Here is a 57,671-nt window from a genome sequence, read left to right on the forward strand (position 1 = left end):
GTGCAATCCGAGTATCATAAAAATCCCTCCAGCAAATTTTTTCCTTCTCTAGGGGGTATTCTTTTTAATCAACTCAATATCCTCTTTTTTACGATGAAAGGACGGTCCCTTTTTTATAGATTACCTGAACCTGCCCTTTTCTTTGCTCCAAGTTGCCCTCTGCCATTATAATCTGTTCTTCCTTTAGCCATTCGATTGCCTGAAGATATTCTTTCGGGAATACGGTAAGTGAAAGGATACCCGTCTCGTCTTCTAGTTGTACAAAAGCCATCAATTCGCCCTTTTTCGTCCGAATTTGCTTTATCTCTGTTACTAAACCAACCACTTTCACAAAATGTCTTCCTATTAGCCCTTTTAGGTTATCAAAAGCTGGTGTTACCAAATGTTGAGCCTGCTTCACCTTTTGAATCGGGTGCATCGATATATATGTACCGAGCACTTCTTTTTCGTACTGGAGCTTTAATTTTTCTGGAATTGGGCTCGCATTAGCGTGCTTTGGCTTTCCAAAGAAGAAGGAGTCATCATCTAATAATGTTGTTTCTTGATCTGGTCGATACAATTCCGCATGCTTCACAGCCGCATCAATCGTAGCCAACAGTACAGCACGATCCTTGCCGAATTCATCTAGCGCTCCAGCTTTAATAAGTGGCTCTACGGTTTTACGATTAAAATGGACAGCTGTTAAGTCTAAAGCTAAATCAAATATATCCTGCCAATTTCCATGACCATTTCTTCTCAGCTCTATTAGCTTGTTTAAAAATGGATGTGGAACGCCTTTAATAGCTGAGAGAGCATAGCGAATGGATCCATTCTGTACGTAAAATGAACGTCCACTACGATTGATGGAAGGTGATAGAATAGCAATGCCTTTTTGCTTCGCCTCTTTCAGAATTTTATTGAATCGTTCTTGATTACCCATAGCAGATGTGAGCATGGCTGCATAAAAATAGGCCGGAAAATGAGCTTTCAAATATGCCATTTGATATGAGATCATACTATACGCTACCGCATGGCTCTTTGGAAATCCATAATTAGCAAATTTGACAATGAGCTGATAAACTTCCTCTGCTACTTTTCTGTCAAACCCTTGTTCAATACTACTTGATACAAAGTGTTCTTGTTCTGAATCTAGCAATTCCTTCTTTTTTTTACTTACAGCTCGGCGTAAGAGATCAGCTTCTCCCATCGAGAATCCGGCCATACGGGAGGCAATTTGCAATATTTGCTCTTGATAGACGATGACACCATATGTTTCACCTAAGATCGGCTCTAGCACAGGGTGCAGCATTTCAACTTTTTCTAGCCCATGCTTCCTTTTACTATAGACAGGAATAAATTCCATAGGGCCGGGTCGATATAAAGCATTCACGGCAACAATATCATTGAAGGAAGTTGGCTTAATCTCTTTAAGGGCTTGCTTCATTCCTTCTGATTCTAATTGAAAAATACCATTGGTATCACCATTTTTCAGTAATTCAAAGGTTTTCGAATCATGTAATGGAATTTTCTCAAACTGTAAAAAGCGTTCTTCATTATATAAAATCATAGAGCGTATTCTCTCTAAGATTGTTAAATTGCGAAGTCCTAAAAAGTCCATCTTTAATAATCCGACAGATTCTACATCTCCCATCGGCCATTGAGTTAAATAGAGCCCTTCATTGCCTTTTTCTATCGGGACAATGTTGACAAGCGGCTCTGGTGATAGCACAACGCCCGCCGCATGTGTTGATGCATTTCGCGGTAAACCTTCCAATTGAAGAGCTATTTGAAACCATTTCTTATGCAGATCGCTAGAATTGACATGGTTTCTGAGTACATCTGATTGCTGCCACGCTTCTTGCAATGACAGCCCAGGCCTATTTGGCAAGAGTGAGGATATATAAGATAGTTCTTCAGTATTAAAGCCGAATACTCTCGCTACATCCCTTGCGACTGCCTTCGCAGATAATGTTCCAAATGTAATAATTTGCGATGTATAGTTTGCCCCATACTTCTCTGCTACATAATGAATGACTTCTTCTCTACGATAATCGGCGAAGTCGACATCTATATCAGGAAGTGTAATACGTTCTGGGTTTAGAAATCGTTCAAAAAGCAAGCCATATTGCAATGGGTCGACATCTGTAATACGCATTGTATACGCCACTAATGAACTGGCTGAAGATCCCCGGCCGGGTCCTGTCAATATATTTTTGCTCCTTGCGTATTCAATATAATCAGCTACAATCAAAAAGTAATCTGCAAACCCCATTTTGGTGATAATACTTAATTCATATTGTAGGCGGCTATGATAATTTTCGTTTGCATTCGGAACTCTTTCGCATAATCCAGTTAGACATTTATCCTTCAAAAGATCAGTTGCATCTACTCCATCAGGTGTAGGGAATTTGGGCATATAGCTTTTCTTGTAATCTAGTTCTACCTGACAAGAAAGAAGCAAAGTTTCTGCTGCCTTTAACCACTCTTCTTTGTCATGGAACCACTCTTTCCAATTAACTGAAGTAGGTATATATTGCTGTCTTTCTCGTAATGTCAGTTTTTCCTGATCTGCCATTTTGGTTCCTGATGCGATCGCCCTGGCCACTTGAAATGCATCAGCATGATCTTCTTGTAGAAAAGTGCTCAAATGAGTGGCGCAAATCGTAATAGCACGTTCTGTACAATAGTGAACTATTTGGTCTTCCCTAGGCGATTTAATTCCACCTGGTCGGTCTATGCCAATAGCAAAGTGCTCTGCATCAAAGATTTCCGCAATTTGCTCGATATCCTCAAATACCTTTTCCTGTTGCCAATTCTCATCATTAATAGGAAGCAAAGCAATGCAACCTGTCCGATACCCATGCAGCCATCGCAGCGGCAATGCTTCGTTTTCTCGCAATGATGTCGACGAACTGATTTTCAATAGGTGATGATATCCTTCGTTATTTTGGGCATACAGTACAAGCGGCCTGCATATACCAGCGGAGAACTCAACTTGTACCGTTAAGCCAATGACAGGGTGTATTGAACTTTGCTTGAATGCTCGCCAAAAAGGCAATAGACCATATAATTTAGAATCAGTAATCGCTGCTGCCTTGGCCCCTTCCCTTTTTAAAAATGCAAGGAGTTCATCGATGCGTATGGTACTTTTGAGCATATCAGCCGCTGTAACGATTTGTGAATAGACAGGCTGCATTATCATCTCTACCTTTCTTTTTAATCCTTATGGCAAAGTGTTTTTAGTTGTTGAATCACTTCGTCAGCCTCTGACCACTGATAGATTGTGGCACCAGATGCCATAGGATGACCTCCACCACGGTATTTTTTAGCCAATTCATTGATGATAGGACCCTTAGAACGTAATCGAACACGTATCTGGCTATCTTCCTCTACAAACATGGCCCATGCTTTAATTCCTTTAATATCGCCAAGCGTGCTCACTAATGCTGAAGTGTCGCTTGCGCTCACGCCATATTCTTCTAGTAGCTGTTTTGACAATTTTATATAAGCCGCGCCTGTTTCATCCATTGCGAAATTTTGATAAATATACCCTTGTAGTTGTAACAGATTAGGATCCAATTCATACATACTATTAAAAAGCTCAGTCCGATCAAAACCATAGGAGATGAGGTCACCCACTACTTTGAAGGTAGTTTCTGTTGTACTTGGATAAATAAAACGTCCGGTGTCCCCCACGATACCTGCGAATAATAACCTGGCACCGTTTTGGTCCATCTTCCAGCCGGCTGTTTCGCTACCTTCCTTATACAATTCATAAATCATTTCACTCGCTGAACTAGCAGCAGTGTTCACCCATAGTAGGTCGCCATATTGATCATCATTGGGATGGTGGTCTATCTTTATTAAAAAGTCACCGGTATGATAACGTTGATCATCAACTCGTTCCGTGTTGGCTGTATCTGTGCAAATGACTAAAGCTTTGTTATAGGCCTCATCCGATACTTCATCCGGCAAACCTAAGTAACTAAAGACATGGTCGTGCTCTCCTACCGCGTAGATTGTTTTCTCTGGATAAGTTGCTTGTAAAATAGCTTTTAACCCTAACTGTGAGCCGTATGCATCTGCATCTGGACGAACATGTCGGTGAATTATAATCGTGTCGTACTCAGCAATTGTATCGATAATCTCTTTTTTCATATTTTTTGTCTCCTTTAAACGATAAATGAAGCTCCAATAATTGAATTGTGCTTTCTTCGCTAATCTATTAATTATCTGTCTGCACATTTAATTACAAACTCTCGTCTCCTACTTTCTACTATCTTTTTCTACACAATATCAGTAGAATAAAGATAGCTTTGCATTTAGGAGGAACACGATGAGTAATATAGTAAATATTATTTTAGCATTATTAGTCGTGATAACGGTTGTATTTTACCTATATTTCAAAACAAAACAATTCCGAACAAACTTACCGATTCGCAAAAAGTGGTATGCAGGCCGTGCAGGTGTATCGCTTGGAGTATTGTTAGTCTTGTTTGGCATAAACCAAATCATCCTTTATCATACAGTACTTACATATGTGATTTGCGCTATTTTGATTGTATTTGGCTTCTTTGTTTTCATAAGCTACAGCAAACGAGTACGCCATTATGGTCAATATATCGCTGAAGAAGAAAAATTGAACAAAAAGTGATGCACAGCTGTGCATCACTTTTTTCACTTCTTTAACCGATTACGTCTATACGTTTCGCTATATTTTCACCCACATGTGGATTATCCCTTATCGCTCAAGCAATTGGAAAGTAGCTAAAGCCTTGCCGACAAGCAAGTCTTCACTATAAACCTCAAAGTCCATCTTAGCGAATTTGCGGCTCATGTCTAAAATTCGTGGTTTTACTGTAATTGTTGACTCGATTTGGATCGGTTTAATAAAGTAAATCGAGATATTCTCCATTACACTTTCACCACGTTTAACTTTTTTGAGTGCGAAGGAACCCGATTCGACGATTAATGTAGTAAAAGCTCCGTATGAAATCGCGCCAAATTGATTGGTCATTTGAGGTGTCACGTTAAATTTGATCACCATCTCGTCGTTTGACACGTCCATCTCCATTTCCTTCTTCACCAAATCATCAATCGTCTCTCCGTGCTGTGGTTGCCTTTGTGCCATTTGCAGTGCTTTCAAGACATCCTGTCTGCTTACAACCCCCTGCAAAATGCCATGTTCATCTGCTACAGGAAGCAAATCAATCCCTTCCCAAATCATCTGATGGCCAGCTGTTGCTACACTCGTTTTTAATGATACTGTAATTGGATTTCGGGTCATTAATCGATCGATATGATCACTTTCATGTTTACCAATCAAATCACGTGATGTTACAATACCTACAATTTTGCCATGCTTATCAATTACAGGGAATCCGCCATGAGTAGTTTCAGCATTCAATAAGTTATATTCTCTTACTGTATCTGTTGTCTTCAAGTAGGATGTTCTTTTTAACGGAATCACGATATCCTCAATTAATAAAATTTCTTTCTTGATTAACTGGTCATAAATGGCTCGGTTAATCATCGCTGCAACTGTAAATGTGTCATAGCTTGTTGAAATGAGAGGAAGCTCAAGCTGGTCTGCCAGTTTTTTCACTTCATCAGTGGTATCAAAACCACCTGTAATGAGGACAGCAGCTCCTTCTTTAAGAGCCATCTCATGCGTACGCGCCCGGTTGCCGACGATAAGCAAGCTCCCTGCTTCTGTATAGCGCATCATATCTTCCAGTTTCATGGCGCCAATCACAAACTTCGTAAGGGTTTTATGCAAACCGTTAATGCCGCCTAATACTTGTCCATCCACAATATTGACAATCTCGGCAAATGTAAGCCGCTCAATATTTTCTTTTTTCTTTTTCTCAATCCTGATGGTGCCCACACGTTCAATCGTACTGACAAGACGCCTTGACTCAGCTTCTTTAATCGCCCGATAGGCAGTACCCTCGCTAACAGACATTTCTTTTGCGATTTGGCGGACTGAAATTTTATCGCCCACTGGCAATGATTCAATATATTGGAGTATTTTTTCATGTTTTGTAGCCAAAAAATCACCTATTTCTAAACGGTCTCTTGGCTTAAGTGTACCATATTTACTTCAAACTGTTATAGTTACAATTCAAATTGATCGCCGGCATTCATAATTCTTACAGAACCATTGCCTACCATGTTAGAAAAAGCCTGTGGATCCTGTTCAATTACAGGGAAAGTATTGTAATGAATAGGCACAACTTCTTTTGGATTTAAAAATTCGACAGCTTTTGCAGCATCTTCAGGCCCCATTGTGAAATTATCTCCAATCGGTAAAAATGCTATATCAATCGGATGCATCTCTCCGATTAATTTCATATCACTGAATAAAGCTGTATCACCTGCATGGTAAATTGTCTTTCCTTCGATAAATAAAAGGAGCCCCGCAGGCATACCTGTATAAATAATTTGCTTGTCCTCTGTTACATAAGATGAGCCATGGAATGCTTGAGTAAGCTTGACCTTACCAAAATCAAATTGACGTGCTCCGCCAATATGCATTGGATGTGTTTCTAATCCTTGCCATGACAGATAATCTGCTAATTCATTCGGAGCTACCACAAGCGCATTGGATTTTTTAGCAATTTCAACTGTATCTCCTACATGGTCATTATGTCCGTGAGTCAGTAAAATGACATCCGGATTTTGATCATCTACATTTAAATCGGTTTGGCTATTTCCAGTGATAAAAGGGTCAATTAAAATAGTATGGTTGTTGGTTTGAATTTTAACAATCGAATGTCCATGGAATGAAATTTTCATAAAGTAATCTTCCTTTCAAAAGTTTCTCATAGTTGTATTCTCGCTTGGTACTTCATTTCCCTCTTTTTATGATAGACTGTATAGGGAGAGTATTTATACTCAATAAATAACACTCAAAGTCTCTAGTCTCTAAAGGGAGGATTTTTTTATGAATAAAGTGCAGCTGATTCAACAATACTTACAAGAAAAAAATATTGACGCGGCATTCATTACTACGCCAGACAATGTCTTTTACCTATCAGGTTTCCGTAGTGACCCACATGAACGCTTGTTGGGTATCATGATTTTTAAAGAAGCAGAACCATTTATGATTTGCCCTAAAATGGAAGTGCCTGATGCAAAAGCTGCTGGGTGGGCGTTTGAAGCTGTAGGCCATGAGGATACAGAAAACGCATGGGAAATCTTCCACCATACTACTAATACCCGAAACGTCCCATTAAACACACTTGCAATTGAAAAATCACACTTAACAGTAGAACGTTTAGAAGCTCTTCAACATTTCTTTAACGACACAAAATATGTTGGTCTAGATGAACAACTAAACCAAATGCGCCTCACTAAATCTGAGGACGAATTGGAAAAATTGCGTGAAGCAGCAAAATTAGCGGATTATGCGATTGAAGTTGGTTGCAATGAAATAGCTGAAGGCAAAACTGAAATCGAAATACTATCTGCCATTGAAGCAGCAATGAAGGCAAAAGGCGTTTATATGTCATTTGACACAATGGTTCTGACAGGATTAAATGCAGCTTCTCCGCATGGGACACCAGGAACTCAAAAAGTCCAAAAAGGCGATCTTGTACTTTTTGATTTAGGCGTTGTTTATGAAGGCTATTGTTCAGATATTACAAGAACCGTTGCATTCGGCGAAATCTCAGATGCCCAAAAAGAAGTTTATGAAACAGTGAAAAGAGCAAATGAAGCAGCAATTGAACTGGTTAAGCCAGGTGTACTCGCTAAAGAACTTGATCATGCATCACGTAAAGTAATTGAAGATGCTGGATTCGGCGAGTATTTTACACACCGTCTAGGACATGGTCTTGGCATTTCAGTGCATGAATTCCCTTCTGTGCATGGCGCGAATGAAATGGCGATGCAAGAAGGTATGGTCTTTACCATTGAACCAGGAATTTATAAAAACGACACGGCTGGCGTACGCATTGAAGATGATGTATATGTGACAGAAAACGGCGTAGAAGTGCTTACAAGCTTCCCGAAAGAATTGCAAATCATTCAACCAAAATAATGATTACTATGAAAGAAGGATGAACACAACTCATCCTTCTTTTTTGTGTAAATCTCATGAAACTCGAAAAAAGGCAAACCTGTAAGTTGGTTTGCCTTTAATCTATCTACTTATAATAATGAATCAACAGATACATATGGATAGTTTAATGCTTCTGCTACTGCCTCAAATGTTACATTTCCATCAAGAGTATTAACCCCTTTTTTCAACGCTTCATTTGTAAGGCATGCGCGGCTATAGCCTTTGTTTGCAATTTCAAGTGCAAATGGCACTGTATTGTTTGTTAGGGCCATAGTTGAAGTACGTGGAACTGCACCAGGCATATTCGCAACTGCGTAGTGTACAACGCCATGCTTGATGTAAGTTGGCTCATCATGTGTTGTGATACGGTCAGAAGTTTCAAAAATACCGCCTTGGTCAATTGCAATATCCACAACAACAGAACCAGGAGACATTGATTTGATCATCTCTTCTGTTACCAGTTTAGGAGCTTTTGCACCAGGAATTAGTACAGCGCCAATAACTAAATCAGAATTTTTTACAGACTCTGCAATGTTGTACGGATTTGACATTAATGTTTGTACATCTGTGCCAAATTGATCATCTAACTGGCGAAGACGTTCAGGGCTTAGATCAATAACTGTTACTTCTGCGCCCATGCCGATAGCGATTTTCGCTGCATTTGCTCCAGCCATACCGCCACCAATAATTGTTACTTTACCGCGAGTAACCCCTGGTACACCGCCAAGTAAAATACCTTTGCCGCCTTCTTGTTTTTCTAAATATTGCGCCCCAATTTGTGTTGCCATACGTCCAGCTACTTCGCTCATCGGCGATAATAGCGGTAAACTGCGATTTGGTAATTGAACTGTTTCATAAGCAATCGCAACCACTTTATTATCTAGTAATGCTTGAGTCAATTCTGGCTCAGGAGCTAAATGTAGGTAAGTAAAGAGAATTTGTCCTTCATAGAAATAACCGAATTCAGAAGAGATCGGTTCTTTTACTTTCATCACCATTTCTTGTTTCCATGCTTCAGCAGCAGTCTCTACAATATGAGCACCTGCAGCTTTGTAGTCTTCGTCTGTAAAGCCAGAGCCTAGACCTGCATTCGTCTCAATAAAAACTTCGTGACCATGCATTGTTAAATTCACAACACCTGCTGGCGTCATTGCTACACGGTTTTCGTTGTTTTTAATTTCCTTTGGAACACCGATTTTCATATCCCATCCTCCTAAATATAAAAAAGTGATCATTGTTTGTTATGTATTTGAATGTTCACATAATAACATGTCTATTGTAACAAATATTCTTCTATTTTTGTCAATAATTTTGAATATTAATAATAGCGGCTCGTTCACTACTTTTTATAATCTTCTTAAATATGTAAAAAAGTGAACGTAATTTGATGGGAAATGGTGGTATACTAGATTTATAAAAAGGAGGAATCGAATATGGCATTAGATTATAAAAACATTATTGTGGCAGTAGATGGTTCAAAAGAAGCGGAGTATGCATTCAAAAAGGCCGTTGCAGTAGCTAATCGTAATGAGTCTTCACTTTATTTAGTCAATATTATTGATACACGTTCATTTGCAGCCATCGAAGCGTATGACCGTTCCATTCAAGAACGCGCGCAAGGATTCGCGGATGAGCTATTAGCTGGCTACAAGAAAGAAGCGGAAGCTGCTGGCATAAAAAATGTCAATATCTTAATCGAATACGGTTCACCTAAAACAATTATTACTAGAGATGTATCTAAAAAAGTAAATGCAGATTTAATTATTTGCGGTGCTACAGGGCTCAATACAGTTGAACGATTTTTAATCGGTAGTGTATCTGAAAGCATTGTACGATCTGCAAAATGTGATGTGCTTGTGGTACGCACAGATTCAGTAGAAGAAAGCAAATAATAAAAAGCCTGCAGAGCATTTAGTTGCTCTGCAGGCTTTTATCTTTTTGATTATGCTTTGTTTTCTTTTTTCCATTTGCGCACTTTAGCGAAGAACAGCTCTAATGCTTGCATGTTTTTCATATTTGGCACTTTTGCAAGCAACACTTCTTTGACGGCTTTTCCGCCATCCATTTTCTTTTGCAAAACAAATAAACTTTTTGCATGTGCTTTACTTGAGAACAAAGTATCCGGCAGTTGGACAACTGCCTGTATCCAAGCAGTTTTAGCAATCATCTTATTTAAAAGCTGTGATTGCTCTGATTCGAATAGATGATCAGGCACCAAGAAGAATAAATATCCGCCATCTTTTGTATATCTCAACGATTGCTCAATGAACAAATGATGGGCATATGTCATTCCTTCGTCAGCTTTTACATCATATTGCTTAGCTATTTCTTCGTTTGGATAATAGCCTACTGGCAAATCACAAATAACAGCATCTACTGGATCAATCATCAAGTTTTCAAGAGCATCTTGTAGATATAACGACAATGGCTGCCCCTCTAACTCTGCAGATGATGCCGCAATTTGAATTAAAAGCTCATCAATTTCAATACCGAATCCCTCAATCTTATCACCTAAGAGATTCATAACCGTCATCAGCAAATTCGCTGTGCCGATCGCTGGATCAAGCATTGTAATTTGGTGATCTTCTTTGATTTCTTTCTCGAAAAACTGTTCCACAAAGTAACCTACCAAAAGGCCAAGCGAATCAGGCGTCATCTGATGATTCGGTTGAGAGCTTTGTCTCATTCCTTTAAGAATCGCCAACTGGATAGCTTTACGAATTTCTTCTTTTGTTGGTTCAACTTCAGGCTTTATTTCAGCATCTAGCCATCTGTTTAACGTTATTAATAAACCATCTAGATAGGTTGATTGATCTGATTCTGCATGTTTTTCTGTTTCTTTATCTATAAATGAAAAAAGGACTTCAATAGTTTCCATAATGCTCTCCTTCAAAACGGAAACCCACTCGACGATAGAGTGGGTCTCCAGCTAGAAATTTACTTATTTGCTAAGTGATTTGATAGCATCAATTGCATGGTCGTAATCAGGATGGTCTGTTCCTTCAGGCACATATTCTACATATGCCACTTTTCCATCTTGGTCAACTACGAAAATAGAACGTGCTAGCAAACGCAACTCTTGCATATGTACGCCATATGCATCACCAAATGACAAATCGCGATGATCTGATAAAGTATAAATATTTTCTATACCGTTTGCACCGCACCAACGTTTTTGTGCAAAAGGAAGGTCACAAGAAATTGTTAGAACCACAACGTCTTCACCTAAGCCTGTTGCCTCTTCATTGAAACGTCTAGTTTGAGCATCGCAAACACCTGTATCTAATGATGGAACCACACTGATTAAAACTTTCTTGCCTGCGAAGTCTGATAAATGTTTTTCTTGCATGTCAGTAGATAATGCAGTGAACTCAGGTGCCTTGTCACCAACTTTAATTTCTGGACCTACTAATGTTACGGGATTATTTTTAAATGTTACTTGTACCATTTCAACGCCTCCTTGACTTAATATTACTTGAATCTTTTAGCTTGTTGCAACTAGGAAGACTCTTATCATGAAACTTGACTCAGTATGTTTTCTGTTACTCCCACTGAGATTAAGAACTCTCACGATTTTACATACTATTATCCCCAAACCCAAAAATTCTTTGCTTCTCAATTTTTGAGTATGGGGAATCTATCTTATTAACGCAAATTCAGTCACGGTAATTAAACTGTATGCGCACTCTGCTCTATTGCAATCGTTTTTTCTACCTTTTCATAGCTTTTCTCATGAACGACAGCAGTATCTGCAATATAATCATGGACAGCTTTATGCTTCGGCGTAAATGCGGCCACAATATATAAAATTAAAATCTTTACAGATATAAAGCGCCCTATCCATTCTCTAAAAAGTATAGTACCCCATGTTAATGGGATTCCTTTGTCACTTACTACCTTAATACCGAAAACCATCTTTCCGAGTGTTTGAGCTCGCCACTTCGTCATTAAAACAAAATAACCATAAAACAGAATGGCTGCAGCAAATTTGTAGGGAGATAGATAAAGAATTCGTGCATCATCCCAGCCCATCAAATCAAAAAGTGGGCCGATAGTTAAGGCTGTAAACGAACTGATCACGACCAAATCAATCAAATAAGCCCAAAAACGAGTCCAAAAACCTGCTGCCTTTAAATGGTACTCTGGTACTTTCTTTATTTCGAGTGGGCTTAAACTTGTTGCAGATTCATTTAGTGTCTCTGACATTTCAACGCCCCCTTTATTCTTCACCGTATAAGTACATCATTCTTGGCGCGCTGCTAGTAGACAACATTTTGCTAATTGCTTCTTTTTCAGCAGAAGGCATAAGTTTACTGCTTAACTTCGCAGAGAAAATGGATCCCCAACCTTCGTCAGTACTATATTCAAATACCTCTGCTCCTTGAAGTTTGTTATCTTTCATCAGCGCTTTTAATGCATCCTCACTATAACCTAAACGATCCACTAAGCCTGCTTTCACCGCTTGAGAACCATTCATAATGCGTCCATCAGCAATAGATCTAACTTCTTTTTCAGACATGCCGCGTCCATCTGCTACTACTTTAACAAAACGTCCGTAAGAATCATTCACCATATTTTGAAGCAATTTCTTTTCTGCAGGTGTCATTTCACGCGAACCGTTCATTATATCTTTATACGGACCTGTCTTAATTGTATTAAATTCAATCCCTAATTTTTTCGCTAATTTACTATAATCCATCCCTTGCATAATGACACCAATGGAACCAGTTAATGTTTCTTCATCAGCATAAATGACATCTGCTGGTGCAGAGATGTAGTAACCGCCTGAAGCGGCCATTGAACCCATTGAAACATAAATAGGAATGTTTCTTTCTTTTTTTATTTCCTTTATTTTGTCATAAATTTGTTTAGATTCATTCGTACCTCCACCAGGCGAATTTACTTTAAGCAACACACCTTTAACACTCTTATTCTTTTTGATATCTTCTAGCTGATCCATAAAATACTGGTGATTATATGTTTCACTACTGAAAATAGAAGTGCTCTCACCAGTGTCTTGTATCGTTCCATTCACAGTAAGGACTGCAATTTGCTTCGATGGATTTCCACTTTTTAACACATTATAATCATATGTACTATCTAGATCAGCAACAGATTCTAACCCTTTTTTGAAGTCCATTTTAGCAAATGATAAAGCAATACTTACAAAGGCAGACATGGCAAATAGTGCAATCGCTATGCCAAGCGCCACCCATCTTTTTACTGTCATTTATGACCCTCCTTTTCACCCTGCATTATAAACATACGAGACAAACCGTTAAATGTTTCATCATTTTCATGACTTGTGTGAAAGTCTGTATGTTTTTCTCATTTCCAAGATGGTCGAAACCGAAAAGATAATTAAGGCTAACCAAATAAATGAGAATGAAATTAATTCTGTGTGGCCAAATGATTCATGATAAAGAAATACGCCTAGAATTAACGTCATGGTTGGTGCAATATATTGTATAAAGCCCACTAAATATAAAGGGATATTTTGTGCCCCTACTGCGAATAAAACAAGCGGTAGAGCTGTTACAATACCTGTTCCTATTAAAAACACATTTGTTTTCATATCGACATGAAGAAACGACATATTTCCCTGGAAATAAAGATAGAAATAATAGATAATCGCTACCGGGAAGATAAACATTGTTTCAATGACAAGCCCTCTTGTTGCATCCAAAGCGATTTGCTTTTTCAATAATCCATAAAACCCAAAACTTAAAGCTAAACCAATGGATATCCATGGAATCTGCCCATAAGATGCAATTAAAATAATAACGCCAATAGCCGCCATTAGTAGCGCTAGTACCTGTGCTTTCGTCATTCGTTCTTTCAAGAAAATAATGCCAAGCAAAATAGAAAAGATCGGATTCATATAATAACCTAAGCTTGTCTGGATAATATGATCATGATTTACTGCCCATATGTAAATAAACCAGTTTGCCGATACTAAATAAGCTGCCAAACATAAACTCCAAAATGCTTTTTGATTTTGCCATAATTCCCGAAAATCTTTAACTAATACTTTTCCTTGCTTAATCAGCAGGACAAAAATAAGTGTAAGTATAAATGACCAAATCACGCGGCTAGCCAATATTTCACCACTTGTAACATGCTGAATCACTTTCCAATAAAGAGGAAATAGTCCCCACAATATATACGCAAAGACTGATGCAACTATCCCCTTTTTTTCATTTTCCATCCTACTCGCCTCCTTTTGGCTTCTAGCCATAATTAAAAGACTACCAATAATAAGTAGTCTTTTCAATAACTTAAGAATGCAGTTTTCTATTCTCGTGTTCTCGTAACTCTATTCGTCTTATTTTTCCGGATGTCGTTTTAGGAAGTTCCTCAACAAATTGTATCTCACGCGGATATTTATAAGGTGCTGTCAGTTTCTTTGCATGATTTTGAAGCTCTTTCACTAATTCGTCTGAAGCTTTTGAGTGCTCCTTCAATACAACAAAGGCCTTTACTATGCTGCCGCGTACCTCGTCAGGACTCGCAACTACTGCGCATTCTTGAACTAACGGATGCTTTACGAGAGCATCTTCCACTTCAAATGGACCAATTGTATACCCTGAACTAATAATGATGTCATCGTTCCTACCTTCAAAGAAAAAGTATCCGTCTTCATCTTTTCTAGCACGATCTCCTGTAACATAGTAATCTCCTCTGAACTGTCTTGTCGTTCTTTCTGGATCATTCAAATATTCTTTAAACAATGCTGGAGTTGATCGATGGACAGCTATATCGCCCACTACACCAGCTGGACATGGAATACCTTCATCATCAATCACTTCTACAAGATTGCCCGGTGTAGGTTTGCCCATAGAACCTGGTTTAAATGGTTCATCCTTCAAATTGCCAATCAATAATGTATTTTCGGTTTGTCCGTAGCCATCCCTTACATCTAAATCGAAATGTTTTTTAAAGAGATTAATCACTTCTTGATTTAGCGGTTCGCCGGCGGAAACTGCGCTTCGCAATGTCGTTAAATCATATGCATCAAGATTGTCTACCTTTGCCATCAGTCTGTATTCAGTAGGTGTACAGCACAATACTTGAACCTTGTATTTTTCGAGAAGTGATAAATATTTTTCCGGCTGGAAGCGGCCATTATAAACAAGACCAGTTGCTCCGCTTCCCAGTACTGACAGGAAGGGACTCCAAATCCACTTTTGCCAGCCAGGGCTTGCTGTTGCCCATACTAAATCTCCCTCTTGAATACCAAGCCAATGTGCAGCTGCTGTTTTTAAATGGGCATATGCCCATCCATGCGTATGCACAACACCCTTTGGATTACCAGTTGTACCACTGGTGTAAGAAAGAAATGCCATATCGCTGCTTTTCGTATCAGCCATTTCATACACATCTGACGCTTGTTCTGTTTCTTGAATCAGTTTAATCCATGGTGCCGAGGCTTGGCCAATCACATACTGTTGGACGTCCTGAAGATTCTCTACCTGTTCAAATTGTTCTATAAAAGGTTCATAAGCAATAACAGCTTTGGCTCCGCTATGTGCTAGACGATAGTCAATCTCTTTCGCCCTTAACATTTCAGAACTTGGTATCACAACAAGACCTGCTTTTAATGCTGCGATATATGTAATATAAGCGTCAATTAAACGCGGTACCATAATAAGAACAACATCGCCTTTTTGCAAACCATGGCTCGTAAATACGTTTGCCATTTGATTTGCCTTCTGGATTAATGCCTTATATGTGATGGTATCTGTACTTCCATGCTCGTTTTCAAAGCGTAAAGCCGTTTTCGTAGGTTCCGCTGCATATTTCTCTATTTCTTTGACCAAATTATATACTTCAGGTGCAATTAATTCCTCTCGTTTCATTGAAAATCACTCTCCTTTGTTGAAATATTATATAGAATTTTCAGAATACTGTCCAATTTTAGCCATAAAAAAAGCCAAGGAAGAAATACTTCTTCCTCAGCTTTTTCTCTATATTCAATTATTGTTGGTTGTTAGAAAAACCGTTCATTTGTTGTTCAGCCATCGCAACTAAACGCTTAGTAATTTCTCCGCCAACGGATCCGTTAGCACGCGCTGATGCTTCTGCCCCAAGGTTTACACCGAATTCTTGTGCGATTTCGTATTTCATTTGGTCGATCGCTTGGCGAGCACCGCGTACTTCTAATTGTCTTGAACCTGAATTGTTGTTTGACATGTTGTTAACCTCCCTTTTGATGAAGTGAATAAACTTATAATAAAGCTTATTTCAAATCCTATCCTTTGTGAAAATTGGGTATGCTAAGGTATGACCCAACTTATTTTTGTAAACCGTTCATTTGTTGTTCAGCCATTGCTACTAAGCGTTTAGTAATCTCTCCGCCTACTGAACCGTTTGCACGAGAAGATGCTTCTGCACCAAGGTTTACACCGAACTCTTGAGCGATTTCATATTTCATTTGGTCAATCGCTTGACGAGCGCCGCGTACTTCTAATTGTCTTGAACCTGAGTTGTTGTTTGACATGTTGTTCACCTCCTTGTGCATATAGAATGTCTCAGAAGCGAAAAAACATACAAGGTATTTTAAAAAAAATTAAAACCTCTTACAACAACTCAGAGAAATCATCACTTTTTGTTTTAGGGAATGAGTGAATTTCACGGTTTTTCACAGCACGTTGAATCATTTCTTCGAAATCAGTAAAGCTTTCGTAGTAATTCATTTTTTCAACTCTCGGCTTTGTTTTTGGATTAGCTGGCGTAAATACAGTACAGCAATCTTCATAAGGCCGAATTGAAATATCGTACGTACCGATTTTCTGTGCTACGTCGATGATTTCTAACTTATCAAATGTGATTAATGGACGCAAAATAGGTGTTGTCGTTACATCATTAATGGCAGCTAAACTTTCTAGCGTTTGGCTAGCAACTTGTCCTAAATTTTCGCCTGTAACAAGCGCTTTTGCATCTATTTCTTTTCGTACCTCGTCCGCAATTTTCATCATCATTCGGCGTGTAGAAGTCATTGTGACGTTTTCAGGCACACTATTTTGAATAGTTTGTTGGGTTTCAGTAAAAGGTATAATATGCAGGCGAATATTACCGCCAAAACGGCTAATCTTATCGCATAGTTCTTTCACTTTAGTTAATGATTGATCACTTGTAAATGGCGGACTGAAAAAATGGATGGCTTCAATTCGAACGCCGCGTTTCATCATATAATAAGCTGCAACAGGGCTGTCAATTCCACCAGAAAGAAGTAGTAGCGCCTTTCCGTTCGAGCCAATAGGCAAACCACCTGCACCTGCAATAACATCTACCATCATGTAAACAGCTTTTTCACGTACCTCTACTCGCAGTTCAATATCCGGTTTTTTCATTTGAACGGTCATGCCTGGCAATGTGCCTAATACATGACTGCCTATTGTTTGTTGCAATTCATACGTATCTAGAGGAAAGTTTTTGAATGAACGTTTTGCATTTACCTTGAATGTTTTTCCTTCGTAGTCCAACCCTTGTACGATTTCAACAGCTAATTCCTTCATAGCTTCAACTGTTGGTTCACATTCTGCTACAGGGCTAAAGGAGTGAATCCCAAAGATATGAGGAAGACGGTTCAGAATTTCCTCCATCTCAGTGTCTACCTCACTGCTCAAATACATACGATCTCTTTCAGAACGGATACGCATGTTTGGGATATCTGCAAAGGTATACCGCAAATTTTCTTTAAGACGATTAATAAATAATTTTCTGTTCTTGCCTTTTGTTGTAATTTCTCCGTATCTTATTAATATTTCATGCCATTTCATCTATTTAAAACTCCTTTACTTGCATCATTACTTTTTTAAACGCAGTTTTGAATGCTTGTATATCTTTTTCAGTAATACCTTCACCAAGGCTTATCCGAATTACTCCTTTTTCATAGGAAGGATCAATTTCTATGGCCTTAACTACATGGCTGATGCTATGATCCTTAGAAGAACATGCACTTGATGTTGAAATAATAAACCCTTCATGCTGCATAGCATTGACTAATATTTCTCCTCGAAGCCCTTGTACAGCACAGCTTACTATATGTGGTGCACCCTTGTTAGAGGATAGAGTGCGAACATACGGAAACTGTTGTAAAAAGGCATGCAAATCATTACGCCATTGGCTAAATTGTTCTTCTTGTGCTGGTTGTGTTTCATGCGCCATTCTTACAGCTTTTGCTAAAGCGACAGCCTGTGGTACCGCCACCGTACCGCTTCTCAATCCCATTTCTTGCCCGCCGCCATGAATTATTGTTTCGATATTTACTTGTTTGCGAAGAGCTAGGAAACCAGTACCCTTCAAACCATTAATTTTGTGGCCAGAAACAGTAAGAGCATCTGGTCCTTCTTCCCCAGCAAAATGAACAGGAATTTTCCCGAAACTCTGCACAGCATCCATATGGAAAAAGGCACGGCTGTTTTCATGCACAATACGAGCAATTTCTGAAATAGGTTGAAGCGCTCCTATTTCATTATTTACATGCATGATGCTGACTATAACCGTATCTTTTGTTAATTTCTTTTTTAAGTCTTCTATTGAAATAACACCGTATTCATTTACTTGAACTTTTTCTACTGTATAACCTTCTTTTTCAAGCGCTTTGGCACTTTCTTCAACAGACGCGTGTTCGATAGCAGAAATTAGTATCTTTGTGCCACGGTGTTTATTAGCTCTTGCTAATCCTTTGATGGCAAAATTGTTCGATTCAGTTCCACCAGAGGTAAAAATAATTTGTTCAGGTTCTGTTTTTATAATAGCCGCTATTTGTTCTCTTGCTCTCGACAAAAGCGTGTTTGTTTCAACACCCATTTGGTGTAGAGAAGCTGGATTTGCATAATAACGTTCGTTGGCTTGGACAAATGTTTCTAAAACGGATTTATTCGGTTTTGTTGTCGCACTATGGTCTAAATAAATCATTGTTGGTACCTTCCTTCCAAAAGAAAACCACCTGCACAAAAACCTGTGCGGTGGCTTAATGCATTTCTATTATGAACGCCAAACCTAATCCTTGGCAAGTACTTGAATTTTTTTCATAGCCCCTGGCTCAGCCGCTTCTACGGCAGTTGCAGCCGTCTCCAGAGCTTTGGCATACCTCATATCACGAAATGCTGCTTCAGCTTCTAATAATTGTTGATGCATGGCTGGATTTGTCTTGCGGTAACGGTTGCCATACTGAATAATTGATTCAATTAATTGAACATTCTCAAGCATTTCAACTGCTGTTTGTCGAACTTCTTCTATACATTTTTCTGCAATTTCCAAGTTCTTATAAACCGTTTCCATATTAAGAGGGATCTCTTGCAGATTGTTGACCACAATAAAGATTCTTTCAGTAGCTTCTTCTAATCTGGCATCCATTTCCTCCGGAATACCTGGAAGATTTGCTTTATGTATCATTCGTTCAGTATCAGACAGCATTTTTCTTAAGTTGTTCAATGTAGCTCTTGCTTTATTTTCATCTATGCGAAGGTTGTTCATGCGTTCAGCAAATTGTTTTTGTTCTTGGAATAGATTTTCTATTGATTCCTTCAGCTCTTTTAGAACCTCTTCCATGCTTGAATAAGCAGATTGTTCTTCTCGTACCTCTACAGCTAAAAAGTCATAGCGTTGTTGAAGAGCCAGCAGCTGTTGTTTGCAGTTTTTAGGAATTTCTGCTTCCCGTGAAGGCAATCGATAGCTTTTTTGGACTGCTTCCGCTTCTATAGCCATTTCCTCTGTCGCTTTTAAAGTTGATTCCAGTTGCTCGCCGATAGAGACAAAATGAAGATCAACATATTTCTTCCCAATGACTTCTTTTTCTAATGCATCGTAGAAGGATTCAATCTCATCTTTTATTACTTCTACTTGCTGTTGAACATTATCAATATCCAAATCAGCTACTTTTTGTTTGAATTCAGCTAAACTTTTTTCCATTTCCTCTAGCTTGTCTAAAATCTCCAAATGTACAAGGAAGTAGGATTGGTCTTCCATCTCTCGATGCCCATTTCTAATTTCATGAATATCTGATGGAATTTTGTGTTGAATTTCTGTAAGGAGCGTTGGGATTTCATTAATCAATTTAAAGGTTTGTTGTCCTTCATTACTTAAATTCACAACTAATTCCCTTGCCTTCAGGTAATTTCCTGAGCTCGTTAATTCCTCGTATTCTTCGAATTGTGGAGTAAATGTTTCTAGTCTTTTCTCAAGCGGAACAGCAGCAGGACCATATGAATATTGATGGGCAAGGAGAGTCTTACGAGCCGAACGATATTGTTCCTTCAACTGTTCAATCTCAACTCTATTTTTCTCTTCGCTTCCAACTAATTCATCCAACTCTTTCAAGATGATGGCCATTTCATTGTCATACTCAGTTATGCGCGAATCGATATCTTTTTCTATTTCTGTCGCCTTGCCAAAACGGAACTTATCTACTTGCTCTTCTGCATCAAAGAGCAGTTCGTCAATTTTCGGCATCTCAACATCCATGAGCTCTGTCCATTTATTTCGCCAACGTTCAAACATTTCTTCTGTTTGACCATTCATGTTGAGTGCCTTTACTTTCATCAACTCTTCTAGCACTGGCTTATTTTGAATTTGTTGCTTATTTTGTTCTAGTCTTTGAATTTCAGTTCGATGTTTTCGACGAAATATAAAGACAATTGCTATAATTATACATAATACGATGATTGCGGCAATGAAAAAACTCATCGTAAGCCCCCTGTCCCTAATCAGTTTTTCAGCATCTAATTAAGCTTAATATTACCATGTTTTTTGTTTTTTTGTTTATCTATATGAATGATTTCTCATTAATTTATCTATAATTCGATTAATTTTTTAAAAATGGAGGGATTTTATGAAACGTGACGCCCATATTCATACCCCTTTTTGTTTTAATGGCACTACAATTCCTTGTGAAGATTATATCAAAAAAGCAATTAAATTAGGCTATGAGGATATCACCTTTACAGAACATGCCCCATTGCCTTCAAATTTTGTCGACTTTTGCCCGAAAGAAGGCCGAACAATGAGCCCAGGACGTTTACTTGTTTACATGGATGAAATGCAAAGACTTAAAGAAAAATATAAAGAACTCATTCATATTCGCATTGGCTTTGAGGTAGATTATCTTGAAGACTACGAAAGAGAAACGACAAGTTTTTTAAACCTTATAGGCCCACATATCGATGATGCAATGTTAACTGTCCGATTCCTCAAGTGTGGTCAATCTTATACATGTGTCGACCATTCTTTTGATCAATTGACAAGTCTCGCAAGAAAAAAGGATACGCTACAATCCGTTTACAACCTATATTATAAAACCATAACAAAATCTATCCAATCAAACTTAGGGAATTATAAACCAAAGAGAATCAGCAATCCTTTGCTTTTCCCTACTGATGAGCTACAAGAAAATCTACTATTTAAACAACAATTAATTGATATTTTAAAACTCATAGCAAAACACAACTATGAATTGGATGTAAATTATGCTACTCTATCAAAACTTTATTGCAATGAATCACATCCAACCGTATCATATATATCATACGCAAAATCATTAGGAATTCCTATTATTCATGGTTCAGATGCCCATCACCCAGATGATTTGCATCCTTATGAGGAAGGACTTTTTCCATTTGATCGCTAAACAACGGGAGGTATAGGAATGTTTCAAAAAGTAAATTACAGCGGCGATATTACAGCCCAATATCAATTACTAGCTAAGCAATTGGATGCATTATTAGATGGAGAAATGGATTCCATCTCGAATTTAAGCAATGCTTCAGCTTTACTTAACCAATTTTTAGATAATATTAATTGGTGCGGATTTTATCTTATTAAAAATAATGAATTGCTTCTAGGACCTTTCCAAGGACTCCCTGCATGTGTGCATATCCCGCTTGGCAAAGGTGTTTGTGGTACATCGGCCTCCACGCGAGAAACATTAGTTGTAGAGGATGTCAATGCTTTTCCTGGGCATATTGCTTGTGACAGTGCTTCGCAATCAGAGATTGTTGTCCCTCTAATTGTTAATGGAGAACTCTATGGGGTGTTAGATATTGATAGCCCTATAAAAAATAGATTCAGTAACGACGATCAAGCTGGTCTTGAACAGTTCGTTAATGTATTAGTCCGTCATATTCACCTATAACAAAAAGCTGATGCTTAAGCATCAGCTTTTTCATTTATATTCGGTCCTTGAAAGATGCAATATTTATTTTTCCCTGTATTTTTAGCTTCATAAAGAGCCACATCAGCATTTTTAAAAACACGTTGGTACGTAAACCGCACATCGCTTCTCCATAATGCAATACCTGATGAAATAGTAACTGGAGGGCTAGTCACCTTTGGTATGCTATTAATAATCTTGCCAACTAAAGCCATTGTTTCATCAAGTCCTTTGTTAGGCAAATAAATAGCCATTTCTTCTCCTCCCCAACGCGCACAAATACCTTGGTTCTCTACCAAACTCTGTAGATGTTTTGCTATCATAAGTAGAGTAACATCACCTGTCTGGTGGCCGTACGTATCATTTATCTTCTTAAAATCGTCAATATCACATAAAATAAATGCGCCGAAATCATCTACTTCCATAGAATGTTCTATATATCTTTCTAAATATTTACGAGCATACAGTGTTGTTAAGTGGTCTCTATCAATCATTTCCTGGAGTTGCTCTCTAAGTAGAATATTAGAAATTGCTAAGGAGGAATGCCGAATTAAAGACTGCATTAGTTTATAACTATCAAATGAGAAATAGTAAGAGTCCACATGGAATATTGCACAATATCCTTGTACCTTCTCATTTATAATAATAGGGACAACAATCATTGAATTATACTTTGTCTTTTCTGCCACCACTTGGCTAAACTCAGCTATAAAGAGAGGCTCCATACTTTTCTCAAAGTGTGTTGCTATAAACTCTTTGTACACAGAAGCGTTTTCCTCGCAAAAGAAAGCAGCCGTATCTCCCATATATTGATAACCATCATGAGATTTAAAGACAAAACAAATTTCTGATGGCAAAAAAGATTTCTTTAGTTGCATTGTCAAAAAAGTAATGATTTCTTCCTTATTAAGCTTCATATTTAACCTTTGCGATGTTTCATTGATTAGCTGCAGATCTGCTACTAGGCGATGCGACTGGTGATAAAGTTTTGCATTTTCTAGAGCATTGCCAGATGTCTGTGCTAAATGAGACAAGAATTTCTTTTCTTTTGAGCTAAAATGATAATTAGGTGAAGCAAAAATTTGGAGCACACCATATATGCCTTGCTTTCCAATAATAGGCACATTCAGCAAGTAGCTGTTGATATCCTTGGCTTCCTCCGATGTAATCTCTCCTGATACATAAGCTTCAATCGTAGAAGGTCTTTCTAATAAATAATCAAATACCTCTACATCTTCAATTTGTAGACGGTCTTGGTCATTCGATAAGATCAATTTTGATTTAAATTGTGGAAATGTCCTTTTAATGCTTTGAATCATCGCCTCTAAAATCGTATTAATATTCATAGTGGAATGAAAAATAGCCGTCATTTCATATAATTCTCGATTTAATTTTGCTTCATAAAAGTTTTTCTCTTTACTTATAAGAGACAGTATTAGAGTTGATAACAACGTTTCTAATTCTTTTACGTAAGGCGTCGAGGCAAAACATTGCCACTCGGGTGTGTTTTCAACAATAATTAAAGCAAAAATATTGTCTTTTTCATCTTTTAGGATGATGGCGTCACTATCTATTTTAAGTACTTTATTTATCAACTTTGCACTTGTGTCAGATAAAGGATGTGTTTCTCCAACATAAGGTGCAATTGAATTAAACGGAAGTGCTTGTAAGGTTGAATTTGGTAAAGGACATAATAAGCCGTGTTCTAGCTTTAAATATTCTACTTTTTTCATTTTAAATTCTTGTTTGGCGATCATTTGAAATTCATGCAAATATTCAGTATCTGTCAACGACTGATCTACATGAGCAATCCAAAAATCCAATAGGTAGCTTTTAATGTTTTGTATTATTTGGAGATTTCTCAATATTATATCACCTTTTTCTTTGACCATTATCTAAGTAGTTATGACTATTTCCGAATAAAATAAATAAGTATATTAAACTATTAATAATTAATAATTTATTCCGATAATCTCAATTATAAATCACTGTGTAATTTTTTGCCACTGGATTTCTCAACTATATTTAATTGGTTTGCTTGACAGAAAACAGTCCAAATACTACAATATACTTTGTGTAAAATAAACGCAGCGGTTGTATGGTTTGGTTGTTCATTTTATTCCTCTATTTAATAGACGGTGTATTGGTAACTCTTCGGCTGCATGAGCGAAGATACATGAAAATAAAATGGCAATGGAGCTAAATACAATTGGTTTTTATTTTATGCTAAATAAAAAACCAAAGGAGGAGACTATTAATGTCTCGTTATACAGGTCCATCTTGGAAACTATCACGTCGCTTAGGTATTTCTTTAAGCGGTACAGGTAAAGAAATCGAAAAGCGTCCATACGCTCCAGGTCAACACGGCCCAACTCAACGCAAAAAATTGTCTGAGTACGGCTTACAATTACAAGAAAAACAAAAACTTCGTCATATGTTCGGTATGAACGAACGTCAATTCCACAACCTATTTGTTAAAGCTGGTAAAATGAATGGTGTTCATGGTGAAAACTTCATGATCCTTCTTGAAACTCGCTTAGACAACCTTGTTTACCGTCTTGGTTTAGCTCGCACTCGTCGTGCTGCTCGCCAATTAGTAAACCACGGTCACGTATTAGTTGATGGCAAACGCGTTGATATTCCTTCATACAGCGTTAAACCAGGTCAAGTGATTTCTCTTCGTGAAAAATCTCAAAACCTTGCAATCGTTAGCGAATCAATCGAAGTAAACAACTTCGTTCCAGAATATCTTTCATTCGATGCTGACAAAAAAGAAGGTACATTCGTACGTCTTCCAGAACGCAGCGAATTATCTGCTGAAATCAATGAAGCGTTTATCGTTGAGTACTACTCAAGATAGTCTTTCGTTGTAATCAAAGCTTGTATCCCCATTGGCGGATGCAAGCTTTTTTTGTTCCCAAAATAGTATCAATGTATAAATACCATTTGTTTGCACATTCTATTTAAGTCATATTATTAAAATACGAGTGGAGTGTTAAGAATGGGTATGTTAAGCGGAAATCCGAAAGAACAGCCATTAAATTATGGAGAAGCAATCACTATTTGGACGAATTTTGCCACTAATAATGGTTTAATTGCGGCTTACCAAACATTATACAATCATACAGGCGATAAAGAATTAGGCAAACTCCTTGAAGAGGCCATTCAATGTTGTAAAGAAGAAAATGAACAATTAGAAACTTTGTTGAAAGTGAATGGAATTGCCCTTCCTCCAGCACCACCTGAACGACCAAATGCTAATTTAGAGGATATTCCAGCTGGTGCTAAATTTAACGATCCGGAAATCTGTGCAATGCTTGCTGCAGACACTGCTGCTGGATTAATGGCTTGTAGCCAAGCTCTCGGCATGTCTATCAGAGAGGACATCGCCATGATGTACGCTCAGTTCCATCTGAAGAAAGGCCAATTTGCAGGAAAAGTGCTCAAATTGGAAAAAGAAAAAGGCTGGCTTATTATGCCGCCATTGCATTTAAACTATCCAGATGAATAAAAAAAGTGAGGCTACCTATGAACACTGGGTAGCCTTCCTTCATTTTTAGCTTCACTATTAAACCTTGTGATTTTACCAGTACTCCTCTATAGTTTTATACATAAACTATAACAACAGGAGGATTCTTGAATTGCCTACAGACAAAAAATTCATTTATAAACTAGGAATTGGACTTTTAATCTTCTCTATGGTTCTATGGCTAATACCTGTTATAACTCCATTTTTCCCAATTTCATTAAAGTTAAAGGCAGGAATTATAACTAGCGTGCTTATAATTGCGGAAGTTATCTTTTGGATCGGTGCTTTGCTCGTTGGTAAAGAGGCAGCAGCAAAATTCAAAAGTTATTTAAATCCTAACACGTGGAAAAAAGCAAAGAGAAATAAATGACCCATCACTTACTCAAAAAAATTTCTATTTTCTTTACATAATTAGGTTGCTATTAAAGTTGCAGTATGGAAAAACCCATTGCATCAATAGGCAAATGACCGCTGTGTTTAGTTTCAAGTGTCATATCTTATTAAGGACACACACCTTAACACACAAAGGAGGTCATTTGAATGAATAGAAGACATCCCCACCATTGTCAGCCTTGCAATATGCCAGAATTTTGCCCACCGCACATGTTACCTGCACAATATGATCCGCCGCGGGTATCTCCTACACGCCAAGTTGTAAGAACTAATATTATTCCTACTGTCGTACCACATATACATCCAACACATGTAACAACAGTTAATCGGCATGTAATCAACAATCAGCACTACTTCCCACAAACACATTCTGTTGTGGAAGAATGCGTTGAGAATAACACAGTTTGCCCTATGCCAATGCCTCATCCAAGACACCAAATGCATCACAGAGGTCGCTGTTAGTCAGTGAATAATGAAAAAAGCTAAGGCGTACAAACGCCTTAGCTTTTATTATTTTACTAAACACTCAAAAGTACATCCCACCAAATTTTTGCTGCTGTTATGATTAGCAGGCCAGCGAACGTCCACTGTAATTTTTGAACAGATAATTTTTTACTAATACGAACACCGATAGGCGCACCAATTAAACCAGCAATCGCCAGCCAAATGGCCAATCGATAATCAATGCTATGTGATAATATTTTCCCAATAATGGTGCCTATAGAGGATAAAAAGGTTATGGCAAGAGATGTCGCCATGGCTGTACGTGTTGGAATTCGGATAACTTGAATCATTAGAGGGACAAAGAGAAACGCTCCTCCTGCTCCTATCATACCTGCAACAAAGCCGACGATAATACCTGTAGCAACAGCTAATACACCTGTCACATTTTTCGCCCATCCACTTTCCCCTGCATCCTTCTTAGGAAGAAACATCATCAATACTGCAACAATCGCTAGTATGCCATATAACATATTTAAATATGTATCAGGTACTTCCTTGGAGACTAATCCGCCCATAAAACCACTGACTAACGCAGGAAGCCCTATTAGCCATATAAGATTGCCTCGCAGGGAACCATCATTTTTATGTGTCAAAATACCGCTCAATGTTGAGAAAAATACTTGAAATGCCGTTAAGCCGGATACTTCTAACGAAGTAAATTTTTCGAAACCAAGCAAGGGTGGTACGAAAAATAATAAAGGGTACATCACAATGGCCCCACCGACACCTACTAACCCTGAAAAAAACGAACCGATAATCCCAAGTATGATTAATACAACGATTAGCCCCATTCTTCCCCTCCTATTCTCATATTAACTACAAGCAAAAAAGGGCACGCGGATTGCATACCCTATTTTCATCTATATAGCTAGCTATTCAATAGGACCGTCCCAAGCCAACATTCCGCCTTCCATATTGACCGCTTGAAATCCCTGTTCCTCCAAATATTGAGTTGCTTGTCCACTTCGATTGCCTGAACGGCAGACCATAATATATTCCTTATTTTTGTCTAATTCATTTAGGTTTTCTGGTAATGTGCCTAGCGGAATCTCTTTTGCTGTACTAATTTTCCCAGAAGCTATTTCCTCAGGTTCACGTACATCAATAAGAGAAAGTGCTTGTCCTTCAGCTAATTTCTTTGCTACTTCGCTTGGTGTAATTGTTTTCATGACTATCTCCCCTTTATTATCTGCTTTTTACTAATAATTCAACCGCTTCTTTAATCAACGTTTCTGAATCCTTGCCGTTTGAATTTTTTTCTTCTTTCATACAATGCACTAAGTTGGTGCTCACAATCAGTCCAATAGTACGGTCGATAGCTGAGCGAGAGGCAGAGAGTTGCGTGATGACATCCTTACAATCCTTATCTTCCTCAATCATTCGCAGAACACCTCGTAGCTGCCCTTCAATCCTTTTTAAACGGTTGCGAATTTGATCATTATATTCCATATACTCACCTCACAGGAACTTCTACTCATATGCTTATATAATATACCCAGAGAGGTATCAAATCAAGAAGAACAGATTTATCCCTCTTGCATTATAATACCCTATGTTGTATAGTTTACATACCTATTAGGGTATAATCAGGGAGGAAGATATGATGAAACTTGATATAACGATATACTCTACATCGAATTGCGGTTATTGCGAATTGATGAAAAGTTTTTTGCAGGATCAAAACTTACCCTACAAAGAAGTCCACATTGGCAACGATCCAGACGTGGCACAATTTTTAATGCAAAAAACCGGTCGACTAGGAGCACCACAGACTTCTATAAATGGTGAATGGGTGTTAGGATATGATCCGAATACAGCAAGCCGCATTATTAACAGATTTAAAAGATTTTCTTAAATAGATTTGCAAAAAAATAAGTTTAAACAATGTATTGAATCAAGCTACACGCATTACTTCTAAAATTATAAAACCGCAATGTTGGGAATTACTGAACTTTTCCCCATTGCGGTTTCTTTTTTTAATTATTAAATTTCACCATATGATATTTCTTTTTACCTCTACGAATGATAGCAAACGCATCTTCCATACGATCTTTGGCATCAACTACATAATCAAGATCCTTCACTTTTTCCCCGTTAATTGAAATAGCGCCATTTGTAACATCTTCACGTGCTTGGCGTTTAGAAGAAGAAATGTTTGCTTCGACTAATAGATCGACAATATTTTTTTCTTCTTTTTGCAATTCAACTGATGGTACGCCTGAAAAAGCAACTTTCATTTCGTCTGCTGAAAGTGATTTCAAATCACCAGAGAACAATGCAGCAGTAATGCGAAGTGCTTGATCTAACCCTGCTTCTCCATGGATAAGCTTTGTCATTTCCGCAGCCAATGTTTTTTGAGCCTCGCGTAGATGCGGCTCTGTTTCCACTTTCTCAGCCAGCGATTCAATATCTTCCCTGCTTAGGAACGTAAAGATTTTTAAATACTTAATCACATCAGCATCCGCAGTATTCAACCAGAATTGATAAAATTCATAAGGGGACGTTTTTTCAGGATCAAGCCATATCGCTCCCCCTGCTGTTTTACCGAATTTCGTTCCATCTGATTTGGTTACTAATGGAATTGTAAAACCGAACGCTTTTGCTTCTTCGTCATGCGTTTTACGAATTACTTCAAGACCTGTTGTAATATTGCCCCATTGATCAGAACCACCAACTTGGATTTTAACATTGTAATGATCATATAAATGGTTAAAATCCAACCCTTGAATCAAGGTATACGTAAATTCAGTAAATGACAATCCAGATTCTAAACGAGAAGCAATAGTATCTTTGCTTAGCATGTAATTGATGTTGATTAACTTGCCGTAGTCGCGTAAGAATTCAATGGTACTTAATTTTCCAACCCAATCGTAGTTATTAACAAGTTTTGCGCCATTTTCACCTTCAGAGAAGTCAAAAATTTGTTCTAATTGTTTTTTAATCCCTGCTACGTTGTTATCAATCTGTTCGGCTGTCAAAAGACTACGTTCTGATTGTCTTCCGGATGGGTCGCCAATCATACCAGTTGCGCCGCCAACTACCAATATTGGCCTATGTCCAGCTTGTTGGAAGCGACGAAGAGTTAACATAGGTACAATATGGCCGATATGCATCGAGTCAGCAGTCGGATCAACGCCTACATATAGAGAAACACTCTCTTCAGTCAATAACTTTTCCATGCCTTCCTCATCTGTTTGCTGATATAGCAATCCTCGCCATTGTAAGTCTTCTAGTAGTGCATTTGTCATCTTTTTCCCTCCTAATAAAAATAAAAACGCCCCTGCATTTAAAAATGCAGGGACGTTAATTACTAATTTAACGCGGTACCACCCAGCTTGAAGATTTTCATCTTCCGCTTAAATCGCTTTATCGCAGCGGCTGCGTTCTTGCTCCCCATGTGTAATTCACGTCCATACTATGACTAGCTTGCACCAACCGCTAGCTCTCTAAACAGGAAATATGTCCATTACTCAGGCATGCTTCATCGCAAGAATATATTAATGACTATTTTACTGCATTTTAAGTTGTTGTCAATAAGTAATCTTGTCGTTGATTCGACTTATGGTATAATAGACAATATTTTAAAAGGTTATAAAATAGCACTTTGGATTATTGCTTGTATACTAAAATATTTGTATAAATACATAAAGAAAGAGATAGACTATATAAAATGATACTTCACCAATCTGCATTAGGCAGACGTACAAAGAATAGTATTCTTTATTATGTTCTTTTTTATACAAAAACATTAGAATCATAGCATGTAATCGTGCCTATAACCTGGACTTCTTAGTACAACAGATGCTACCGAGGTAGCCTTTGGATGGGCACTATTATAGCAGTAGTGCGCATTTCTTTTGGAATTCATACTATAAAAGGAGGTAGGCCTCTTGCTAAAAGTGGATCATCTAACAAATGATATGATTTTTTAGCATTGGTCGCATGTGATTGAAAAAATGAAAGAATGGATAGCCACTATAAATCAAAAGCTCGATCAATTAGCCGAGAAAACAGGGATGAAGTATTTCCGTATTACTTCTAGTGTCATTTGGAATTTATTTTTGATCTTCATTCTGTTTGTTGTGATGGGGCTGGTATTTGTCGGCTCGATTGGCGCTGGCTACTTCGCTTCGCTTGTAAAGCATGAGCCGAATATGCCAAAAAGCGAAATGCGACAAGCAATCTTTAATTATGAGGAGACGAGTACCCTCTATTTTGCTGGCAATAAATATTTAGGAAAAATGAGGACTGACCTTGAGCGTCAAAGAACAACGCTAGACAAAATATCTCCTTATGTTATTGATGCAGTGCTAGCAACAGAAGATGAATACTTCTATCAGCACAATGGAATTGTACCGAAAGCAGTATTACGAGGTGTTTTTCAAGATGTCAGCAACTCGTCTACCCAAACAGGCGGTTCAACTCTAACACAGCAATTAATCAAAAACCAAATACTTACAAATGAAGTGTCCTATGAACGGAAGGCGAAAGAATTACTATTAGCTATGCGTTTAGAACACTTTATGTCAAAGGATGAAATATTACAGGCCTATTTGAATGTTATTCCTTATGGTCGGAATGCCAGTGGACGGAATATTGCCGGCATTGAAACAGCAGCACAAGGTATTTTTAATAAAAGTGCTAAAAAACTAAACCTAGCTCAATCAGCTTATATCGCAGGGATTCCACAATCACCTTACGCGTATACACCATTCACACAAAAAGGTGTGTTAAAAGATAAAGAAAACCTACGCCTAGGTATTAATCGGATGAAAACTGTATTGTACAGAATGAACGATACAGGCTATATAACTGATAAGCAGTACAAAAAAGCATTAAAATATAATATTGTGAAAGACTTTAGGAAGCCTGAAGTACAAGCAGAAGAAAAATATCCTTATGTTACGTATGAAATTGAAGATAGAGCAAAAGAAATTATGGCTCGGATCTTAGCGAAAAAGGATGGAATTGATACTAACCGTTTGAAAAATGAAGAGAAATTAAAGCAAAAATATAAAATTTTAGCTGATCGTGAATTACGTTCAAAAGGTTATAAAATTTATTCGACCATAGACAAAAAGATGTATGACCATATGCAAGAGGTTAAAAATAACTTCCCATATTATGGACCAACTCTTACCACTCAGCAAACTGACCAAGAAACAGGCAAGGTTAGCACGACGCCTGATCCTGTTCAAGTAGGAAGTATTGTAATTGAGAATAAAACCGGTAAGATTTTAAGCTTTGTAGGTGGCCGGGATCATAATATTAAAGAGGTCAACCATGCGACCCAAACTACTCGCTCAAATGGTTCGACAATGAAACCTTTACTTGTTTACGCACCTGCAATCCAATATGGCTTGATTGGAGCTGGAAGCCCGGTTCCTGATGTGAAATTTAAGTTGGGAGAATGGGAACCTAAAAACTATACAGAAACAGATGAGCGTGGTTTAATTTCAGCTCGAGAAGCTTTAAAGGATTCTCAAAACTTACCTGCAATTCGACTCTATGCAAAAATAATGAACCGCAAGCCTGTAGAACTATTAAAGAAAAACGGGTTTACAAGCTTAGTTCCAGATGATTATACAAACTATGCAACATCAATAGGTGCGCTGAGTAAAGGTGTATCTGTTGAAGAAGATACAAATGCCTTTGCTACCTTTGCGAATGGCGGCCAATTTGTTGATGCCTATATGGTCAGCAAAATTGTAAATAATCAAGGAAAAGTAGTGTATAAGCATAAAACAAAAACTAATAGAGTTTTCAACGAACAAACATCCTATATTACAACTGATATGCTTCGCGATGTATTAAAATCAGGTACCGGAGCAACAGCCAATAGCAATCTGAAATTCAGAGCGGACTTTGCGGCTAAAACAGGTACTTCTCAGAACTATAATGATGTATGGTTTGTGGGATATAATCCGGATATTTCCTTAGGTGTTTGGATGGGCTATGACCAACCACAAACATTAAATCAAGGCAATGCTGTTTATGGCATTCCAAGTACACGTGTAAACTTATTATGGGCTCGCCTAATGAATGCCTTGTATGATACAAACCCAGGTCTTGCAACTGCAGGAGGAAAAACATTTAAGCAACCTGCTGGGGTTGTCAGCCGAACATTCTGTGGCTATACAGGTAATGCTCTTACATCTGCATGTGCTGGAAACTCGAGAACCGATTTATTCAATGCAAATGTGATGGTACCGGGAGCTGAAACTGGTTTTTCTGGTGGTCGCTTATCGGATACATTTATTCAAAATATGCTGGCTCCGTTTGGTGGGGATCCTTCAAAAGTCTATGGACCTAAACCATTGAAAGAAAAGAAATCACAAACGCAAAATCGCTCAGCAAACAAGCCAAATAGCAATTCTCAATCAACACAGTCTACGACACGAAACAAACAAAATACTCAACAGAATAACAACTCCTCTACTAGCAATTCAGAGGATAAGTCTATAGGCCAAGGCAGCAGCCAATCAAATCAAACGGGTCAAACAAATCCAAATAAAGATAAAGACAAAGATAAAGACGAAAATGCGTCAAATAACAATCAAAATAACTCAAACAATGCATCAGACGACAAAAAAGATGACGGCCACAAAACTGAGCCAGATGATGATTAAAAAGCAAAAAAAAAGCATTTCAACCGCTCCCATACGGTGAAATGCTTTTTTGCTGTTCATGAATCCATAGAAAGCGGATGCAGACCAGCTCTATAAATACCCCTTTAGTTGAACTTTCTCCCTCCAACCATCTTTTATTATAGTACATTTTTACAAGAATATTAATTCTTTTTTGTAGGTTGCACAAATTCCCCTTTCTGCAATCATCCATACAATATTCTTAATTCCTCCGTTTTTTTCTGCTTTAGTCATGTATAATACTTATAATAACTCACTAAAGGTGGTGAATGAATGGAACACATCCGGCGTTATCATGCGAGAGAACTAGACACAACGCATGGCAAGATTATAATTGAAGGCCCTGTCCCGCCAGAGGAATTACAAAAACTGTCATTCCATCAAGATTTGACGGCTTTTCGGACACCTGAAAAACAATTTGCTGCTATTATAAAAATAGCGAAACGACCAGAGGGCCGAATGATGATTGCTCGGTTGGATAATACAATTATCGCATACGCCACATTCCTTCATCCAGATCCATTAGAAAGATGGTCCGAAGGCAATTTAGAAAACTTAATAGAATTAGGCGCCATAGAGGTCGCCTCAGAATATCGAGGAAATCGGATCGGTAAAAGCCTGCTTCAGGTGTCGATGCTTGATGATATGATGGAAGATTATATAGTCATTACGACGGAATATTATTGGCATTGGGATTTAAAGCGTACAGGGCTTACAATCTGGCAATACCGCGACATGATGATTAAAATGATGCAGGCAGGTGGGCTAGAGGTTGCTGCAACGGATGAGCCTGAGATTGCCTCACATCCAGCCAATTGCTTAATGGTTCGAATCGGCAAACGTGTAGACCAAACATCGATTGATAGATTTAATTCCTTACGCATAATTAATCGCTATAACAAGTGATACCTAAAGGGGTGACCATATGTTAATTGAAGAGATTATGAATAAACAAGTACTGACATTACAGCCTACTCACACGATGGCAGATGCTGCAAAGCTCATGAAAGAAAGAAAGATTCGCCATGTGCCAGTTGTAGATGAGAATGGGAAACTTTTAGGCCTAGTAACAGAAAGAGACTTAAAAAATGCATTACCTTCTTCCCTATTAAAAGATGGTGACACATCACTTTACCACCGAACATTGGATCAAATCATGATAACAAACCCTATCATTGGGCATCCTCTAGACTTTGTTGAAGAGGTAGCCCTCATTCTTTATGAGCATCGCATCGGCTGCTTGCCAATCGTCAGCAAAGGAGAACTGGTTGGCATTATTACAGGAACAGATTTACTTTACACTTATATTGAAATTACGGGTGCGACTAAGCCAAGCTCACAAATGGAGATACGAGTCCAGGACCGAATTGGCGCGCTACACGAAGTTACCAAAATTTTTGCTAATCATCATGCAAGTATATTAAGTGTTTTAATCTATCCGGATTCGAAAGACGATGAAAATAAAATATTGTCTATTCGGCTAAAAATAATGAATCCGCTTCCAATTATTGATGAGTTACGCAAGGAAGGATTTGATGTGCTATGGCCCAATGTTCCAACCAAATCTCGCCAATGAAAAAAGCGGTGTTCGTATACTCACCTGAACAGTTGGATTATAAATTTTCTGAAACACATCCTTTCAATCAGAAGAGGCTTGAACTTACAGTAGATCTTTTGAGAAGCATTCATGCGTTAGATGACGAGGATATCATAACACCTCGCGATGCAACAGATGAGGAGCTTTTGCTTGGGCATGATTCCCGCTATATTGAAGCCGTAAAAATGGCGGGGCATGGTCACCTAACAGCAAAGCTTGGAGAGCCTTTTGGTATCGGAACAGAAGATACGCCGATTTTTCAAAATATGCATGAAGCCAGTTCTAAAATTGTCGGCGCTACATTGACAGCCTGCGACTTTGTCATGCAAGGCAAATCACAGCACGCCCTTAATCTCGGTGGCGGACTACATCATGGTTTTAAAGGGCGGGCTTCTGGATTTTGCATTTATAATGATAGTACAGTCGCTATTAAATATATGCAGCAAAAGTATAATGCACGTGTTTTATATATAGATACGGATGCCCACCATGGAGATGGCGTGCAATGGAGCTTTTATGACGACCCCAACGTTTGTACAGTTTCTATCCATGAAACGGGGCGCTACCTGTTTCCTGGCACAGGGGCTGTAACTGAACGTGGCAATGGACCTGGATATGGGACATCCTTTAATTTTCCGATAGACGCCTTCACTGAGGATGAATCTTTCTTAGATGTTTATCAAACGGCATTAAAGGAAATTACAGCTTATTTTAAACCTGATGTCATTCTTTCTCAAAATGGAGCAGATGCTCATTATTTTGACCCATTAACACATCTATGCGGCACAATGAATATCTATAGAGAAATTCCTAAGCTAGCTCATGAACTTGCACATGAATTCTGTGATGGTAAATGGATTGCAGTTGGCGGTGGAGGATATGATATCTGGCGTGTAGTACCAAGAGCTTGGTCCATGGTTTGGACAGAAATGACGGACAAGGGTACACCGATAGGCAGCATCCCTCAAACGTGGCTTGACCAGTGGCAAAAAGAATCCCCTGTACGCCTTATTCCAACTTGGGATGATCCCGAAAATATGTATGATCCAATTCCACGCAAAGCTGAAATTAGTGAAAAGAACCAACAAGTATTAGATAAAGCACTATATCAAATACGCACAAAACAGAACTCTCATTAATATAAAAAAGACGCATTCCCTTTCTTAGAGAATGACGTCTTTTTCTTTACACACTATTTAGTAGAGTTTCTTTCAATCATGCGATATGGCAATATAACTTGACCATCTTCTACATTTTCTTTGTTCATGTATTTTGTTAATAAACGCATCGATACAGCTCCGATATCATACAAAGGAAGAACAACACTAGTTAATTGTGGCCTTACCATACGTGCAAGTTTTGAATTCTCAAAGCTGATGACTTCATAGTCCTCTGGCACACTCTTGCCTAGATCTTGTGCTCCATGGATGATGCCAATGGCCAATTCATCGCTTCCAGCGAAAAAGGCAGTTGGTGGATCAGCTAGTTGGCTAAGTGTTTCAAAATCCTCCAAACCGCTATCGTATGAATCCTCAGTTGCAATAACAAGATCTTCATCTAAAGCAATGCCCTCTTCTTCTAAGGCCTTCTTATAACCTTCAAACTTAAATTTTTTATTAATGGTTGAAGAGAAAGGACCAGATATATAGGCGATGCGACGGTTACCATTGGCGATTAGATGTTTCACCGCTTCATAGGCCGCTTGCAAATAATCAATATTGACAGATGCTATTTCCTTCATCTCGTCTAATGTACCTGCAAGTACGATAGGGACAGGTGAATGGCTCATTTTATTTTGCAGCTCTTCGCTTACTTGGTCGCTCATCATCACGATCCCATCAACTTGTTTGCCATACATATTATCTAGCAGCTGCAGCTCCTTCTCTTCCCTTTGATCAGAGTTAGATAAGATAATATTATAACGATACATAGTCGCGATATCTTCTATTCCTCTCGCTAATTCAGCATAGAAAACATTTGAAATATCAGGGATAATAACGCCTACAGTTGTCGTCTTTTTGCTTGCTAATCCTCGCGCTACTGCGTTCGGTCTATATTCTAAGCGTTCGATTACATCGAGGACTTTTTTTCTTGTTGTGGGTTTCACATTTGGATTGCCATTGACCACGCGTGAAACCGTAGCCATCGAAACATTTGCTTCGCGTGCTACATCATATATTGTAACGGTCAATTTTTTGCCTCCTTCTTTATCTCGTGTTAACAGACAGTATAACCTTTCGTTTTGATAAAAAGTCAACTGCCCATCACTGCCCGTTTGGGTCCTCCAATACACAGTGAAAGCAAAATATTCTTCCGCTATGTAATGCTACACTTTGTTATACCCTCTATAATACGATAGAATGAAAACGTTTTTCAAGAAATTAAAAACGGCGACTCAACTAACGAATCGCCGTTTGTCTTTGAAAATAGGTAAGATTATATCCAATCTAGGTGAGTGGCACTGACTGCCATTCCCCTATATATTACTTTTCGATTTGGTAATTTTTCATGAATTGTTGCATTTGATTGTAGAATTCATCAAATTGCGGAATACTCATTTGCTGCTGTGAATCTGACAAAGCAACAGCGGGATCTGGATGAACTTCTGCCATAACACCATCTGCTCCAATAGCAATAGCAGCTTTTGCGCAAGGCAATAACAAATCACGTCGCCCAGTGGAATGCGTAACATCCACTAATACTGGTAAATGTGTTTCCTGTTTCAGAATAGGAACAGCTGAGATATCCAATGTGTTGCGAGTTGCTTTTTCATATGTGCGAATACCGCGTTCACAAAGAATAATTTGATCATTCCCTTTAGAAATAATATATTCAGCTGCATTGATAAATTCATCGATTGTAGCGGCAAGACCGCGTTTTAATAACACAGGTTTCTTCGTTTCTCCAGCAGCTTTTAACAATTCAAAGTTTTGCATATTACGCGCACCAATTTGAATAACATCTATATAATCTAGTGCTTCATCTAGATGTGCTGGCGTAACAATTTCAGAAACAACACCTATACCATATTTAGCCCCTACTTCTTTTAGAATTTTTAGCCCTTCTAAGCCTAACCCTTGGAAATCATAAGGGGAAGTACGTGGTTTATATGCCCCGCCTCGCATTAATTTTAATCCTTTATGGCTGATTGCCTCTGCCACAAGTGCAGTTTGTTCATATGACTCTACTGCGCAAGGGCCAAATACGAATGTTGGTGAGCCCTGGCCGACCGTTTCGCCATTAATCGTTACAATCGTATCCTCTTTCTTCTGCTTCCGTGAAACTAACAGCTCTTTTTTATGATCAGTCTCTTGAAGTTTCAATGCAGATTTGAAGATTTCCTTAAAGATATGTTCAACAGTCCCTTGGCTCAGCGGACCATCGTGATGTTCTTTTAATAGATTTAACATATGCCGTTCACGAAGGGGATCATAACGGTTGACACCTTGTTTTTCTTTAATTTTTCCAATCTCTTGAACTACTTCAGCACGTTCATTGATTAAACGCAATATCTCAAGGTTTAATTCATCAACGCGGTCACGCAGGTGATCTAAATTTTGATGACTCATGCCGTTTCTCCTCTCTCCCGTGTATCCAGACCTTTCAGAAGTCTGAAAACTATGATACATTTTATGATAATAGGATTATTATAATCGTTTTTAATATGAATGTCACGCATATTTTCTTTAACGCTTCAACGCGATAAAGTTATTCTTACTTATATTCATTTTTTTGAAAGGTTGTGTGTATGTGTTTAGTAAATTTTTTGCGTTAGATATCGGCACCCGCTCCGTTGTCGGCATTATTCTTGAACAACAGGGAGAACAGTTCCATGTAGTTGATTTAATTTCAAAGGAGCATAAGGAACGTGCCATGGTAGATGGACAAATACATAATGTGATTCATGTCTCTTCAATTATAAAAGAAATTAAAGAAGAATTAGAGGAAATTCATGGTCCTCTTCTTAAAGTAAGTGTAGCTGCAGCAGGACGAGCCTTAAAAACAGAGCAGGCATCAACAAAGCTTAATTTAATCAACCGTCAGCCTCTTACAGAAGATGATATTCATCGTCTTGAATTAGCAGCTGTACAATTAGCAAGCCGGCAGTTACTAGAGCATAAAGAACAAAAGAGAGGCAGTCATTATTATTGCGTAGGTTACTCTGTTTTATACTATCGCTTAGATGGCCAAGAAATTGGTAGCCTCCTAGATCAGCAAGGAGAAGAGGCAGAGGTAGAAGTCATTGCGACTTTCCTTCCTAGAGTCGTAGTCGAATCGTTAATTGCTGCTTTAAAGCGCGCAGATTTAGAAATGGAAGGCCTTACGTTAGAACCGATTGCAGCTATCAATGCGCTAATCCCCTCTACAATGCGTCGATTAAATATTGCATTGGTTGATATAGGAGCAGGCACTTCTGATATCGCTATCACAAATAAAGGCACTGTTGTAGCATATGGCATGGTACCAACCGCCGGAGATGAGATTACAGAAGCCTTAAGCGATCATTATATACTGGATTTCCCTGTTGCAGAAGAAGTGAAAAGAGCCCTATCAACACAGGAAGAAGTGCTGATTGCTGATATTCTTGGTTTTGAGCAAAGCTATCCGAAAGAAGAAATTGTTGATATCTTGCGCCCTGCTGTCACATCGCTTGCGGAAGCTATTGGCCAAGAGATTTTTCATTTAAATAATCATACTGCCCCAAAAGCAATACTTCTGGTAGGGGGTGGAAGCCTGACACCCGAGATCACGACTGAAATCTGCAAATTCCTACAGATTCCTTCTAATCGTGCTGCTGTTCGTGGAATTGATGCGATTCAAAAGTTGACATTTGAAGAACATGTGTCGGCTTCACCTGAGCTAGTGACACCTATTGGTATTGCGATGGCAGCAAAAAATACACCGATCAAGTACATGTCTGTCGAAGTGAATCAGCAAACAGTCCGTTTATTTGAGCTAAAAGAAATGACCGTTGCAGATGCCTTGCTATCCGCCAATATCAATATTAATCGACTATATGGTAAGCCTGGACTAGCCATGTGCGTCAATGTGAATGGACAGGATATATTTGTACCCGGCGGTCACGGCGAACCGACTGAGATCTTTGTAAATAACGAAAAAGCGAGTATCAAAAAACCAATTAAAAATGGTGATACTATATATTTAATTGAAGGTAAAGATGGAGAAGCCGGTACTGCTACCATTGCAGATATTATCGAGTATAACGGTCCAGCGAAAATAACTATAAATGATAGTTTGCATCAAATCGAGCCAAGCATTAGATTAAATACACAAAACGCAGATGTCGCTGCAAGCCTATCAGATGGAGATGTTTTGGTATTTGACCATTCCCATACAATAGAAGAGTGTTTACGACTAACAGGACAAAGTCATCTCGTCCAACGGCTAGAGCCATTCCCTATTTCATTGGATGGACAATCCTATACTATCCAAAATGCTGAAGGTTCAATTTTAGTCAACAATCTCCCTGCATCGATCCAGTCTAAAGTGAAAGACGGTGATGTGATTGATATTAAGAAGGGAGAGTATCCCTCGGTACAAACTGTAATGGCGCAGATGAATCTTCTGTCTGCTAAACAGATAACTGTATCCTTTCAACAGAAAGAAGTACGATTAGAAAAAGAATGCTATCAAGCTATCGTTAATGGTGAACCCGTTCCCTTTACAACACAATTAAATAGAAACGATCATGTAGAGTTAAAAGCTATCCAACTTGACTCCTTTAAATTCCGTGATGTATTTCGATATGCTGATTGGAAAATGCCCGATCAATTCAAGGGCACATTTACACTTCTTCGAAATAACCAACCTTCTACGGTAGAAGCAGAGATATTTGGGGGAGATCAATTATCAATTCAGTTAGTTCCTGCTGTGAATTAAAAAACCTAAAGCATAAAAAATACGCCAGAGTAATTAACTCTGGCGCATTTTTTATTTTTTCTGAGATTCTTCTATTGCTGACATTGCTTCTTCTACAGCATTGCTTACTGCCGTAGGTTCATTGTTTTCTGATTCATACTCAGCAATTGTTTTCTCCATTGTTTCCATAATATCAAGCGGCTCTTCACCTTCTGAAGAAACAGTTCCATCATCAAGCGGCGGAGTAGCAGCTGGTTTCAATGATTTCACCTTATCAACCAATTGGCCAGATTGCACTTGGACTTTTTTAGAAATCTCTGCTGTTTTTTCTTTTGCAGAGTTTGTAATGCCAGCACTTTTTTCTTTTAATTGACCTGCTTGTACTACTACATCGTTGCGAAGCTCTTTACCTGCTTTTGGAGCTAAGAATAAAGCTGCTGCAGCCCCTACAATACCGCCGACAAAAGCACCGATGACAAAGTCTTTCATATTGACGCTGTCTTCATCTACCGCGTATAAAGCGTCCGAACGTGATTCATAGGGTTTTGGCAAATATGTTTGATCCTGATTCTCATAACCTATTTTTCTTACGTCGCCATAATTTGGTTTTTGTTCCATCAAAAGTAGCCCCCTTTTAGATATTACGATTATTACTTGTTGCTGCATCATCATAGATGGTATTCGCAGCTTTTTGCTTTTTCATTTGTGCACGAATGCCTAAAACAGCATTTCCCCATTGAATCACTTGTGCGATTTGCTCACTATTTCTAGAGACATTCGTGTTAACAGAAGAAGTGACATGTTTAACTGAATCACTTAACCCCTTCACTGAATCTCCAAATCCTTTAACTGCTGTTACAACTGAATTCAATTCTTGTGATTTCACTTGAATATCAGCAGCAAGTAGATTTGTTTTTTCTAGTAGGTTTGTAGTTTCTCGTGTAATGCCTTGCATTTGTCCTTCGATGCCAGCCATTGTACCAGCAACATGATCCATTGTTTTCTTCAAGGCGCCTAGTGTCTTAGCTAAACTAATGCACAAAATAAGAATTCCTATTCCCACTAGCAACGCAGCGATGTATAAAATGACAATCATTTTTAAACCCTCCATTTCTGTATATATTGGATTTTTCCACAAAATAAGTGTATTTAAACATCACTTACCTAATTACATTCTACAAACTTTCTTGAACTCCTGCCAGTTAAAACTCTAACTAAGCTGATAAAAGAGCCAATTGCCTTATATATAACCGCTTTTAACCATAAAAAAACCGCAGAAACAGAAAAGTCTGTACTGCAGTTTTCTTTACTATGCTTCTTGTAAAAGTTCTTCAAATGCGGTCTGGAATTTATGTATATCTCCAGCTCCCATAAATAAAAATACCGCATTTTCATGGCTTAACAATTCGTTGATGTTTTCTTTGTTTAACAAATGGCTTTCCTCAATTAAATTCGCCAAATCCTCAATTGATAAGGCGCCTCCCTTTTCACGAGCCGAGCCAAAAATATCGCACAAATAAACACAATCTGCCCCGCTTAAGCTATCAGCAAAATTCTTTAAGAAAGCTTGCGTACGTGTAAACGTATGAGGTTGGAAAATTGCAATCAGCTCTTTATTAGGGTACTTCTGGCGGGCTGATTCTATGGTCGCACTAATCTCAGTTGGATGATGCGCATAGTCATCGATTAATATGCGGCTTCCTCGTTCTGTTTCAGTAAAGCGGCGTTTTACTCCATGATACGTATGCAGTCTCTCTTGAATAAGGGCTGCTGGAATACCTTCATAATGGCAAAGCGAAATAACAGCCAATGTATTTAAGATTGTATGATCTCCGTACATTGGAATGAAGAATTTACTATAGTATTCATTGCGAACATACACCTCAAAAGATGTACCTTCTGTTGTTTTTTCTACATTGCGTGCTTCAAAGTCATTTTGAGAGCCAAAACCATAATATACAACTGGAACATTGGCTTGAATTTTTTGTAAGTACTCATCGTCACCACAAGCGACAATCGCCTTTTTCACTTGCAATGCCATGGATTGGAATGCACTAAATACATCATCAATATCCTTATAATAATCTGGATGATCGAAATCTATATTTGTCATTACTGCATAATCGGGATGATAAGCTAGGAAATGGCGCCTATATTCACAGGCTTCCATAACAAAGTTCTTAGCATCTTTCATTCCTCCACCAGTACCGTCTCCTATAAGAAAGGATGTAGGAGTAGCTCCTTCCAGTACATGAGCCATTAAACCGGTTGTTGATGTTTTACCATGAGCTCCCGTAATAGCAATGGAAGTAAATTTTTCCAAATATTCGCCCAAAAATGTATGGTAGCGTATAACTTCCAAGTTCATTTCCTTTGCCCGTATAATTTCCGGATGGCTATCTGGGAAAGCATTTCCAGCAATAATAGTCATCCCTTCCTTAATATTATCAGGGTCAAACGGCAAAATTGTAATATTTCGTTTTCTTAGCGGTTCTTCTGTAAAGAAATGTTTTTCAATATCAGACCCTTGCACAGATTCACCTGAATCGAATAATATTTGTGCAAGTGAACTCATTCCTGAACCTTTAATACCTGTAAAATGATAAACTGTCATGTTGAAACCTCCCGGGAAAGTCTCCTTACCCTTGAATAATCAAATCTCTGTAACGGCTCGCTATAAATTTCATGTCATTCAACAATCCTTTCAAAAGCATAAAGGATGAAGAGATGGCAGATTAGTCTAAAATAAGCAACCAGCCATCTTATATATATAACTCTTTTTATGTCGATGCCTTATTAAAACAACTACCATTATAACATGAAACTATGCGGTTCTAAACTATCCGTATATTTCAATAAAATGAAACTTTCACTTAACGGTGTAATCTTAATCCTCTAACTGAGGAAAGTATTTCAATCAAAAATTATCAGGTTGTTGTCCCCACTTCTATCCCTCTTTATATCACTCTAAGTGCTATTGTGGGGCCAAGCGCCTGTTATTGCGGTATACATTTTGCTTATAAAGTAAATAAAGTATGGGAATTACGCGTGATATTATACATGTGAGTCGTTGAATATGTTTTCAAGATCTTGTTCAGTCAAAAAGACATCTCTTGGTTTAGTGCCTTTGGATTCTGAAATAAAACCTTGCGCCTCCATCATATCTACTAATCTCGCTGCACGGTTATAACCTATGCGATATTTTCTTTGCAATGAGGATACTGACACAGTTCCTTCCCTACAAATGAATCGGCAGGCTTCTTCAAATAGCTCATCTTGTTCTTCAATAGAGTCAACTTTTTTTAGTAGCTCTTCTTGTTGGAATAAGTAATCTGGTTCGCCTAACGACCTTACATAGGATGTAACCTCTTCAATCTCATCATCCGTTACAAATGTTCCCTGTACACGAACCGGAGCAGACATTCCGTTACCTAAATAAAGCATATCGCCTCTGCCTAATAATCGTTCAGCGCCTTGGCTATCTAAGATCGTACGTGAATCCACATGTGATGATACAGAGAATGCAATTCGTGTAGGTATATTAGATTTAATCAACCCTGTAATAACATCAACTGACGGTCTTTGGGTCGCAAGTACAAGATGAATACCACAAGCTCTAGCTTTCTGTGCAATACGGCAAATGGATTCTTCTACTTCTTGAGGAGACATCATCATTAAATCAGCCAATTCATCAATTACAATGACTAAATAAGGCATTTTTAGAGAAAACTTGCGGTCTGCTTCTACCATTTTATTGTAGCGAGTAATATCCCTCGCTCCAGCATGTGCAAATAGCTGGTATCGTCGCTCCATCTCTTCCACAGCCCACTTCAGTGCAGCAGTTGCTGCTTTCACATCAGTGATGACAGGACTTACTAAATGCGGAATATGATTAAATGGCGCTAATTCTACCATTTTAGGATCAATCAACATTAATTTAACATCCTGTGGGCTTGCTTTTAATAACAAGCTAACCAATAGTGAATTAATGCAAACAGATTTACCAGACCCTGTTGCCCCTGCAATCATTCCATGCGGCATTTTCCTCAAATCAATCGTCATCGGTTCTCCTGTCAAATCCAATCCGAGTGCTGCTTCAAGAGGAGAATCTGAGTTAATGAAAGAAGAATGTTTTACGACTTCAGTAAGTCGGACAGCACGTGATGTACGATTTGGTATTTCAATACCTATTGAGCTTTTACCAGGTATTGGAGCTTGAATACGTATATCTCTTGCTGCAAGTGCCAGCTTTAAGTCATCCGCCAAATTCCGGATTTTACTTACCTTCACACCGTGCCCTACCGTTATTTCAAACTGTGTGACAGCAGGCCCTTGCACAATTTGAACAATCTCCCCATCGATTTGGAAGTAAGATAATGCTTCAATCAGCTTTTCACCTTGTACATCCATCCAACCAAAATCCTCAGTTTGCTCTTCAGGAGGCTTTAAATAAGCGATTGCTTCGTCCAAATGCTCGTTGACTGTAGAAGGTTTGTATTCGACTTGCTCTTTTTTGTCTTCGATAGAAGCTGTTTCCGTATCTATCTGAGCTGAATGAGATTCCTGCAAAACCTCTGGTGACTTTTCGATAATCTCTTCTTGGATTTCTTCCTCTATTTCTGATTGATTTGGCATTGAAACTGCTGGCACTTCTTTAGGCTGTACAGCTTCTTGTTTTGAAGGGGTACTGAAAGATGTTTTATTCCTCAATGGTGTTTCAATATTGCTGTAAGGGTTTAGCTTTTCCTTATCTGTCTTTAACATCACCACATTAAACGGAACTCTGCTACCTGAATGCTCCGTTGCATTTGGTATTCCATCTTCATCATTTTCAGGTATTTCTCCTTCAAATGCTTGCACTGTTTCTAATTCAGCCTTCTGTACTTCTAGTAATTCATGCTCTTCAACAGTTACACTAATTGCCTCTGTTGCTTTTTCCTGATTCAACGTCTCTATTTCTTGTACAGTCTCATCATTGACAGGGTTAGTTATTTCTTCAACAACAGGCTGGTTAATTGGCAACTTCTTTCCTGACCATGATATATCTATGTTGCTAAATGGATCTAATTTTTTCTTATCTGTTTTTAGCATGACAACATTAAATGGAATTTTGCTACCTGAAGTTTTGTTTTGTACTGTCTCTTCTGGTATTTCAGTTACTTCAAATTTCTCTAGTTCTTCTAGTTCTTCTAGTTCTTCTAGTTCTTCAGTTACTTCTTGTTCTTCTATTACTTCCTGTTCTTCTAGTTCTTCTATTACATCAGCTGCAATCTCAACGTTGGTTTCAATTACCTGCGCTTTTTCTTCATGTACAGGTTCTTGCACAATTGCATTACATTTGTCTTCATGCTTATGTTCTTCTTCCCCACTCCTATTTGTTTCTACAAGCATGTGTTCACTTTCTGATTTGGCAGGCAATTTTTCTAGTGTGGGCGATTGCTGAATTTTAGTCTTTTCTTCAACTATATGTTGAGATGTATTATTTGGAACCTGTCCTACTTGTTCTTCTATTCCCTTGTCTAGATTTTTTGGCAACTCAGGCTTTATTACGGACCCGCTAGCAGGTAAATCTGCTTTTGTTGTTTCATTTTCAATAGCCTTTTGCTTGTTCATATGACTATCAATCAAAGCTTCTGTTGTCTTTGGTAGAGGCTCTTTTGCCTTTTTTTCCTTTTCATCTATTAGTTTTTGAATATCTTTTGGACGCTTAGGTCTTTTAAAACCATAGACAGGCGATGGCACATCTGTTGGGACGAACTTCTTTTTCACTGGGTAGTCTACTTGCTTCGTAACCGCTTTTTCTTTCTCTCTATCTTTATTTATCTCTTTTTCTTGAGAAGGATAAATTGCCTTTTTTTCATACTTGGTCTCTTGCTTAAATGCCTTTTTTTCATATTTCATCTCTTGCTTGTATGGCTCGTGAGCTGGTTTTATAGGCTTAGAGTTACTTGATCGAAAAGGGTTATAGTTTTCCCTACTTTGCTTTTCTACTACACCTTTTAATCCTCTAGGCTCTCGACTAAATGGAGAATAGTCTTTAGGCCTTACAGTAGATTGTTGTCTATCTTGCCAAGTTGAATGGATTTTCGTCTGCTGCCTTGGCTGTTCAAAGTGTCCAGACGTCTCTGCAGGAGGAATATTATAGTCCTCAGCTTCTTCCTCATTACTTTCTTTCACATATTCATCTGAAACCATTGGAAAGTTAAATGACGGATGCGGTTCCTGAGATTGTTCTGTTTCTATCATTTCATCTCTATAAGCAGTATAGTCATATTCATTTTCATTATAGTAATCTTCAGAATTGTTTTCTTCAAATTGATCATAAGATTGATAGGGTTGATCTTCTTCATATTCATTGTAGGTCTGATTTTTTCCTGGCGTTTCTTCTGCTTCGTCGCCTAGAATTCGAGTTACGATTTTTTTAAACCAACTCATTATATGCACCACTCTTTTCTAAATCATTGACTACATTTTAGCAGTAACAAATAGCTTCATGCAACGCGTTTGAGACGAATCTGTCACAACTCCCTATTTTTTCACGTAGAATTTGGTGATTCGAAAAAAATCGCGGGGATATTTTACTAGAGTTATTTGTTCATTTTTAGGTCAATCCAACACCCAGAGCCCAGGACAGCAGATTTTCTTAACGATGATCTCTTTGAAAAAAACCGCCTCCAAATTCAACAGGAGACGGTCGTATATATTTTAATTCAAATTCTATTTAAATACGCTACTTTAAACAACCAATAAGGCTATAATGGCGGCAAAACTATACTTCAAATGCTGCTCCCACTTTTGAATCTTCATCAAGTACCATAATTCCTTTAACTTGAGGAGCATTAGGGATAGCTAATTCACGTGCTGAGCAAAGCATGCCGTATGAATCTACTCCTCGTAACGCTGAAGCTTTGATAAGCATTCCTGAAGGCATAACTGCTCCTACTTTTGCTACTACAACTCGCTGTCCCTCCGCAACATTTGGTGCTCCGCATACAATTTGTAGAGGTTCTTCTTCGCCAACATCTACCTTGCAAATATGTAATTTGTCTGCATTTGGATGTTCAGATACTTCTTTCACATGGCCAACAACAAAGTTAGGAGACAGATCAACATCAAAGTCTAAATGAGCATTATTTTTATTGACGGCATCTTTCAATTCAGAGATCAGTTCCTCTGTAATGGGTACATTCCCTGCTTCTTCAATTTTCAAATAGTTGCTTGCATTGAATAGATTAAAGCCTTTAACTTCACCTGTTGCCTTTTCTTTTAAAAATACTAGGTCGTTATGTTTTTCGATTTCTGTTTTTACAATAGGTTCACTTGAAAGCTGAACGAGTAAAACATCCCCGACAAATTCTTTGTTGTATGATACGATCATGATTCTCCTTGCTCCTTCTTCACTCTATTTTTAGCTAAGATAAATATGGGTTCTAGTTTGCCGTCTTCGTATATGAAGGACAATGAGGTAATAGGTACAGCCCCAACCGTAAAGAAATGCATGGTCATTTGTGCAAGCACATCATATCCAGTATTATTTCTTATATCCCCTATAATGAGAACATCTTGATGAGGAACGGACACCGTCATATCCCCTTCTACTTGGCTTTGCATTTCCTTTAAGAAAGCGTCATTTAAAATTCGGCTTGCATCATAGCCATCATTTTCATTTAAAAAGTAAAAGATATTGCCGCCTACCTCATCTTTTTTTACATGAGTAGGAAGTTTACGAACTTGAAAACGTGCAGATTCTTTTACTCTTTCAGCAGGCACACCTAATTGGCTGAGCATTGATTCATCTATAAGCCTATATGTAGTGCCTAAATCAAGTGCATAGTAGATAACCGTTTCAGCTGTATGTTCTGATGTGAGGAACGGTTGTCCTTCTTTAGACTTCTTAGGAAAAGAACCAGAACGAATGACTGGATAGACATTCGAGAGATCTTTGAATCCCTGCTCTTTTTCTGCTTTCAATGCCTCGAATGTCTGTTCAATGGTATAGACAACTTCATCAATCGCTTTATCTTTGCGCTCATCATATTTAGTTAGCACATCACCAAGAGAAAGATCCATCCCCTTGCCAGTTGAACGTTGGTCTATTCGCAATTTGTTGGTCTTATTTTCTAGTTTCCATTCATAGTGAGTTTCCCCTAGACGGTCTTTTAAAATAGCTACTAATTCTTTCGCTTTAATCGTACTCACTCCTTTTGGAAAATTACTGTTTATCAAAAGTCCAGATAGCTCACTGTCCCTCTGCGAATTTTATTGTGCTTGAAGGAATTTTTCGATTTCCTCTTGAGTTTTGCGGTCCTTTGAAACAAAACGGCCAGTTTCTTCCCCATTAGAATAAGCGATAAAACTTGGGATGCCGTATACATTCAATTCCACACATAAATCAATAAAGTCATCACGGTTGATTGAAACAAATGTGAATTCGCTAAATTTCTTTTCAACCTCTGGCATAAATGGGTCAATAAAGCGGCAGTCCGGACACCAGCCAGCAGTAAATAAGAAGACATGCTTCCCTTGTCCTTTTAATTCATGAAATTGTTCGACAGATTGTAGTGTTTCCATTTAATCGTTACCTCACTTATTTTTTATTTGTACAGAATGGGCAATTTCCATTAGCTCAGGAATCGTATGGTCAATATTTTGTTGGCCTGATACGCCAGTAATTTTGACTCCGCCAGTACTTGCGACTACCCGATAATTGTGATTATCGTCCTCTAACACACTTGCAAAGCCAAATTGACCGTCTTTCTCATAAGTCTGTTCCTTTACAATGGCATCCTTTTCCTTTTGTTGTATAGCCTTGTAGAACTGCTTGCTTTGCTTTGGCTCATGCGGGTTAATGAATAATGAAAAAGTTTCATCACCTTTTTTAAGAAGTATATTTGTTTCATCCGAAGATGATTTAATCGTAAAGTCCTTTGGCAAATAAAATTGCAGATGTTCTGTTGATGCAGTACTTGTCTTTGGTTTTTGCTCAAAAACTTGGTCTGCACTTTCAAAGCCTTTTGAAATTTTTGTATCCACATTATTGCTACATGCTGCTACAGTGAATACAAACGCACTGCAAATCATTAGTCTTGTACATTGACGGAACATGTCCATTCCTCCATTCGTACTTTTACTAATTTCATTGTAGAATGCCCGATAGGTCAATGCAACTATCATGTTTTTTCATGCTATTTCGAGTTTTTTTGATAGAAAAAGTATTGGCCGACTAGCTCTTGAAGAATATGTTCGAACATCTCTTTGCGGTCAATCAATCCATCTGTAAAAACGCCAATCGCACCGGCATTTTGCCTAGTATCCAGCTGTTTTGTGTATTCGTCCATTATTGGGCCAAGCTCTTGTGTGCCAGTCAGTTTGGTGGCAATTTCTTGCGGTAAAGGAATTTGAGCTCCGGCAGCAGTTAACACCTTACCATTCGGCAAAGCTAAGGCTCCCCAATTGCATAGGTACATGATATCTTCTATTATCGTAACGCCGCCTTCCAAACCGAAGGCTAGATCTGCATTTGACTCTGCTAACGTTTTTTTCGCACGGTTGATAGCGCCTCTCCTTGTCTCTTCAGTAGACATAGGCTGAGGAGAAACATCAGAAGAAACCGATAAATGTTCGAACGTTAATATATCATGAAAATGCTTTGTCACCACTGAAATTACCGCTGATACTTTTGCTTTATTTGTTGTACCAATTCCTACTTTCATCATAAACACTTCCTCACAATAAGTTAAGGGGAGATCCCCTTGTTAGGAAATCTCCCCTTACTATATCAAATAGGCATGAATAGTTTCCACAATCCAAGCACTGGTATATATCTTTGACTACTGCTGACGGATTGATTCTAGTGTAGACCGGTCCGCATTTTTTACTAATTGAACGAGCAATTCTTTTGCTGCATCAATATCATCTGTATGCACAATAGAAGCATGCGTATGAATGTAGCGTGAGCAAACGCCAATTACTGCACTAGGTATACCATCATTGGATGTATGGACAACACCTGCATCCGTGCCACCTTGTGAAACGAAATATTGATAAGGAATGTTATTGGATTCTGCTGTATCAAGAACATATTCCCGCATGCCCTTATGCGTAACCATCGTTCTGTCCAATATGCGAAGCAATGTCCCCTTACCTAGTTGACCAAACTGTGTTTTATCACCTGTTGCATCATTTGCAGGGCTTGCATCTAATGCAAAGAATAGATCAGGTTTAATCATATTAGCCGCTACTTTTGCACCTCGCAGGCCGACCTCTTCCATTACATTCGCGCCTGAATAAAGCGTATTCGGCAATACTTCATCTTTTAATTCTTTTAATAATTCGATGGAAAGACCACAGCCATAGCGATTGTCCCAAGCCTTGGCCATAATCTTTTTCGGATTGACCATAGGGGTGAATGGGCAGATTGGAAGAATTGGTTGACCTGGACGGACACCCGCCTTTTCAGCTTCTTCTTTGTTGTCAGCACCGATATCGATCAGCATATTGCTAATCTCCATTGGTTTTTCTCGCATTTCTGGTGTTAATAGGTGTGGCGGTACAGAAGCAATCACACCCGGGATCTTGCTATCTTTCGTATAAAGCTCCACACGTTGTGCGAGCATAACTTGGTTCCACCAGCCGCCAAGTGTTTGGAAGCGAATCATGCCATTATCCGTAATACCTGTCACCATGAATCCTACTTCATCCATATGTCCAGCTACAAGAATGCGTGGACCATTTTCGTCACCTTTTTTCAGTCCAAATATGCCACCTAAGTTATCTTGTACAATTTCATCCGCGTATTTAGATAATTCTGCCCGCATGTATGCACGTACAGCATGTTCATTGCCTGGAGCTCCTGGCAATTCAGTAAGTGTCTTAAACATCTCTAATGTATCTTGTTTCACAGTGAAGCCTCCCTTTATACAGTCTCTTTTATTGTAGACAAAATAGTAGGAAAATTCCACTTCTATATTTCGAATTACGAAGTTTTATGACCACCTATTCTATTTCCCTCTGAATGTTCATTTCAATCTATTTGTGATACACTGTATATATGAAAAGGGGGCATTTATAATGAAATTAGGAGACTTCTTATTAGGCGTTGCAACTGGTATTTCAGCTGCTTATGTAGTAAAACGGGTCGGCGAAAAAGTAAGTCCGTACGAAAATGCAGACCATGTTCTCAATAATATAAAAGAAGCTTTTAAAGAACAAGGTCCTATTGATGGTTCATGGATTTATATGCAACCAGAAACAGTTTACAAAGAAAACATTGAAATTCCTGTATACAAAGGCGGTATTTCTCGTGTGCAAGAAGGAGAAACCGTGAACTTTGAATTCTCAGCTGATGCAAGAACAGGTTCAGTAGTCGATTTAGTAAAAGTATAATTTATTAATCTATTCCCCCATCTTACAAATAAGATGAGGGATTTTTTGTTATGCTGTTGTATGTGTCTCTCTCGTACGTGGCAATTCTGCAATAATCTCTTTTCCTGATTGATCCCATTTGATTAATCGTTTATGGGCATCGTGATAGAAACTTACCCAATAGCCGTTCTTTAGTATTTCGTCTACCAGTTTTTCTTTTGCAAAGACAGATGTCATTGGATAATCATCATATGCGAGTACCCATAGCGGATTTTGATGCGCATGTGTCGGCATTATGTCCGCCATATGGATGATTGTTTCGCCTGCTTGTGTTAGCCGAATAATGGCATGTCCCTCACTATGACCACCAGTATGGAACATTGTAATACCAGGCATTACTTCCAATTCTTCCTCAAATGTTTGAACTTGTCCTATAATTGGCTTCCAATTTTCTTCCCAATACGTATTTGCTGAACGAATATTCGGTTCTCTCATCTCATCCCATTCAATTTGAGAGGCCATAATTTTAGCATGAGGGAACGTAGACACCAATTCATCATTTTGCCACTTAGTCAATCCACATGCATGATCAAAGTGCAAATGAGTCATGAGCACAATATCAATATCTTCTGTTGTAAGTCCTAACTCTTTTAAACTATCATCGATATTCGATTGCTCTTCCACACCATAATTGCGCAGCTGCTTCTCTGTAAATTTCCCATTGCCCACACCTGCATCAATCAATAAATTTTTCCCTTTATACTGAATCAAAATCGGGTCTGTTCGAAGTTCAATTTGATTATTCTCATTGCTAGGATATTTTCTTGACCATAAAGGCTTTGGCACAACGCCAAACATCGCGCCGCCATCTAAATAGGTTACTCCCCCATTTAACCACGTTAACGTCATATCATGAAATTGAAATGTATCCATTGAAAATCCCCCTTTGTGTAATAAGACCACTGAAAAGTCGGTTAATGTTCATGAAGAAATAAATAAAAATCTCTTATTTTTTCTTCTAGTAGTCTCAAGTTAAGACAGCATCGATAGTAGATACCGTTATAATTGTAACATAATTTAGAAAACTTAGAGTACATCTATTGCTTATGCTGGGAGCCATTATTCTATTCTTTAGTAGAAAACGGTTTCCGGTAAATTAATCCTAATAAAAGCGCATGGCTTTATCTACCATGCGCTTTTTCTATTTCATATTCGCGAAAGTTAAAATATATTAGCTATTTTTTAAGCTGATATTGAGCTTCAAGACGATAGATCGGTTGTCCCTTCGCAGAAAATTTCTCTTCATACTCAGTCATCACGTTATCTTCAGGCATTTCCACATGTAAGTCAAGTGAGACTTTATTTAGCAGCATGCCGTAATGAGACAGGCTGACTAATGAATACTCAAACAACCCTCTATTATCGGTTTTAAAATGGATTTCTCCCTCATCAACTAAGATGGACTCATATATTTTTAAGAAGCTTTCGTGCGTTAGACGGCGTTTGGCATGTCTTGATTTAGGCCATGGATCAGAAAAGTTTAGATAAAGGCGATCCACATCGTTTTTAGTAAAGTATTTCTCTAAATCAGCGCCATTAATAAGCAATAAACGAACATTTTCTGGCGTACCCGCAGCGATCACTTTTTCAGCAGCTTTTACAATAACGCTATCAAATAATTCAATTCCCAAATAATTAATGTCTGGGTTTTGAAGTGCCATTCCGGTGATAAACTGACCTTTGCCGGATCCTACTTCGATATGAAGCGGATGGTCATTCCCAAATAGTTTTTGCCAATTTCCTTTATATTCTTCTGGATTTGGTATAATGATTTCAGGGTGTGCTTTAATAAAATCTCCAGCCCACGGTTTATTACGAACTCTCATTATATTTCCTCATTTCTTTTATTCATATAATCAACATTTAATTATTCAAGAAGTTATAGGTTGAGTCAAGGGCTTTCCGGACAAAAAGATGGTAAACAGCAGTATTTTTTCTTTTAATCCCTGCATATCCTGCTATTAATGCGAAGCTGCATCTTCACCTGGGTCCATCTTATTGTACGAAGTAGTTAATACGTTTTGCAAAAGTGATTGCGCCGCTTTTAATTGCATTGCCTTCATAGGTGATGAATTTTTCTTTAAATAGCTAAACCAATCTGGATATGTTTTTTTATCGATATATTCGATACCAAAACTCGTATTTGTATCATTAATATAACCATTTCTAGATAGCACAATTTTTTTGATAGGCATCTCGATGCCATTTTCCCGAAAAATTTGCTTTACAATACTTTCTGTTCGATTTAATCCAATTAGCGGACTTAAAATCTTTTTGTCAATCTTGCCAATTTTCTTCGTCCAAAAACGGCTACCGTCTGGAATAAAAGCTGCTTGGACCTCCTCTTCCAGTACTCCGATACAGAGACATTGTGTAGGAGTTAACAAGATAATACCCGCTTCTACAGGAGCCCGTTTGATTTGAAAAACAGGTCGATATAATAATAAATAGCTATCTGGCAAACGTTGTGTAAATGCACGCAGCAACGTATCTCGTGTATATCTCGGGTTTAGATGTGATTCCTCTCGCAATGTTGAGCTCGCCCATTTCATTTGAAACTGAAACAACTGATCAATATACATACGTTTTAAATCATCCATGGTTTGCGGTGCGAAATAGAAAGACGGCTGAAACGTATATGCATTTTCTTCTTCGTGCATATCTGGAACCAACTCTCCATTTAACTCTTTTTCATTCTCTGTAAAAAAGGATTCTGTACTACCTTCGATGTTTTCATCATCCTGTGTCTTTTTACTTTTTCTACGGAAAAAGCGTGGCAAAAAGCTCTTTTTTGGTTTTTCTTCTGCTTCTTCTACCTCAAGCTCCCCATGAATATTACCTGTCTCCCAATCGCTTTTCATACGAATCCATTGTACCTTTTTAAGACGGACAAATTGGGTTGTGTATCTCTTTAAATCTTTTTCATATCTAGAAACATAATCTTGCAATTTTACTAGCTGTGCCAAATGAACACCTCCCATATGAAGTTTTCTTTTTATGTACCCCCCATAAAAATGGGGGTATCTCGCAAATTTATTTTACCATGTTTTTTATATACCCATTATTAGCGCCAGTTTAATAACAAGATTTTTTCTGGATTGTTGTACTCTAGATACTTATTGTTAATGCGGGCAAATACTTCTTCTGTATCAATCAAATCATTTGTCTTAAGTAATTCCTTTTCAGCATTTGAAAGCTTATCTTTAATTTGTTTATATTGTTCCCCTGGCCCTGTATTTTGCCAAGCAATAAATTGGATAGGTCGGCCCACTTTTTCAAAAGTATTATATTGGATTTTGGGGTGAATCGCTCCACTAGATAGAATACCACGTTTTTCTGGATCGCCTTTGGCCACATTTTTTATTACGTTTTCTGCTATGGTTGGGTTCATCCAGTTCATAATCCGTATAGCATCATTTCTGGTCGTATCAATTATATTTCCATAAATAACGATTTGTTTATGTGGATGTCCCTCTGAATATTTATGAGTTCCGATAGCTCGATCTAAATTCTTAAACTGATTGTTGAGAATTAGAATCCGTTTATTGGCTGTTCGATCAAAATTGCTCCATTCAGAACTCCACCCAAGAGTGGTTTTATCCGGCGTATCTAAGTTAATCGCTTCTTTCACATGTCGAGCTGATGGAATGGAATTGAAAAATTCGTTATCTCGAATGATTACATTTTCCGAGGCGTCCATTTCAATAAAGTGTCCGCCGTTCATATTTTTGAACTGTATATTTTGTATCTGTACATTTTTATTGTGCCCCATGATAATCGCAAAGCTGAATAATTTGAACTTCAGATCAAAAATCACTTTCCCTTTGCCAATAAAGCGAATGTTTTTTTCACCTTTATGGCCACCTACAACTCGCTCTTTCTTCGATAAAGAAGGCCGAATCAGCTGGAAGATGGAATTAGAAGGGTTGATGGTCGTACTCCCCGTATGATCACCTTTAATTATTTCGACGCCATCTTCAAACTCAAGTGTCACATTGGACGGCACATATAAAACATTGGTAATCGTATATTTTCCTTTTTTAAAAACAAGCTTTCCGCCACCTTGCTTCTCAAGCTGCTCCATGTATGAGCGCAATGCGTAATACTGCTTTGTCTGGTCTGTATAAGAATTACGTAAGAGGTATTCCTTATTTAAGGTAACTGACTTTGGTGTGACAGTATATACAGCCTTATTAAGATCCTTTAGATTGGTAATCTCAATTTTTTCTAAAAACTGGTCGTGTTCGATGGGGATGGCATATTCTTTAAGCTGTTCACCCTTATTCGAAGCAAGTGCTTTTTTATTGCTAAGAGTGACCGTGTTTTCGCTCACTGCGCCATTCGAAGTATACTCTGCTAGCTTGACGGGAATCTTCATTTTTTTCAATTGGTTCAGACGAATGACAGGCTTGTAGGAACCTATAACATAAACCCCATAGCCTTTTGCATCTTCTAGAGTGTTGTCTTCAACTGTTGAGAGACGCCAGTTGTTCATCACAATCATATTCGAGCTTGCGTGAGCTATTTTGTTTTTTCGAATTACGATTTTGTTTTGAGGCTTTCCATCTGTAGCATTTTTTGAACTAATCGCTTGGTAAATATCATAGAAATAGTTTTGCTCAATCGTCGTATGCACATTCGGCGTTCCATCATACATACTCCAGCTGACCTGGTAGTTGCCATCCTTTTCTTCTGCTGTATCCAAACTGATGACTGGTTTGGAAGAAGAATGTTGATGAAGGAAGGTGTTGTTTTGAATGGTCGCATGTTTTGTACCAGCTAATTGTATAAAATAGCCTTCATTCGCATTAAGGAATTGAATATTCTTAATAAGCAGGTTCTCATTATGTCCTGCGATTATTCCATTTACATTTTTTTGATGATTCAAATCAATGGTGGCCTTTCCACCACTTATTATATTGATATTTGTAGAACCGTTATAATCATAATGCATGCCTATCTTCTTTACCATGCTAGGCGCTACCAATTGGAACATGGAATACGAAGGCTTTAATGTATTCCCGCTTCCCGTATTCATACTCTTTTTCAAAATCACTCCGTTATTTAGTTGAATAGTTACGTTTGAAGGTACGAATAATGTATTGGTAATAGAGTATTTGCCTTTTTTTAATACAAGCTTGCCTCCACCCTTTTTTTCCAGCTCCTCTAAATAAGATCGAATGGTGTAGTAGTTTTTCGTTTCTTTTGTATAAGTGGAATAGCCTTGTATTTTCTTATTGAGGGGTTTCGTATTTGGTGAGATAGTGTAATCTTTTTGCTTCGCTGAGGCATCAAAAAGGTCAAATTTGCAGAAAAGCAATGACATGATAAAGGATAGTAAAATTATGTATAAAAAACGTTTAGCAAAATACATAGAAAGATCACTCCTACTTTACACACTAATTTTCATACTTGGCTTTATTATGTACTGCTGGTATACAATTATCCTTCCAGAACTAATTTCCTTTAAACGCTGTCTTGGTTCCTCTTCACAAAAC

At 38.1% G+C, this 57,671-nt stretch carries 54 protein-coding genes and 1 other annotated feature (1 of these 55 only partly in view); of the genes, 16 read left to right on the forward strand and 38 right to left on the reverse strand.

The genetic code is table 11. From position 1 onward, the window contains the following. The 3 genes from F0527_RS10715 to F0527_RS10725 all read right to left on the reverse strand — a co-directional run. Window positions 1–18, reverse strand: the start of a protein-coding gene (locus tag F0527_RS10715; RefSeq protein WP_150284805.1) for a VOC family protein. 345 nt of this gene lie to the left of the window's left edge; the window shows 18 of its 363 coding nt (coding positions 1–18); the start codon lies at window positions 16–18; the stop codon falls past the left edge of the window. A 70-nt stretch (window positions 19–88) separates the two neighbouring features. Further along, complete coding sequence (gene dnaE, locus F0527_RS10720; RefSeq protein WP_150284806.1) at window positions 89–3,175, reverse strand: DNA polymerase III subunit alpha; 3,087 nt, start codon at window positions 3,173–3,175, stop codon at window positions 89–91. A 20-nt stretch (window positions 3,176–3,195) separates the two neighbouring features. Further along, a complete protein-coding gene (locus F0527_RS10725) occupies window positions 3,196–4,137 on the reverse strand; it encodes a DHH family phosphoesterase (protein ID WP_150284807.1) in 942 nt (313 codons plus the stop codon). A gap of 178 nt (window positions 4,138–4,315) precedes the next feature. Between F0527_RS10725 and F0527_RS10730 the strand changes: the two genes are divergently transcribed. Then, a complete protein-coding gene (locus tag F0527_RS10730; RefSeq protein WP_223823560.1) occupies window positions 4,316–4,633 on the forward strand; it encodes a YtpI family protein in 318 nt (105 codons plus the stop codon). A gap of 87 nt (window positions 4,634–4,720) precedes the next feature. Here F0527_RS10730 and F0527_RS10735 read toward each other — a convergent pair whose 3' ends face one another. After that, window positions 4,721–6,031: a DRTGG domain-containing protein gene (locus F0527_RS10735; protein WP_150284808.1), complete on the reverse strand. Its 1,311-nt coding sequence runs from the start codon at window positions 6,029–6,031 to the stop codon at window positions 4,721–4,723. A gap of 65 nt (window positions 6,032–6,096) precedes the next feature. Then, a complete protein-coding gene (locus F0527_RS10740) occupies window positions 6,097–6,777 on the reverse strand; it encodes a metal-dependent hydrolase (protein WP_150284809.1) in 681 nt (226 codons plus the stop codon). Between the two features lie 148 nt (window positions 6,778–6,925). On the opposite strand from F0527_RS10740, the gene F0527_RS10745 reads away from it, so the two are divergent. Further along, window positions 6,926–8,023, forward strand: a complete 1,098-nt coding sequence (locus F0527_RS10745) for a M24 family metallopeptidase (protein ID WP_150284810.1) — start codon at window positions 6,926–6,928, stop codon at window positions 8,021–8,023. 110 nt (window positions 8,024–8,133) lie between these two features. On the opposite strand, the gene ald is transcribed toward F0527_RS10745, so the two are convergent. Continuing rightward, window positions 8,134–9,246: an alanine dehydrogenase gene (gene ald / locus F0527_RS10750; protein ID WP_066788867.1), complete on the reverse strand. Its 1,113-nt coding sequence runs from the start codon at window positions 9,244–9,246 to the stop codon at window positions 8,134–8,136. 231 nt (window positions 9,247–9,477) lie between these two features. Here ald and F0527_RS10755 point away from each other — a divergent pair, with 231 nt between their 5' ends. After that, entirely contained in the window at window positions 9,478–9,936 is a 459-nt protein-coding gene (locus F0527_RS10755) for a universal stress protein (RefSeq protein WP_066788870.1), read from the forward strand. Window positions 9,937–9,986: 50 nt separating this feature from the next. Here F0527_RS10755 and F0527_RS10760 read toward each other — a convergent pair whose 3' ends face one another. The 11 genes from F0527_RS10760 to ezrA all read right to left on the reverse strand — a co-directional run bounded on the left by F0527_RS10760 (window position 9,987) and on the right by ezrA (window position 20,737). Beyond that, on the reverse strand, window positions 9,987–10,922 hold the full coding sequence (locus F0527_RS10760; protein ID WP_150284811.1) for a class I SAM-dependent methyltransferase: 936 nt from the start codon (window positions 10,920–10,922) through the stop codon (window positions 9,987–9,989). A gap of 63 nt (window positions 10,923–10,985) precedes the next feature. After that, entirely contained in the window at window positions 10,986–11,492 is a 507-nt protein-coding gene (tpx, locus tag F0527_RS10765; RefSeq protein WP_147196000.1) for a thiol peroxidase, read from the reverse strand. 221 nt (window positions 11,493–11,713) lie between these two features. After that, window positions 11,714–12,250: an RDD family protein gene (locus tag F0527_RS10770; RefSeq protein ID WP_066788879.1), complete on the reverse strand. Its 537-nt coding sequence runs from the start codon at window positions 12,248–12,250 to the stop codon at window positions 11,714–11,716. 13 nt (window positions 12,251–12,263) lie between these two features. After that, window positions 12,264–13,274: a signal peptide peptidase SppA gene (gene sppA, locus F0527_RS10775; protein ID WP_150284812.1), complete on the reverse strand. Its 1,011-nt coding sequence runs from the start codon at window positions 13,272–13,274 to the stop codon at window positions 12,264–12,266. Window positions 13,275–13,340: 66 nt separating this feature from the next. Beyond that, entirely contained in the window at window positions 13,341–14,252 is a 912-nt protein-coding gene (gene rarD / locus F0527_RS10780) for an EamA family transporter RarD (protein WP_150284813.1), read from the reverse strand. Window positions 14,253–14,322: 70 nt separating this feature from the next. Next, window positions 14,323–15,903, reverse strand: a complete 1,581-nt coding sequence (gene mbcS, locus F0527_RS10785) for an acyl-CoA synthetase MbcS (RefSeq protein ID WP_150284814.1) — start codon at window positions 15,901–15,903, stop codon at window positions 14,323–14,325. Window positions 15,904–16,021: 118 nt separating this feature from the next. Further along, on the reverse strand, window positions 16,022–16,237 hold the full coding sequence (locus F0527_RS10790) for an alpha/beta-type small acid-soluble spore protein (RefSeq protein ID WP_150284815.1): 216 nt from the start codon (window positions 16,235–16,237) through the stop codon (window positions 16,022–16,024). A 100-nt stretch (window positions 16,238–16,337) separates the two neighbouring features. Next, window positions 16,338–16,544: an alpha/beta-type small acid-soluble spore protein gene (locus tag F0527_RS10795; protein WP_066788894.1), complete on the reverse strand. Its 207-nt coding sequence runs from the start codon at window positions 16,542–16,544 to the stop codon at window positions 16,338–16,340. Window positions 16,545–16,623: 79 nt separating this feature from the next. Continuing rightward, window positions 16,624–17,826: a tRNA uracil 4-sulfurtransferase ThiI gene (thiI, locus tag F0527_RS10800; RefSeq protein ID WP_150284816.1), complete on the reverse strand. Its 1,203-nt coding sequence runs from the start codon at window positions 17,824–17,826 to the stop codon at window positions 16,624–16,626. Between the two features lie 4 nt (window positions 17,827–17,830). Beyond that, window positions 17,831–18,967, reverse strand: coding sequence for a cysteine desulfurase family protein (locus F0527_RS10805; protein WP_150284817.1), 1,137 nt, complete (start codon window positions 18,965–18,967; stop codon window positions 17,831–17,833). An 84-nt stretch (window positions 18,968–19,051) separates the two neighbouring features. Further along, complete coding sequence (gene ezrA, locus F0527_RS10810) at window positions 19,052–20,737, reverse strand: septation ring formation regulator EzrA (RefSeq protein WP_150284818.1); 1,686 nt, start codon at window positions 20,735–20,737, stop codon at window positions 19,052–19,054. 145 nt (window positions 20,738–20,882) lie between these two features. On the opposite strand from ezrA, the gene hisJ reads away from it, so the two are divergent. Next, a complete protein-coding gene (hisJ, locus tag F0527_RS10815; protein ID WP_150284819.1) occupies window positions 20,883–21,677 on the forward strand; it encodes a histidinol-phosphatase HisJ in 795 nt (264 codons plus the stop codon). Window positions 21,678–21,695: 18 nt separating this feature from the next. After that, entirely contained in the window at window positions 21,696–22,181 is a 486-nt protein-coding gene (locus tag F0527_RS10820; RefSeq protein ID WP_150284820.1) for a GAF domain-containing protein, read from the forward strand. 14 nt (window positions 22,182–22,195) lie between these two features. On the opposite strand, the gene F0527_RS10825 is transcribed toward F0527_RS10820, so the two are convergent. Further along, window positions 22,196–24,064 carry a sensor domain-containing diguanylate cyclase gene (locus F0527_RS10825; protein WP_190323440.1) on the reverse strand — a complete coding sequence of 623 codons (1,869 nt, stop codon included), beginning with the start codon at window positions 24,062–24,064 and terminating at the stop codon, window positions 22,196–22,198. Window positions 24,065–24,456: 392 nt separating this feature from the next. Here F0527_RS10825 and rpsD point away from each other — a divergent pair, with 392 nt between their 5' ends. The 4 genes from rpsD to F0527_RS10845 all read left to right on the forward strand — a co-directional run bounded on the left by rpsD (window position 24,457) and on the right by F0527_RS10845 (window position 26,583). Continuing rightward, window positions 24,457–25,059: a 30S ribosomal protein S4 gene (gene rpsD, locus F0527_RS10830; protein ID WP_066788927.1), complete on the forward strand. Its 603-nt coding sequence runs from the start codon at window positions 24,457–24,459 to the stop codon at window positions 25,057–25,059. 141 nt (window positions 25,060–25,200) lie between these two features. After that, on the forward strand, window positions 25,201–25,710 hold the full coding sequence (locus F0527_RS10835; RefSeq protein WP_150284822.1) for a DUF3231 family protein: 510 nt from the start codon (window positions 25,201–25,203) through the stop codon (window positions 25,708–25,710). Window positions 25,711–25,840: 130 nt separating this feature from the next. Then, window positions 25,841–26,098 carry a transporter suffix domain-containing protein gene (locus tag F0527_RS10840; protein WP_223823561.1) on the forward strand — a complete coding sequence of 86 codons (258 nt, stop codon included), beginning with the start codon at window positions 25,841–25,843 and terminating at the stop codon, window positions 26,096–26,098. Between the two features lie 170 nt (window positions 26,099–26,268). Beyond that, the gene (locus F0527_RS10845) at window positions 26,269–26,583 is read left to right on the forward strand and encodes a CotD family spore coat protein (RefSeq protein ID WP_223823562.1); all 315 of its coding nucleotides are present in this window, start codon (window positions 26,269–26,271) and stop codon (window positions 26,581–26,583) included. 56 nt (window positions 26,584–26,639) lie between these two features. On the opposite strand, the gene F0527_RS10850 is transcribed toward F0527_RS10845, so the two are convergent. The 3 genes from F0527_RS10850 to F0527_RS10860 form a co-directional block, all read right to left on the reverse strand. Next, window positions 26,640–27,416, reverse strand: coding sequence for a sulfite exporter TauE/SafE family protein (locus tag F0527_RS10850; RefSeq protein WP_150284823.1), 777 nt, complete (start codon window positions 27,414–27,416; stop codon window positions 26,640–26,642). Window positions 27,417–27,497: 81 nt separating this feature from the next. Next, a complete protein-coding gene (locus tag F0527_RS10855) occupies window positions 27,498–27,794 on the reverse strand; it encodes a rhodanese-like domain-containing protein (protein ID WP_066788941.1) in 297 nt (98 codons plus the stop codon). A gap of 16 nt (window positions 27,795–27,810) precedes the next feature. Further along, window positions 27,811–28,074: a metal-sensitive transcriptional regulator gene (locus F0527_RS10860; protein ID WP_150284824.1), complete on the reverse strand. Its 264-nt coding sequence runs from the start codon at window positions 28,072–28,074 to the stop codon at window positions 27,811–27,813. Between the two features lie 151 nt (window positions 28,075–28,225). Between F0527_RS10860 and F0527_RS10865 the strand changes: the two genes are divergently transcribed. After that, complete coding sequence (locus tag F0527_RS10865; protein ID WP_335340624.1) at window positions 28,226–28,480, forward strand: glutaredoxin family protein; 255 nt, start codon at window positions 28,226–28,228, stop codon at window positions 28,478–28,480. Between the two features lie 121 nt (window positions 28,481–28,601). Here F0527_RS10865 and tyrS read toward each other — a convergent pair whose 3' ends face one another. Continuing rightward, the gene (gene tyrS / locus F0527_RS10870) at window positions 28,602–29,873 is read right to left on the reverse strand and encodes a tyrosine--tRNA ligase (protein WP_150284825.1); all 1,272 of its coding nucleotides are present in this window, start codon (window positions 29,871–29,873) and stop codon (window positions 28,602–28,604) included. A gap of 45 nt (window positions 29,874–29,918) precedes the next feature. Beyond that, window positions 29,919–30,119 (reverse strand) — a binding site (T-box leader). Window positions 30,120–30,581: 462 nt separating this feature from the next. On the opposite strand from tyrS, the gene F0527_RS10875 reads away from it, so the two are divergent. The 4 genes from F0527_RS10875 (at window position 30,582) to F0527_RS10890 (ending at window position 36,008) form a co-directional block, all read left to right on the forward strand. Further along, the gene (locus tag F0527_RS10875; protein ID WP_150284826.1) at window positions 30,582–33,254 is read left to right on the forward strand and encodes a transglycosylase domain-containing protein; all 2,673 of its coding nucleotides are present in this window, start codon (window positions 30,582–30,584) and stop codon (window positions 33,252–33,254) included. Window positions 33,255–33,545: 291 nt separating this feature from the next. Further along, a complete protein-coding gene (locus tag F0527_RS10880; RefSeq protein ID WP_150284827.1) occupies window positions 33,546–34,178 on the forward strand; it encodes a GNAT family N-acetyltransferase in 633 nt (210 codons plus the stop codon). Between the two features lie 19 nt (window positions 34,179–34,197). Continuing rightward, window positions 34,198–34,848 (forward strand): acetoin utilization AcuB family protein, encoded by a 651-nt coding sequence (locus F0527_RS10885; RefSeq protein WP_150284828.1) that lies wholly within the window; start codon window positions 34,198–34,200, stop codon window positions 34,846–34,848. Continuing rightward, window positions 34,845–36,008: an acetoin utilization protein AcuC gene (locus F0527_RS10890; RefSeq protein ID WP_150284968.1), complete on the forward strand. Its 1,164-nt coding sequence runs from the start codon at window positions 34,845–34,847 to the stop codon at window positions 36,006–36,008. The genes F0527_RS10885 and F0527_RS10890 overlap by 4 nt, the downstream gene beginning before the upstream one ends. A 53-nt stretch (window positions 36,009–36,061) precedes the next feature. Here F0527_RS10890 and ccpA read toward each other — a convergent pair whose 3' ends face one another. Further along, complete coding sequence (gene ccpA, locus F0527_RS10895) at window positions 36,062–37,060, reverse strand: catabolite control protein A (RefSeq protein ID WP_150284829.1); 999 nt, start codon at window positions 37,058–37,060, stop codon at window positions 36,062–36,064. A 292-nt stretch (window positions 37,061–37,352) separates the two neighbouring features. Beyond that, a complete protein-coding gene (locus F0527_RS10900; RefSeq protein WP_150284830.1) occupies window positions 37,353–38,438 on the reverse strand; it encodes a bifunctional 3-deoxy-7-phosphoheptulonate synthase/chorismate mutase in 1,086 nt (361 codons plus the stop codon). A gap of 181 nt (window positions 38,439–38,619) precedes the next feature. Here F0527_RS10900 and pilM point away from each other — a divergent pair, with 181 nt between their 5' ends. Further along, window positions 38,620–40,770, forward strand: a complete 2,151-nt coding sequence (gene pilM / locus F0527_RS10905) for a pilus assembly protein PilM (protein WP_150284831.1) — start codon at window positions 38,620–38,622, stop codon at window positions 40,768–40,770. 51 nt (window positions 40,771–40,821) lie between these two features. On the opposite strand, the gene F0527_RS10910 is transcribed toward pilM, so the two are convergent. From F0527_RS10910 to F0527_RS10955, 10 genes are all read right to left on the reverse strand, one after another. Further along, complete coding sequence (locus F0527_RS10910) at window positions 40,822–41,367, reverse strand: YtxH domain-containing protein (RefSeq protein ID WP_066788967.1); 546 nt, start codon at window positions 41,365–41,367, stop codon at window positions 40,822–40,824. Between the two features lie 16 nt (window positions 41,368–41,383). Continuing rightward, complete coding sequence (locus F0527_RS10915) at window positions 41,384–41,845, reverse strand: DUF948 domain-containing protein (RefSeq protein WP_147196039.1); 462 nt, start codon at window positions 41,843–41,845, stop codon at window positions 41,384–41,386. Between the two features lie 213 nt (window positions 41,846–42,058). Continuing rightward, the gene (gene murC / locus F0527_RS10920) at window positions 42,059–43,363 is read right to left on the reverse strand and encodes a UDP-N-acetylmuramate--L-alanine ligase (RefSeq protein WP_150284832.1); all 1,305 of its coding nucleotides are present in this window, start codon (window positions 43,361–43,363) and stop codon (window positions 42,059–42,061) included. A gap of 440 nt (window positions 43,364–43,803) precedes the next feature. Beyond that, window positions 43,804–47,184 carry a DNA translocase FtsK gene (locus tag F0527_RS10925; protein ID WP_223823563.1) on the reverse strand — a complete coding sequence of 1,127 codons (3,381 nt, stop codon included), beginning with the start codon at window positions 47,182–47,184 and terminating at the stop codon, window positions 43,804–43,806. A gap of 334 nt (window positions 47,185–47,518) precedes the next feature. Next, complete coding sequence (gene ytpR, locus F0527_RS10930; RefSeq protein ID WP_150284833.1) at window positions 47,519–48,127, reverse strand: YtpR family tRNA-binding protein; 609 nt, start codon at window positions 48,125–48,127, stop codon at window positions 47,519–47,521. Continuing rightward, entirely contained in the window at window positions 48,124–48,948 is an 825-nt protein-coding gene (locus F0527_RS10935; protein WP_223823590.1) for a DUF1444 family protein, read from the reverse strand. Before F0527_RS10935 ends, ytpR begins: the two co-directional genes overlap by 4 nt. A 60-nt stretch (window positions 48,949–49,008) precedes the next feature. Then, window positions 49,009–49,320, reverse strand: a complete 312-nt coding sequence (locus F0527_RS10940) for a thioredoxin family protein (RefSeq protein ID WP_066788983.1) — start codon at window positions 49,318–49,320, stop codon at window positions 49,009–49,011. A gap of 12 nt (window positions 49,321–49,332) precedes the next feature. Then, window positions 49,333–49,854 carry a hypothetical protein gene (locus F0527_RS10945; RefSeq protein WP_066788986.1) on the reverse strand — a complete coding sequence of 174 codons (522 nt, stop codon included), beginning with the start codon at window positions 49,852–49,854 and terminating at the stop codon, window positions 49,333–49,335. A gap of 80 nt (window positions 49,855–49,934) precedes the next feature. Then, window positions 49,935–50,465 (reverse strand): DUF84 family protein, encoded by a 531-nt coding sequence (locus F0527_RS10950; RefSeq protein WP_483314021.1) that lies wholly within the window; start codon window positions 50,463–50,465, stop codon window positions 49,935–49,937. A 114-nt stretch (window positions 50,466–50,579) separates the two neighbouring features. After that, window positions 50,580–51,629 carry a M42 family metallopeptidase gene (locus F0527_RS10955; protein ID WP_285842849.1) on the reverse strand — a complete coding sequence of 350 codons (1,050 nt, stop codon included), beginning with the start codon at window positions 51,627–51,629 and terminating at the stop codon, window positions 50,580–50,582. Window positions 51,630–51,819: 190 nt separating this feature from the next. Here F0527_RS10955 and F0527_RS10960 point away from each other — a divergent pair, with 190 nt between their 5' ends. Next, the gene (locus tag F0527_RS10960) at window positions 51,820–52,134 is read left to right on the forward strand and encodes a peptidase M4 (RefSeq protein WP_066789000.1); all 315 of its coding nucleotides are present in this window, start codon (window positions 51,820–51,822) and stop codon (window positions 52,132–52,134) included. Window positions 52,135–52,182: 48 nt separating this feature from the next. Here F0527_RS10960 and F0527_RS10965 read toward each other — a convergent pair whose 3' ends face one another. From F0527_RS10965 to F0527_RS10980, 4 genes are all read right to left on the reverse strand, one after another. Continuing rightward, window positions 52,183–53,046 carry a YtnP family quorum-quenching lactonase gene (locus F0527_RS10965; RefSeq protein WP_150284835.1) on the reverse strand — a complete coding sequence of 288 codons (864 nt, stop codon included), beginning with the start codon at window positions 53,044–53,046 and terminating at the stop codon, window positions 52,183–52,185. A gap of 302 nt (window positions 53,047–53,348) precedes the next feature. Next, entirely contained in the window at window positions 53,349–53,999 is a 651-nt protein-coding gene (trmB, locus tag F0527_RS10970; RefSeq protein ID WP_150284836.1) for a tRNA (guanosine(46)-N7)-methyltransferase TrmB, read from the reverse strand. A 135-nt stretch (window positions 54,000–54,134) separates the two neighbouring features. Beyond that, window positions 54,135–55,139 (reverse strand): NERD domain-containing protein, encoded by a 1,005-nt coding sequence (locus F0527_RS10975; protein WP_150284837.1) that lies wholly within the window; start codon window positions 55,137–55,139, stop codon window positions 54,135–54,137. A gap of 98 nt (window positions 55,140–55,237) precedes the next feature. After that, window positions 55,238–57,547 (reverse strand): right-handed parallel beta-helix repeat-containing protein, encoded by a 2,310-nt coding sequence (locus F0527_RS10980; RefSeq protein ID WP_150284838.1) that lies wholly within the window; start codon window positions 57,545–57,547, stop codon window positions 55,238–55,240. Between the last annotated feature and the right edge of the window lie 124 nt (window positions 57,548–57,671).

Origin of the sequence: Rummeliibacillus sp. TYF-LIM-RU47, assembly GCF_008638315.1 — a bacterium.
Taxonomy (GTDB): domain Bacteria; phylum Bacillota; class Bacilli; order Bacillales_A; family Planococcaceae; genus Rummeliibacillus; species Rummeliibacillus stabekisii.

Bases quoted from the DNA above. Each gene is read 5' to 3' on its own strand.
- hisJ (WP_150284819.1), top strand. From the start codon at position 20,883: ATGAAACGTGACGCCCATATTCATACCCCTTTTTGTTTTAATGGCACT.
- F0527_RS10770 (WP_066788879.1), bottom strand. From the start codon at position 12,250: ATGTCAGAGACACTAAATGAATCTGCAACAAGTTTAAGCCCACTCGAA.
- F0527_RS10725 (WP_150284807.1), bottom strand. From the start codon at position 4,137: ATGAAAAAAGAGATTATCGATACAATTGCTGAGTACGACACGATTATA.
- F0527_RS10760 (WP_150284811.1), bottom strand. From the start codon at position 10,922: ATGGAAACTATTGAAGTCCTTTTTTCATTTATAGATAAAGAAACAGAA.
- dnaE (WP_150284806.1), bottom strand. From the start codon at position 3,175: ATGCAGCCTGTCTATTCACAAATCGTTACAGCGGCTGATATGCTCAAA.
- F0527_RS10850 (WP_150284823.1), bottom strand. From the start codon at position 27,416: ATGGGGCTAATCGTTGTATTAATCATACTTGGGATTATCGGTTCGTTT.
- F0527_RS10890 (WP_150284968.1), top strand. From the start codon at position 34,845: ATGAAAAAAGCGGTGTTCGTATACTCACCTGAACAGTTGGATTATAAA.
- F0527_RS10860 (WP_150284824.1), bottom strand. From the start codon at position 28,074: ATGGAATATAATGATCAAATTCGCAACCGTTTAAAAAGGATTGAAGGG.
- F0527_RS10855 (WP_066788941.1), bottom strand. From the start codon at position 27,794: ATGAAAACAATTACACCAAGCGAAGTAGCAAAGAAATTAGCTGAAGGA.
- F0527_RS10790 (WP_150284815.1), bottom strand. From the start codon at position 16,237: ATGTCAAACAACAATTCAGGTTCAAGACAATTAGAAGTACGCGGTGCT.
- F0527_RS10845 (WP_223823562.1), top strand. From the start codon at position 26,269: ATGAATAGAAGACATCCCCACCATTGTCAGCCTTGCAATATGCCAGAA.
- F0527_RS10950 (WP_483314021.1), bottom strand. From the start codon at position 50,465: ATGATGAAAGTAGGAATTGGTACAACAAATAAAGCAAAAGTATCAGCG.
- F0527_RS10940 (WP_066788983.1), bottom strand. From the start codon at position 49,320: ATGGAAACACTACAATCTGTCGAACAATTTCATGAATTAAAAGGACAA.
- F0527_RS10885 (WP_150284828.1), top strand. From the start codon at position 34,198: ATGTTAATTGAAGAGATTATGAATAAACAAGTACTGACATTACAGCCT.
- F0527_RS10730 (WP_223823560.1), top strand. From the start codon at position 4,316: ATGAGTAATATAGTAAATATTATTTTAGCATTATTAGTCGTGATAACG.
- sppA (WP_150284812.1), bottom strand. From the start codon at position 13,274: ATGACAGTAAAAAGATGGGTGGCGCTTGGCATAGCGATTGCACTATTT.
- F0527_RS10740 (WP_150284809.1), bottom strand. From the start codon at position 6,777: ATGAAAATTTCATTCCATGGACATTCGATTGTTAAAATTCAAACCAAC.
- ezrA (WP_150284818.1), bottom strand. From the start codon at position 20,737: ATGAGTTTTTTCATTGCCGCAATCATCGTATTATGTATAATTATAGCA.
- F0527_RS10915 (WP_147196039.1), bottom strand. From the start codon at position 41,845: ATGATTGTCATTTTATACATCGCTGCGTTGCTAGTGGGAATAGGAATT.
- murC (WP_150284832.1), bottom strand. From the start codon at position 43,363: ATGACAGTTTATCATTTTACAGGTATTAAAGGTTCAGGAATGAGTTCA.
- F0527_RS10805 (WP_150284817.1), bottom strand. From the start codon at position 18,967: ATGATTTATTTAGACCATAGTGCGACAACAAAACCGAATAAATCCGTT.
- F0527_RS10900 (WP_150284830.1), bottom strand. From the start codon at position 38,438: ATGAGTCATCAAAATTTAGATCACCTGCGTGACCGCGTTGATGAATTA.
- rpsD (WP_066788927.1), top strand. From the start codon at position 24,457: ATGTCTCGTTATACAGGTCCATCTTGGAAACTATCACGTCGCTTAGGT.
- F0527_RS10965 (WP_150284835.1), bottom strand. From the start codon at position 53,046: ATGGATACATTTCAATTTCATGATATGACGTTAACGTGGTTAAATGGG.
- tyrS (WP_150284825.1), bottom strand. From the start codon at position 29,873: ATGACAAATGCACTACTAGAAGACTTACAATGGCGAGGATTGCTATAT.
- F0527_RS10945 (WP_066788986.1), bottom strand. From the start codon at position 49,854: ATGTTCCGTCAATGTACAAGACTAATGATTTGCAGTGCGTTTGTATTC.
- F0527_RS10835 (WP_150284822.1), top strand. From the start codon at position 25,201: ATGGGTATGTTAAGCGGAAATCCGAAAGAACAGCCATTAAATTATGGA.
- F0527_RS10795 (WP_066788894.1), bottom strand. From the start codon at position 16,544: ATGTCAAACAACAACTCAGGTTCAAGACAATTAGAAGTACGCGGCGCT.
- trmB (WP_150284836.1), bottom strand. From the start codon at position 53,999: ATGAGAGTTCGTAATAAACCGTGGGCTGGAGATTTTATTAAAGCACAC.
- F0527_RS10875 (WP_150284826.1), top strand. From the start codon at position 30,582: ATGAAAGAATGGATAGCCACTATAAATCAAAAGCTCGATCAATTAGCC.
- F0527_RS10820 (WP_150284820.1), top strand. From the start codon at position 21,696: ATGTTTCAAAAAGTAAATTACAGCGGCGATATTACAGCCCAATATCAA.
- F0527_RS10880 (WP_150284827.1), top strand. From the start codon at position 33,546: ATGGAACACATCCGGCGTTATCATGCGAGAGAACTAGACACAACGCAT.
- F0527_RS10980 (WP_150284838.1), bottom strand. From the start codon at position 57,547: ATGTATTTTGCTAAACGTTTTTTATACATAATTTTACTATCCTTTATC.
- F0527_RS10925 (WP_223823563.1), bottom strand. From the start codon at position 47,184: ATGAGTTGGTTTAAAAAAATCGTAACTCGAATTCTAGGCGACGAAGCA.
- F0527_RS10960 (WP_066789000.1), top strand. From the start codon at position 51,820: ATGAAATTAGGAGACTTCTTATTAGGCGTTGCAACTGGTATTTCAGCT.
- F0527_RS10745 (WP_150284810.1), top strand. From the start codon at position 6,926: ATGAATAAAGTGCAGCTGATTCAACAATACTTACAAGAAAAAAATATT.
- ytpR (WP_150284833.1), bottom strand. From the start codon at position 48,127: ATGATCGTATCATACAACAAAGAATTTGTCGGGGATGTTTTACTCGTT.
- mbcS (WP_150284814.1), bottom strand. From the start codon at position 15,903: ATGAAACGAGAGGAATTAATTGCACCTGAAGTATATAATTTGGTCAAA.
- thiI (WP_150284816.1), bottom strand. From the start codon at position 17,826: ATGAAATGGCATGAAATATTAATAAGATACGGAGAAATTACAACAAAA.
- F0527_RS10755 (WP_066788870.1), top strand. From the start codon at position 9,478: ATGGCATTAGATTATAAAAACATTATTGTGGCAGTAGATGGTTCAAAA.
- F0527_RS10910 (WP_066788967.1), bottom strand. From the start codon at position 41,367: ATGGAACAAAAACCAAATTATGGCGACGTAAGAAAAATAGGTTATGAG.
- F0527_RS10955 (WP_285842849.1), bottom strand. From the start codon at position 51,629: ATGTTTAAGACACTTACTGAATTGCCAGGAGCTCCAGGCAATGAACAT.
- rarD (WP_150284813.1), bottom strand. From the start codon at position 14,252: ATGGAAAATGAAAAAAAGGGGATAGTTGCATCAGTCTTTGCGTATATA.
- ald (WP_066788867.1), bottom strand. From the start codon at position 9,246: ATGAAAATCGGTGTTCCAAAGGAAATTAAAAACAACGAAAACCGTGTA.
- F0527_RS10865 (WP_335340624.1), top strand. From the start codon at position 28,226: ATGATGAAACTTGATATAACGATATACTCTACATCGAATTGCGGTTAT.
- tpx (WP_147196000.1), bottom strand. From the start codon at position 11,492: ATGGTACAAGTAACATTTAAAAATAATCCCGTAACATTAGTAGGTCCA.